Annotated in this window: 51 protein-coding genes (2 of these 51 cut by a window edge); 16 read left to right on the top strand and 35 right to left on the bottom strand. The window is 69.0% G+C overall.

What is annotated here, in order from left to right:
• From OV208_RS16230 to rdgC, 4 genes are all read right to left on the bottom strand, one after another.
• Nucleotides 1–200 carry the start of an SGNH/GDSL hydrolase family protein gene (locus OV208_RS16230; RefSeq protein ID WP_267574736.1) on the bottom strand. Its footprint begins 700 nt before the window's first position, so the window shows 200 of its 900 coding nt (coding positions 1–200); the start codon lies at nt 198–200; its stop codon lies beyond the left edge, outside the window.
• On the bottom strand, nt 197–1096 hold the full coding sequence (locus tag OV208_RS16225; protein WP_267574735.1) for an SGNH/GDSL hydrolase family protein: 900 nt from the start codon (nt 1094–1096) through the stop codon (nt 197–199). Before OV208_RS16225 ends, OV208_RS16230 begins: the two co-directional genes overlap by 4 nt.
• Nucleotides 1097–1204: 108 nt before the next feature.
• Nucleotides 1205–1894, bottom strand: coding sequence for a hypothetical protein (locus OV208_RS16220; RefSeq protein WP_120540709.1), 690 nt, complete (start codon nt 1892–1894; stop codon nt 1205–1207).
• Nucleotides 1881–2531 (bottom strand): recombination-associated protein RdgC, encoded by a 651-nt coding sequence (gene rdgC, locus OV208_RS16215; RefSeq protein ID WP_120532910.1) that lies wholly within the window; start codon nt 2529–2531, stop codon nt 1881–1883. Before rdgC ends, OV208_RS16220 begins: the two co-directional genes overlap by 14 nt.
• Nucleotides 2532–2735: 204 nt before the next feature.
• Here rdgC and dacB point away from each other — a divergent pair, with 204 nt between their 5' ends.
• The 6 genes from dacB (at nt 2736) to OV208_RS16185 (ending at nt 9657) form a co-directional block, all read left to right on the top strand.
• Nucleotides 2736–4220, top strand: a complete 1485-nt coding sequence (gene dacB / locus OV208_RS16210; protein ID WP_267574734.1) for a D-alanyl-D-alanine carboxypeptidase/D-alanyl-D-alanine-endopeptidase — start codon at nt 2736–2738, stop codon at nt 4218–4220.
• A 50-nt stretch (nt 4221–4270) separates the two neighbouring features.
• A complete protein-coding gene (locus OV208_RS16205) occupies nt 4271–6451 on the top strand; it encodes a prolyl oligopeptidase family serine peptidase (RefSeq protein ID WP_267574733.1) in 2181 nt (726 codons plus the stop codon).
• Between the two features lie 84 nt (nt 6452–6535).
• Nucleotides 6536–6958, top strand: a complete 423-nt coding sequence (locus OV208_RS16200; protein ID WP_267574732.1) for a hypothetical protein — start codon at nt 6536–6538, stop codon at nt 6956–6958.
• A 57-nt stretch (nt 6959–7015) separates the two neighbouring features.
• Entirely contained in the window at nt 7016–7360 is a 345-nt protein-coding gene (locus OV208_RS16195; RefSeq protein WP_267574731.1) for a hypothetical protein, read from the top strand.
• 366 nt (nt 7361–7726) lie between these two features.
• Nucleotides 7727–8479, top strand: a complete 753-nt coding sequence (locus OV208_RS16190) for a hypothetical protein (protein ID WP_267574730.1) — start codon at nt 7727–7729, stop codon at nt 8477–8479.
• A 98-nt stretch (nt 8480–8577) separates the two neighbouring features.
• Nucleotides 8578–9657 (top strand): alanine racemase, encoded by a 1080-nt coding sequence (locus OV208_RS16185; RefSeq protein ID WP_267574729.1) that lies wholly within the window; start codon nt 8578–8580, stop codon nt 9655–9657.
• 52 nt (nt 9658–9709) lie between these two features.
• Here the strand turns inward: OV208_RS16185 and OV208_RS16180 are convergent, their stop codons facing one another.
• The 3 genes from OV208_RS16180 to OV208_RS16170 form a co-directional block, all read right to left on the bottom strand.
• Entirely contained in the window at nt 9710–10612 is a 903-nt protein-coding gene (locus tag OV208_RS16180; protein ID WP_267574728.1) for a M12 family metallopeptidase, read from the bottom strand.
• Nucleotides 10613–10837: 225 nt separating this feature from the next.
• Complete coding sequence (locus OV208_RS16175; protein ID WP_267574727.1) at nt 10838–11833, bottom strand: hypothetical protein; 996 nt, start codon at nt 11831–11833, stop codon at nt 10838–10840.
• A gap of 28 nt (nt 11834–11861) precedes the next feature.
• Nucleotides 11862–12566 (bottom strand): alpha/beta hydrolase family protein, encoded by a 705-nt coding sequence (locus tag OV208_RS16170; protein WP_267574726.1) that lies wholly within the window; start codon nt 12564–12566, stop codon nt 11862–11864.
• Nucleotides 12567–12748: 182 nt separating this feature from the next.
• On the opposite strand from OV208_RS16170, the gene OV208_RS16165 reads away from it, so the two are divergent.
• Complete coding sequence (locus OV208_RS16165) at nt 12749–13639, top strand: cyclic nucleotide-binding domain-containing protein (protein ID WP_267574725.1); 891 nt, start codon at nt 12749–12751, stop codon at nt 13637–13639.
• Here the strand turns inward: OV208_RS16165 and OV208_RS16160 are convergent, their stop codons facing one another.
• Nucleotides 13640–14221, bottom strand: a complete 582-nt coding sequence (locus OV208_RS16160; protein WP_267574724.1) for a YdeI/OmpD-associated family protein — start codon at nt 14219–14221, stop codon at nt 13640–13642. It lies immediately after the preceding gene.
• A gap of 107 nt (nt 14222–14328) precedes the next feature.
• Between OV208_RS16160 and OV208_RS16155 the strand changes: the two genes are divergently transcribed.
• Entirely contained in the window at nt 14329–15063 is a 735-nt protein-coding gene (locus OV208_RS16155) for a hypothetical protein (protein ID WP_267574723.1), read from the top strand.
• A gap of 2 nt (nt 15064–15065) precedes the next feature.
• On the opposite strand, the gene OV208_RS16150 is transcribed toward OV208_RS16155, so the two are convergent.
• Nucleotides 15066–16067 carry a DUF4105 domain-containing protein gene (locus tag OV208_RS16150; protein WP_267574722.1) on the bottom strand — a complete coding sequence of 334 codons (1002 nt, stop codon included), beginning with the start codon at nt 16065–16067 and terminating at the stop codon, nt 15066–15068.
• A 181-nt stretch (nt 16068–16248) separates the two neighbouring features.
• Between OV208_RS16150 and OV208_RS16145 the strand changes: the two genes are divergently transcribed.
• A complete protein-coding gene (locus tag OV208_RS16145; RefSeq protein ID WP_120537372.1) occupies nt 16249–16470 on the top strand; it encodes an MbtH family protein in 222 nt (73 codons plus the stop codon).
• Nucleotides 16471–16543: 73 nt separating this feature from the next.
• Here the strand turns inward: OV208_RS16145 and fruA are convergent, their stop codons facing one another.
• The gene (gene fruA / locus OV208_RS16140) at nt 16544–17230 is read right to left on the bottom strand and encodes a response regulator transcription factor FruA (RefSeq protein ID WP_120537371.1); all 687 of its coding nucleotides are present in this window, start codon (nt 17228–17230) and stop codon (nt 16544–16546) included.
• A gap of 481 nt (nt 17231–17711) precedes the next feature.
• Here fruA and OV208_RS16135 point away from each other — a divergent pair, with 481 nt between their 5' ends.
• Entirely contained in the window at nt 17712–18488 is a 777-nt protein-coding gene (locus tag OV208_RS16135) for an RDD family protein (protein ID WP_267574721.1), read from the top strand.
• Between the two features lies 1 nt (nt 18489).
• Entirely contained in the window at nt 18490–19500 is a 1011-nt protein-coding gene (locus tag OV208_RS16130) for a stage II sporulation protein M (protein WP_267574720.1), read from the top strand.
• On the opposite strand, the gene OV208_RS16125 is transcribed toward OV208_RS16130, so the two are convergent.
• On the bottom strand, nt 19416–19931 hold the full coding sequence (locus tag OV208_RS16125) for a J domain-containing protein (RefSeq protein WP_267574719.1): 516 nt from the start codon (nt 19929–19931) through the stop codon (nt 19416–19418). The genes OV208_RS16130 and OV208_RS16125 overlap by 85 nt on opposite strands.
• A 146-nt stretch (nt 19932–20077) precedes the next feature.
• Here OV208_RS16125 and OV208_RS16120 point away from each other — a divergent pair, with 146 nt between their 5' ends.
• From OV208_RS16120 to OV208_RS16100, 5 genes are all read left to right on the top strand, one after another.
• Nucleotides 20078–20635: a HEAT repeat domain-containing protein gene (locus tag OV208_RS16120; protein ID WP_267574718.1), complete on the top strand. Its 558-nt coding sequence runs from the start codon at nt 20078–20080 to the stop codon at nt 20633–20635.
• 87 nt (nt 20636–20722) lie between these two features.
• Entirely contained in the window at nt 20723–21250 is a 528-nt protein-coding gene (locus OV208_RS16115; protein ID WP_267574717.1) for a DivIVA domain-containing protein, read from the top strand.
• A 6-nt stretch (nt 21251–21256) separates the two neighbouring features.
• Nucleotides 21257–21556 (top strand): DUF167 domain-containing protein, encoded by a 300-nt coding sequence (locus OV208_RS16110; RefSeq protein WP_267574716.1) that lies wholly within the window; start codon nt 21257–21259, stop codon nt 21554–21556.
• A gap of 8 nt (nt 21557–21564) precedes the next feature.
• Complete coding sequence (locus OV208_RS16105; RefSeq protein WP_267574715.1) at nt 21565–22851, top strand: peptidase MA family metallohydrolase; 1287 nt, start codon at nt 21565–21567, stop codon at nt 22849–22851.
• A 184-nt stretch (nt 22852–23035) separates the two neighbouring features.
• Nucleotides 23036–23578, top strand: coding sequence for a hypothetical protein (locus OV208_RS16100; protein ID WP_267574714.1), 543 nt, complete (start codon nt 23036–23038; stop codon nt 23576–23578).
• Nucleotides 23579–23975: 397 nt separating this feature from the next.
• Here the strand turns inward: OV208_RS16100 and polA are convergent, their stop codons facing one another.
• From polA to rpoB, 24 genes are all read right to left on the bottom strand, one after another.
• Nucleotides 23976–26678 carry a DNA polymerase I gene (gene polA, locus OV208_RS16095; protein WP_267574713.1) on the bottom strand — a complete coding sequence of 901 codons (2703 nt, stop codon included), beginning with the start codon at nt 26676–26678 and terminating at the stop codon, nt 23976–23978.
• A gap of 44 nt (nt 26679–26722) precedes the next feature.
• Nucleotides 26723–28933, bottom strand: a complete 2211-nt coding sequence (locus OV208_RS16090) for an FHA domain-containing protein (protein ID WP_267574712.1) — start codon at nt 28931–28933, stop codon at nt 26723–26725.
• A gap of 7 nt (nt 28934–28940) precedes the next feature.
• Nucleotides 28941–30707: an ATPase, T2SS/T4P/T4SS family gene (locus OV208_RS16085; protein ID WP_267574711.1), complete on the bottom strand. Its 1767-nt coding sequence runs from the start codon at nt 30705–30707 to the stop codon at nt 28941–28943.
• Between the two features lie 167 nt (nt 30708–30874).
• Nucleotides 30875–32323, bottom strand: a complete 1449-nt coding sequence (locus OV208_RS16080; RefSeq protein WP_120544981.1) for a type II and III secretion system protein family protein — start codon at nt 32321–32323, stop codon at nt 30875–30877.
• 46 nt (nt 32324–32369) lie between these two features.
• Nucleotides 32370–32906, bottom strand: a complete 537-nt coding sequence (locus OV208_RS16075) for an A24 family peptidase (RefSeq protein ID WP_267574710.1) — start codon at nt 32904–32906, stop codon at nt 32370–32372.
• A 103-nt stretch (nt 32907–33009) separates the two neighbouring features.
• The gene (locus OV208_RS16070) at nt 33010–33870 is read right to left on the bottom strand and encodes an FHA domain-containing protein (RefSeq protein WP_267574709.1); all 861 of its coding nucleotides are present in this window, start codon (nt 33868–33870) and stop codon (nt 33010–33012) included.
• A gap of 63 nt (nt 33871–33933) precedes the next feature.
• A complete protein-coding gene (locus tag OV208_RS16065) occupies nt 33934–36093 on the bottom strand; it encodes a hypothetical protein (RefSeq protein WP_267574708.1) in 2160 nt (719 codons plus the stop codon).
• On the bottom strand, nt 36090–37625 hold the full coding sequence (locus tag OV208_RS16060; protein ID WP_267574707.1) for a hypothetical protein: 1536 nt from the start codon (nt 37623–37625) through the stop codon (nt 36090–36092). The genes OV208_RS16065 and OV208_RS16060 overlap by 4 nt, the downstream gene beginning before the upstream one ends.
• A gap of 162 nt (nt 37626–37787) precedes the next feature.
• The gene (gene glyS / locus OV208_RS16055; protein WP_267574706.1) at nt 37788–39896 is read right to left on the bottom strand and encodes a glycine--tRNA ligase subunit beta; all 2109 of its coding nucleotides are present in this window, start codon (nt 39894–39896) and stop codon (nt 37788–37790) included.
• Entirely contained in the window at nt 39886–40878 is a 993-nt protein-coding gene (glyQ, locus tag OV208_RS16050; RefSeq protein ID WP_267574705.1) for a glycine--tRNA ligase subunit alpha, read from the bottom strand. Before glyQ ends, glyS begins: the two co-directional genes overlap by 11 nt.
• 84 nt (nt 40879–40962) lie before the next feature.
• Nucleotides 40963–43197, bottom strand: coding sequence for a serine/threonine protein kinase (locus OV208_RS16045; RefSeq protein WP_267574704.1), 2235 nt, complete (start codon nt 43195–43197; stop codon nt 40963–40965).
• A 104-nt stretch (nt 43198–43301) separates the two neighbouring features.
• Nucleotides 43302–44090, bottom strand: coding sequence for a DNA polymerase beta superfamily protein (locus OV208_RS16040; RefSeq protein ID WP_267574703.1), 789 nt, complete (start codon nt 44088–44090; stop codon nt 43302–43304).
• Nucleotides 44087–45379: a DNA polymerase beta superfamily protein gene (locus OV208_RS16035; protein ID WP_267574702.1), complete on the bottom strand. Its 1293-nt coding sequence runs from the start codon at nt 45377–45379 to the stop codon at nt 44087–44089. Before OV208_RS16035 ends, OV208_RS16040 begins: the two co-directional genes overlap by 4 nt.
• Nucleotides 45380–45457: 78 nt before the next feature.
• The gene (locus OV208_RS16030) at nt 45458–46483 is read right to left on the bottom strand and encodes a carbohydrate kinase family protein (RefSeq protein ID WP_267574701.1); all 1026 of its coding nucleotides are present in this window, start codon (nt 46481–46483) and stop codon (nt 45458–45460) included.
• 35 nt (nt 46484–46518) lie between these two features.
• Complete coding sequence (recO, locus tag OV208_RS16025) at nt 46519–47253, bottom strand: DNA repair protein RecO (protein WP_267574700.1); 735 nt, start codon at nt 47251–47253, stop codon at nt 46519–46521.
• A 9-nt stretch (nt 47254–47262) separates the two neighbouring features.
• A complete protein-coding gene (locus OV208_RS16020) occupies nt 47263–47649 on the bottom strand; it encodes a helix-turn-helix domain-containing protein (RefSeq protein WP_267574699.1) in 387 nt (128 codons plus the stop codon).
• An 18-nt stretch (nt 47650–47667) separates the two neighbouring features.
• Nucleotides 47668–48426 carry a social motility TPR repeat lipoprotein Tgl gene (gene tgl, locus OV208_RS16015; protein ID WP_267574698.1) on the bottom strand — a complete coding sequence of 253 codons (759 nt, stop codon included), beginning with the start codon at nt 48424–48426 and terminating at the stop codon, nt 47668–47670.
• Between the two features lie 23 nt (nt 48427–48449).
• Entirely contained in the window at nt 48450–48914 is a 465-nt protein-coding gene (locus OV208_RS16010) for a social motility and stimulation tgl protein (RefSeq protein ID WP_267574697.1), read from the bottom strand.
• A 30-nt stretch (nt 48915–48944) separates the two neighbouring features.
• The gene (locus OV208_RS16005; RefSeq protein ID WP_267574696.1) at nt 48945–49628 is read right to left on the bottom strand and encodes a hypothetical protein; all 684 of its coding nucleotides are present in this window, start codon (nt 49626–49628) and stop codon (nt 48945–48947) included.
• Nucleotides 49629–49775: 147 nt separating this feature from the next.
• A complete protein-coding gene (locus tag OV208_RS16000) occupies nt 49776–50537 on the bottom strand; it encodes a lytic transglycosylase domain-containing protein (RefSeq protein ID WP_267574695.1) in 762 nt (253 codons plus the stop codon).
• Nucleotides 50534–50884 carry a phasin family protein gene (locus OV208_RS15995; protein ID WP_120541003.1) on the bottom strand — a complete coding sequence of 117 codons (351 nt, stop codon included), beginning with the start codon at nt 50882–50884 and terminating at the stop codon, nt 50534–50536. Before OV208_RS15995 ends, OV208_RS16000 begins: the two co-directional genes overlap by 4 nt.
• 102 nt (nt 50885–50986) lie before the next feature.
• On the bottom strand, nt 50987–51439 hold the full coding sequence (locus tag OV208_RS15990; RefSeq protein WP_120541002.1) for a hypothetical protein: 453 nt from the start codon (nt 51437–51439) through the stop codon (nt 50987–50989).
• Between the two features lie 176 nt (nt 51440–51615).
• Entirely contained in the window at nt 51616–55824 is a 4209-nt protein-coding gene (gene rpoC / locus OV208_RS15985) for a DNA-directed RNA polymerase subunit beta' (RefSeq protein ID WP_267574694.1), read from the bottom strand.
• Between the two features lie 132 nt (nt 55825–55956).
• Nucleotides 55957–57671, bottom strand: the end of a protein-coding gene (gene rpoB, locus OV208_RS15980) for a DNA-directed RNA polymerase subunit beta (RefSeq protein WP_267574693.1). It continues 2512 nt past the right edge of the window; 1715 of the gene's 4227 nt are visible here — the last part of the coding sequence; its start codon lies beyond the right edge, outside the window — the gene reads right to left on this strand; the stop codon is at nt 55957–55959.

The raw sequence follows: 57671 nt of genomic DNA, 5'->3' as shown, positions 1-57671 counted from the left end.
TCCAACTGGTTCGCGAGCTGCTTCACCCAGGGGCCGGAGATCTGGCTGGACGGCGTCGTCGTGGGGCCGCTGGTGGCGGTGCTGTACTTGCCGTTGTCACTCAGGCTGTCGCCGAACGCGACGATGCCGCTCTGAGCATCCGCCTGGAGCGGAGCCAGGGCAACGAACGCGGCCGACAGCATCAGGAAGGAGGTCTTCACTGGGCGGCGCTCCAGTCCTGCACCGTCCACTCGTCCGCGGAAAGGCCGGCGCTGAAGCCGAAGGCGTCCGACACCAGGTCGTAGCCGTAGTCCGCGAAGATGCGGTGGGCGTAGCTCGTCGGGTGGATCTCATCCCAGAACAGGTACTTGTCCGGGTTGACCACCTTGCCCTTCGCGGTGCCGGTGACGTTCGTCAGCCCGTACGAGGAAGGCGCCGCGAGGATGGCGTTGAACTGGTTGAAGGAGCTCATCCCGATGAAGGTGACGGACGGGAAGTCCTTGCGCAGCTGCGTCAGGTGCGAGGTCCACAGCGAGTTGAACTGGGTGACGGGGGGCGCGAGCACCGTGTTGCCAAGACCGCCCGGCACGGACAGCGCCGCAGGCGTCTTGTTCAGGGGCGGCATGTTGACCCACAGGATGCGCTTCGCGCCGGCGGCGACGAGCTTGCGGATCTGCGCGTTGATGTTGTTGGCGGCCGTCGTGGCGGCGGCCTTGATGCCCGCCGAGTCGAACGGGTTCGCCTGGGCCTTGTAGTTGATGTCGTTGCCGCCGCCCCAGAGGACGTACAGCGCGGTGGGGGACGCCGTCGGGTGGGCCGCCAGATAGGTGTTCACCTGACCGGACATGCCGCTGGTGACGGCGCCGCCCCGGGCGTAGTTCGTGCCGCCGTTGTCGGACGCCGTCAGGGGCAGGCCCAGCTGCGTCGCGAGCTGCTTCACCCAGGTGCCGGAAATCTGGCTGGAGGGGTTCGTCGTGGGGCTGCTGGTGGCGGTGCCGTTGTTGCCGTTGTCACTCAGGCTGTCGCCAAACGCGACGATGCTGCTCTGGGCGCCCGCGTGCAGCGGCAGAAGGAAGGCGGCCAGGGCAGCCACCAACGACAGGAAGGGATGCTTCATTGAAAAACTCCAGGAGGGGGACAAACCGCTTTTCGCAGCGTGTCATCCCTCCCGGACTTTTCCAAGAGTCCAAGTCTTCCTTGTTTTAATCCAGATGTTTCAGCCGACTCAGCCGCGAGCGGCCCGGGCGTCGCGGCCCTTGGCGCGGGCGGCCTTGGAGAGCAGGTCGGAGCCCTTCTCCTCGCCCTTCATCCACGCCTTCATCGCGGGGACCACGGTCTTGCTCCAGGCCTTGCCGCCGCGCACGGTGAGGAAGTCGTTCACCAGGGCATCCACCAGGGTGGAGAGCTGTTCGGTCAGCTCCAGGCGCTCGGAGAGCTGATCATCCTCCTCCTCGGTCATGAGGGCGGGCAGCTTGGCGGCGCGGATGTCCAGGAACTCCGCATCCAGGGTGAGCTCGAACTCGCGCTCGCCGTGGGAGATGCGCAGCCGGGCCTGGGACACGAGCAGGCCCCGATCCAACGAGTGCCGCACGTTCTCCGAATACGGCGCCAGCGTGCCGCGCGCGCTCAACTCCGTGACGTCGCCCGCCACGCCGCGCAGCACCACCTTGCCCAGGTAGAGCGCGGTGATGCCGGAACCGTCGTGGTCCACCAGCGCGTCGCCGGACTCCGAACGCCATAGGAGCCACGTGAGGAACTCGCGGCCCAGGTAGGCCCGGCCGCGCAGGAGCTGTTCGCGCGCCTTGCCCTGTTCGACCTCCGCCTCGTCCTTCACCTCTTCGGTGGAGGCCCCGTCAATGCCCACGTCGCCCCGGGCGAACGCCGCCTCGATCCGCGCCTGCTCACCCTTCGCCATGGCTGTCCTCCACCGAAGCCGTCGCCGGCAGGTCCATTCCGATGAGCTCCGCCGTGGGGCCCAGGGCCTTGTCGTCGATGCCCGCACGCTGCGCCATCGACGCGGGCGTGATGCCAATCACCTTCACCGCCAGGGCGCCTTCCAGCGCGACGGAGATCTCATCCACCGTCTTGCGGGACGCGGCCCAGATCTGCACCTGCTGCGTCTTCAGGTTCCACGTCACGTCCAGCACGCTGGTGCGCGGGACGGCGCGCTGACGCAGCAGCTGCTTCAGCTCCAGCTTCTGCTTGTTCTTCTCCGCGCGCGCGGGCGGGCGGCTGTTCTCCTTGGTGAAGGCGGACGTCCACTTGTCCAGCTCCGCCTTCATCATCGACGCGGGCACCTTCAGCGTGTCGATGCGGAAGGAGAACAGGGCGTACTCGCCATAGAAGAGGTTGCTGGTGGAGAAGTCGGACGCTTCCGCGTTCTCCAGCTCCACGAAACCGGCCGCGCGCTCATCTTCTGAGCGACGGTCGATGGGTTCGAACGCATGGGACTTGAGTCCCTTCGTCAACCAGCGCTTCACGTCGGACGGAGCTTCCTTGGAAGGCTCGGTCCGGAAGCGCGAAAAGGTCACGGCACCACGGAGGACAGGCATGGGGCGCGGCAGGATGGGCGTCCAGTGCCGTGGCGTCAAGGCACTCGGCGTGGCTGGACGGGGTGCGCTGGGAATAGCTGGCCGCCCTGGCCGTTGCGCGCCTCCAGGTCCCCTGCCGGGCGTCCACCCGTGCACGCATCCGCCCTTCCCCGCTGGCCGGAAACGATGACACTCCCAGGAGCGCGACATACGGTGGCCGCCGCCATGCGCCGCGCACTCCGAGTCTCCACCGTCTGCCTCCTCCTGTCCGCCTGCGCCCACGCGCCGTCCACGCCCCAGGCGCCCCCGGGCAACACCCTGACCGGGGTGATGAAGGCCCTGCTGGAGACCCTGGAGGCGGACGGGGCGCTCGCGGGCGCGTACGTGGTGGACGCGCGCACCGGCGAGCCGCTCTTCACGCACCGGGAGAACGTGCGCCTCTTGCCCGCGTCCGTGATGAAGGTGGTGTCCACGTCCGCCACGCTGTCCGCGCTGGGGGCTGACTTCCGCTTCGTGACGCCGGTGACCCTGGAGGGCTCGCAGGTGGGGGGCCTGTTCCTGGGCGACGTGGTGGCGCAGGCCTCCGGAGACCCGTCCCTGGGCTCCTGGCGCTTCCCGGAGACGGCGCTCGCGTGCGACCGCATCGCGGAGGCCTTCCAGGCGCGCGGCATCCACCAGTGGCGCGGCAGCGTGCGCATCGCCGGCACCGACGGGGTGGATGGCCTGATGGGGCCTGGCTGGGCCTGGGATGACGCCGCGTATGCCTACAGCGCGGCCCCCACGCCCTTCGTCTTCCGCGAGAACGTGGTGGACCTGGCCCTCACCCGCGCGCCCGGCTCCACCTGCGCGGACGCGCCCTCCGTGCAGCTCACCCCCACCTTCGCCACGCTGAGCGCGGTGGTGCGCGTGGACGCCAACGCGGAGCGCACGAACCTCTCCTGCATGCGCGGGGGCCAGGGCGTGCGCTGCACGTGGCGCTCGCCCCAGGGCGGCCCCTGCCCCCAGTCCGCGGGCGTGAAGCTGGCCGTGGACGCGCCGCAGGAGCTCTTCGCCGCGTGCGTGGACGACGCGCTGGCGCGCAAGGGCGTGACGCGGCTGCCCCTCACGCTGGAGGCCCCCACCTCCCCCATGCCCCCGGTGCCGGTGCCGCTGGTGGAGCTGACGAGCCCGCCCCTGTCGGAGCTGGTGCGCGTGACGAACAAGGAGAGCCTCAACCTGTACGCGGAGCGGCTGGGCATGCGCTTCGCGCGCGAGCGCACCGGGCAGGAGGGCTACACCGCGCTCCGGACGGCGCTGGCCGCGGAGCTGCTGCGCCGGGGCGTGCCGTCCAAGGATTTGCGCCCGGTGGATGGCAGCGGCCTGTCCCGCTACAACCTGGCCACGCCCCGGGGCATGGCGCGCGTCATCTTCACCAGCCTCCAGGAGCCGTATGGCCCAGCGCTGGTGGACAGCCTGCCGGTGCTGGGCGTGGACGGGACGCTGGCGGGACGGCCCACCACGCCGGCCACCGCGGGCCGCGTCCGCGCGAAGACGGGCACGCTGACGGGCCAGAAGTGCTTCGTGGGCGTGGCCGAGCGCCCCAACGACGTGGAGCACCCGCGCGTCGTCTTCGCGCTGATGCTCGGCAACATGGACGAGGGCACGAAGCCCAACGCCAACGAGACCTTCGATGTCTTCTCCACCGCCCTGGTGGAGCTGCCCCTGCATTGAAGCGGCGGGGCGCACTCTTCCCAGGGCACAGCACCCATGCGAGGTGAACCGTGAAGCTGAAGACCGCAGTGACCACCGCCGCGCTGCTCCTGCCGCTCGTGTCCGGAGCAGCGGGCAAGGCGCCCGCGAAGCCCGCCGCCACGGAGAAGCAGCCCGTGGAGAGCACGTACCACGGCACCACGGTGGCGGATCCCTACCAGTGGATGGAGTCCGCCACCGACCCCAAGGTGCAGCAGTGGACGGACACCCAGAACGCGTACACCCGCGCGACGCTGGACAAGCTGCCGGGGCGCGAGGGCCTGCGCCAGCGCATCACCGAGCTGCTGTCGTGGAAGTCCCCCGCGTACGGGGGCCTGGAGGAGAAGGGCGGCGTCATCGTGGCGATGAAGTTCCAGCCGCCGAAGCAGCAGCCGACGCTCGTCGTCCTGGGCTCGCTGGACGACACGTCGAAGGAGCGCGTGCTGTTGGATCCCACGCAGGTGGACCCGTCCGGCAAGACGACCATCGACTGGTTCCAGCTCACGAACGACGGCAAGAAGGCGGCGGTGTCGCTGTCGAAGAGCGGCACGGAGAGCGGTGACGTGTCGGTGTACGACGTGGCCACGGCGAAGGCGCTGGCCAACGAGGTCGTCCCGCGCGTCAACGGCGGCACGGCGGGCGGCAGCCTCGCGTGGAACGCGCAGGGCACGGGCTTCTTCTACACGCGCTATCCGCGCGGCGAGGAGCGTCCCGCCATCGACCGCGAGGTGTACCAGCAGGTGTACTTCCACGCGCTGGGCACGCCCACGGAGAAGGACACGTACGCGCTGGGCAAGGACTTTCCGCGCATCGCGATGACGGACCTGGAGGCCAGCGACGACGGCCAGTACACGTTCGCGCGCGTGGCCAACGGGGACGGCGGCGAGTTCGAGCTGTACCTGCACGGCCCCAAGGGCACGTGGGCGCAGGTCGCGAAGTTCACGGACAAGGTGGTGTCGGCGCGCTTCGGCAGCGACGGCGCGGCGTACCTGCTCAGCCGCAAGGACGCCTCGCGCGGCAAGGTGCTGCGCCTGCCGCTGGCCACGCCGACGCTGGACAAGGCGACGGTGCTCGTCCCGGAGGGCGAGGCCACGGTGCAGGCCCTCCTGCCCACGAAGAGCCGGCTGTACCTGTTGGAGCAGTTGGGCGGGCCGTCGCAGCTGCGCATCGTGGACCTGACGGGCAAGGCGCTGGGGCTGGTGCCCACGCTGCCGGTGTCGTCGGTGGGGGGCGCGGTGCGGCAGGGCGCGGACGACGTGCTGTTCGCCAACTCCAGCTTCACGACGCCGGCCGCGTGGTTCCGGTACTCGGCGGCGGACGGCAAGGTGACGAAGACGGCGCTGGCGCGCACGGCGGCCATCGACATGAGCGACGTGGAGGTGGTGCGCACGGAGGCCACGTCGAAGGACGGCAGCAAGGTGCCGCTGACCATCCTGAAGAAGAAGGGCACGAAGCTGAACGGGAAGAACCCGACGTGGCTCACGGGCTACGGCGGCTTCAACGTCTCCATCACGCCCGGCTACAGCCCGACGGCGGGGCTGTGGCTGGAGCAGGGCGGCGTGTTCGCGGTGGCGAACCTGCGCGGCGGTTCGGAGTTCGGTGAGGCCTGGCACCAGGCGGGTTCGCTGACGAAGAAGCAGAACGTGTTCGACGACTTCTACGCGTGCGCGAAGCTGCTGGTGGACCAGAAGTACACGCAGCCGAAGAAGCTGGCCATCCAGGGCGGCAGCAACGGCGGCCTGCTGATGGGCGCGGCCGTGACGCAGCACCCGGAGCAGTACGGCGCGGTGGTGGCGCGCGTGGGCATCTACGACATGCTGCGCACGGAGCTGACACCCAACGGCCAGTTCAACGTGACGAAGTACGGCACGGTGAAGGACCCGGAGCAGTTCAAGGCGCTGTATGCCTATTCGCCGGTGCACCAGGTGAAGGACGGGACGAAGTACCCGTCGGTGCTCTTCACCTCCGGGGCGAACGACCCGCGCGTGGATCCGTTCCACTCGCGCAAGATGGTGGCCCGGATGCAGGCGGCCACCAGCGCCCCGAAGCCCATCCTGCTGCGCGCCAACGCGGAGACGGGCCACGGCTCCGGCACGCCGCTGGCGGCGCGCATCGAGGAGGAGGTGGACGTCTACTCCTTCGTCTTCAACGAGCTGGGCATGACGTACAAGCCCAACGCGACGAAGAAGCCCAGCGCGCCCGCGCCGCAGTAGGTCGTTGTGAGGTCATCCGCCCGTCCTTCCCTGAGTGGAAGGACGGGCGTTTCCTTTCCCGTGTTTCGTGGCACCCTGGCGCCCATGAGCCCGCTCATCCCCTTCTTCATCCTCTCGCCCGTCCTCGCGGGCGGCCTCGCCTGGTTCACGCTCACCCGCATTGGAAAGCGGCGGAATGAACGCGCGAAGGGGTCACTGGACGCGGTGGTGGCGAAGCTGCGCGGGCAGAAGGTGCTGGGTGCGGTGGACCTGTTCGTCCAGGACGTGTCGTGGTCCGGGGAGACGGAGCTGTCGCCGCAGAACTGTCAGGTCCGCGTGGTGATGGGCGGGCAGGATGCCAGCGCCATTCCGGCCCGCTTCGAGGTGGAGAGCGCGCCGGGTGCGCCCCGTCCTCCGGCGGCGGTGCTGGCGGCGCTGCGGGAGTTGGACGCGCAGGCGATGGCGGCACTGAAGGCGGGCGGCTGGGCGTGGCAGCGCCCGCGCATCAGCTTCGAGCCGGCGGCGTAGCGGTCAGCCTGAAAAGCCACCTCGTGACCGTGTCGCCCTCCCACGGTGGAGCTCACGATGCCTGATGAGTGGAGGTGGATTGAGTTCACGGTCGAGCGCATCACGCCCTTCGAGGGGGATGTCCTCATCGCGGGGCGTGTCCTCACAGGCCCCATTCGGTTGGGCGATGTGTTCGAGGAAGTCTTCCAAGTCGAACATCAGCGGGTCGATGAAGCGTTCGATGGCTCCTCAAGAAAGAGCCTTCGCGCGATGGAAGCGCGAGTCATGGGGATCCGGGCCTACCGGACCGAGCTTGATGAGATTCACGGCGGCATGACGTGCGAGCTGCGATTGACCGGCGCGAGTCCCGCCGACTTCGCACTCAAGACCGTGCTCGTGGGAGAGATGCTTCGACCTCAGTGACCATCCAGAACCGAGAGCCATTGCTCGCACGCTTCTGGCAAGAACGCAGGGCCCTCGGACACGGCCTTTGCCTGAGCACCTTGTAGCCCCAAGCGCAGCCACGTGACCCTTTCTTCGTCAGGAAGCTGTTCATCCAACTCCTGTAGCTGGCACCGCATCCGTTGCCCGCCAGCAGGAGCACGGGTGGGGCCTGGAGGGGGCCGAGCACCTGATAGGAGATGCGGACGCCATCGCGGTTGACGTGGTGTTCGTGCATGGGCGGTCAGACACCAACAGCACCCGACGAAGGCCAGGGCTGGGCAGGTCGAGGAGCGGGGGGCGCGGATCAGACCCACCGCGCCTCTTCACGCTGGATGGGATGCGCCCATGCTCCTTTCCAAGAACGACTTCCTTCCGCGCGCGGAGGCCACGCTCGCCCGGCTGGACGGTGCCATCAAGGATGCGCTCTCCCATCAGGGCACGCCCCTGGTCACGCCCCTGGGGCGGGCATTCCCCAAGGACGCGCCCCTTCAGCCCACCGCGCTCGCGAAGGCGCTGTGTCCCGGGCCCGTGTCGCATGTCGGCCTGGCCGCCGTGGTGATGCGCGAGTTCCTCGAACCCGTGGACGCCGTGCTGGACGCGTCGCTGTCCAAGTCCACGGTCGTGACGGGCAATGCGAAGGCTCCCGGTTCGCTGCTCGTCACCTGTCCCCTCCTCGTGCTGGGCGACCTGGAGGTCGATGGATTCCTGGACGACTGCGGACCGGATTCGACCATCGTGGTCCTGGGCCGCTGTGTCGCGAAGGGACTGCGAACGTCGGGGAACTTCCTGGTCCTGGGCGACCTGGTGGTCCGGGACGTCATCCAGGGCGTCTACAACGATGAGAGTCTCATCGTGGCGGGCAACCTGGAGACGCGCATCCTGGATGAGAATGTTCACGAAGTCGCGTGCTACGGAGAATTCCGCACGGAGCATCGCTTCGAGAACGGGCGCTCCGACGAAGAGGCGGCGTCGTTGGCCTCCGCCTTCCTGGTGCCCGACCTCTGGAACATCGATCTCGGCGAAATCGACCACGACGAACTCTTCGCACGCATCCGGCGGAACGAACCGGTCTTCACTGAAACGAAGAAGCACCCTTGAGGTGAATGGCCTCGGGGGACGTTGCCTGCCGCACGTCGGCTTCAGCCCCCATGACGGAGTGCTGGAGGACATGCGCGCCGGGTGCGAACATCGACCGCATGTCCTTCCTGGAATCGCTCGACACGCCCGCCGCCCTCGTCGACCTGGACCGCGTCGAGCAGAACCTCCAGCGCGTCGCGGCCTATGCGCGCGAGCACGGGCTGCGCTGGCGGCCCCACACGAAGACGCACAAGACGGCGGAGCTGGGCGCGCTTCAGGTGGCGGCGGGCGCTTCAGGTGTCACGGTGGCGACGGTCCTGGAAGCCGAGGTCATGGCCTCCGTTTCCGACGACGTGCTGCTCGCGTACCCACCCGTGGGTGCCCGCCGGCTCGCGCGACTGATGGCGCTGCCCTCTCACGCGCGCATCTCCGTGGCCCTCGATTCCGTGGAGGTGCTGAACGGGCTGGCACAAGCAGCCCGGAACGCGGGACGCACCGTGGGCGTGCTGGTGGAGCTGGACCTGGGCATGCGTCGGGTCGGACTGCGCACGCCGGACGAGGCCGTGGCCCTAGCCCGCGCGGCGGCCTCCACGCCGGGCGTGTCCTTTCGCGGGGTGACGTTCTACGCCGGCCACCTCCGGATACCCCAGGCGGAGCTGCCCGCCGCGATGCGGACCCAATCCCAGACACTGGCGTCGTTCGTGGACGCCCTGCGTGGCGCGGGCCTCCCTCCCGAGGTCGTGAGCGGCGGCTCCACACCCACCCTCTGGCAATCCCACGCAGTGCACGGCCTCACGGAGATCCGCCCGGGCCTCAACGCGCTGAACGACCGCAACAGCACCCTCGTCGGTGCCAATGACTGGACGGAATGCGCCTACTCGGTCCTGGCCACCGTGGTGAGCACCGCCGTGTCCGGCCAGGTGGTCATCGACGCGGGGGCCAAGGCGCTCGCCAAGGAAGAGGGCATCGCGCCTGGGTACGGCGTCCTGCTGGAACGGCCGGAGGTCGTGGTGAAGAACCTGTCGGAAGAACACGGCCTGCTGGATGTATCAGCCACGACGTGGCGACCGCGCATCGGTGACCGAGTGCGCGTGGTGCCGAACCATGTCTGTGTTTCCGTCCCCATGCACTCGCGACTGCACGTCGTGCGAGGCGATACGGGCGTGGCGACCTGGGACGTCGCGGCGCGCGGCTGGTAGGCCTCCCGGCCCTCATGCAGGAGACCTACCGCCGTTGCGCTCACGGGGACGGCTACATGCTGAGCTGCGGGTCCCTCGCCGCGCCCCAGTCCTTGACGCCCACCCGCTCCATCAAGGCGGCGACGTCCTCTCCGAGATTGGGCTTCGTCTTGCGGACGGCCTGGATGTCCTCGAAGTTGAGCTTCGGGTAGATGAGCCCCGCGAACACGTAGTCCGTCACGTTGATGTCCAGGCCTCCCAGGATGGGTTGTCCGTCGCGGGTGATGGAGCTGGGCAACTGGTAGCACATGATGGACGTCTGATCCGCCGGGGTGGCGAAGATGGACTGATCATCCAGCGGTGTGAGCACCTGCTGGTCGACCGTGTCCTTGTCCCAGCCCTGCGTCGCGAGGAAGTACACGTAGGCCTTGTCGGGGTCGATTCGCGCCACCAGTTCGCGCCGCATGTGTTCGTGCGGGAAGCCGAGCGTGTGCCCTGCCTCATGCCGGATGACGCGGTTGTATTCAGAATCCGGGGTGCTCATCGTGAACCCCTCGAGGTTCATTGTCTGCTGCTCGGTCGGGATGAGCTTGATGTCCGTCCCGAGATACGACCAGTAGCCGCCCGACCCCCGGGAGATCCGGACATCACCGGTCCCATTCGTTTCGGCGAAGGAGATGCCGGCGCTCGTCGCCCAGGCGTTGAGGTGGAGGACGATGCGAGCGCGGAGGTCGGCCGGTGTGGATTCCACGAAGCTGACGGTCAGCTCGCGGGTGGCCGGTCCCCAGTACTTCGAGGTCAGGAGCGCGATCCGCATCGGGTCCAGCGGCAGGACCGCGCCCATGGCGGCCAGGGGCCCTGGCAGCGGAGCATTGACCGGGTTGATCTTCCTGGCGACCTCCGCCGCCTTCACCAACAGGCGCTTGGGAAGGACCCTCAGCGAGCAACCGCCCTGGCTCGCGGGGGTGACCACCACGCGTCCATGGCCATTCCCCTGTTTACGCTCCGATGGACTGGCTTCCTGTGTCGCCTTCCGAGCCAGTTCGGCGATCTGTAGCAAAGCGTCACGGTATCTCTCTGTTTCACCCATGGCACTACCTCCACTCGTCCCTGTGGGAAAACTGGAGACGGCGCTTGCGCCAACAAGGCCACGAGGAGGTTTCAGGCCTTCCGTGCGCCGAAGCGTTTCAGCCGACGGCCGTCAGAGGAGCCGCTGCAGTTCCTGGGTGAGCACCTCTTCCAGGTGCCGGATGTTGCGATAGACGAGGCAGCGATAGCTGGACACGTCGAAGCGCAGCTCCCGCACGTCCCGCACCAGCATCAGCGTGGGCTTGCCCCGCCCCCAGGCGTAGCCCACTTCCAGATACACATTGGGGTTCGCCAGCGACAGGTCCGCGATGACGACCTTCGCGGTGTCGATGCGGTCCCGGATGCGCTGGATGATGGGGCCGTCGAAGGTGGCCTGATCCACGCGCTCGCAGAGCAGCCCGGCGGACTTCACCGGCCCCAGGATGCCGTAGTGGTAGGTGTCCTCCAGCTCCGGTGCGAACGGCATCGCCACGAAGGCATGGGGCTTCTCATTCGAGTTCGCGCCCGCGCTGGCCATGGGGGCCGCCGCGACGAACCGGGACGTGCGCCGGACGCGAAAGCCCATGCCGCCGGGCAGTGGCTCCACCCCTGTGGTGGCGCCCAGGCCTGTCGCCAGGGCCTTGCGCATCCGCTCCACGCGCTTGGGATTGATTTCCACCACCGTGACGCGCTCCAGGTCGCGCGGCCCCACGCCCCGCTGGAAGGCATCCACGAAGCCGCCTACCAGGGCCAGCACCGCTTCGTCCTCGTCGAGCCCGTAGTTGGGCCCGTGCACCGTGCACGCGAGGTGGCGGAGCGTCGGACGCGGCTCCAGGAGTTGGAGCGCGCGGACGGAGAACTGGCGGATCTCGTGGTAGCCGAACTGGCGCAGGCGCACCGTGCCCAGGAAGAGCACCCAGGGCGAACCCAGGCCGCCCCGGGTCTCGATGAGACGGTGGTCCCCGGGAAGCACCGTGAGGGTGTCGGTGGCGATGCCCACCCCTTCCAGCCGCCGGGCCACCGCGCCGTCCGCACCGTGGAAGCCCTGCGCGTACTTCAGCAGGACGGCGTCCGCGGCCGTCTCTCCCACGTCCCCCAGGTCCACGACGACGTCGAGCGTGTCTCCCATGGGCACGGAACTGTAGTCAGTCGTGCCGTCAGGCTCCAGCCACCGGCAGGAAGCGGTCGAACCAGCCCAGGGCCTCATCCCAGACACGCCCCCAGCCTGCTTCGGTGAAGATGTGTCCTTCGCCGTCGTGTTCGACGGAGCGAAGCTGCTCGGGGGCGCTCGCGTAACGCGGCGCGAGCGCACGGTGGAAGGCCCGCGCGTCCGACGCCGGGACCAGGGTGTCCGCTCCGGCCGTCTGCAAGAGCAACGGCGTCGGGAAGTATCGCTCCAGCCGGGCGTGGGGCCGTGGCGGCGGAGCGACCACGCTCACGGCCGCGTCGAGCACCGCACCGGCTTCGATGGCGCCAAAGAGGATGGCGCCCCCCAGGGAGATGCCACAGGCACCCACCGCGCCCGGCCGCGACCAACCCTGCTCGGCGAGGACCCCGAGCACCGTGGGGAGCTCCAAGGCGGCATGCGCGACGAGCTCCGCGAAGCTGTCCGCCGCGCGGTCGGGAGCAAAGCGGTGCTCGAAGTCCGGGTGGCGCCGCTCGCCATGCCCCACCGCGTCAAGGATCACCGCGACGTACCCGTGCCGGGCCAGCAACCGCGCCTCGGGGCGCTGGACCTCCTTCGACGCCCCCAGCCCGTGCAGGAGCACCACCGTGCCCCGGAGGCCCGGCGCTGGAGCCGGTCCCCCGCCGACAATCAGGGCCGGTGCGTCCGCGAGCATGACCCGTTGTTCTGACGACATGATCACCTCCCGACTCTCCCATCAATGCCTTGCACGCGCCAACGCGTTGTATGGCAGACTGGACAACCGCAAGGCTTTGCACGTGGAAGCATGGCTGCCTGGCAGGCTTTTCAACCACCCTCTCGAAGGGTGTGAACCATTTCACTGCCCCTGTCAGCCCCAGTCGCTAGCGTCCCGGCACCATGTCCCTGTTCGCGCGCCTCCAGGCCCTGCTGTCCGCCCACCCCGCCGCCCCGGAAGCTCCGGCCGGGCAGGCGCCCGCGACCGCTGCTTCACCTTCCGCCCCACCCTCCGCGACGGAACCGGAAGCGGCGACGCCCGCGCCCCCCGTCTGCACGCGCTACCTCCAGGCGGGCCAGGTGGTGGTGCGCGAAGGAGACCCCGGCAACTCGATGTTCGTCGTGCTGGAGGGCCGCGTCGCGGTGATGCGCGGCAACGACGGCGCCGCGAACACGGAGGTGGGCCGCCTGGGCGCGGGGGAGTTCTTCGGAGAGCTGGCGCTGCTCACCGGCACGAAGCGCACCGCCACGGTGGTGACGGTGGAGGACGTGGTGCTGCTGGAGCTCACCCAGGCCGGCGTCCGGGAGCTGGGCAAGGACTACGGCGTCAAGGGCGACGAGATGCAGCTGACCGCGAAGGAGCGCCTGCTCGCGGACACCCTGCGCAGCAACCCGCTCATCGCCGCCCTGCCCCAGGAAGTGCAGCACGAGTTGGGGGATGCCTTCGTGCCCTGCACCGTCCCCGCGGGTGAAACACTGCTCACCCGGGGCCAGCCGGGCGACGCCCTCTACGTCCTCCTGCGCGGCAAATGCGAGGTCTTCCACACGCATGGCGACGGTCGCCAGTCGCCCTATCCGCTGCTGGAGGAAGGCGCCCTCTTCGGGGAGATCTCCCTGCTGCGCAGCCGGCTGGCCACCGCCACCGTGCGCACGGTGACGCCGTGCACGCTGCTCAAGCTGGAGCGCGAGGTGTTCCGCAAGGCGTTCCTGGGCCAGCCCGACCTGCGAGGCGCCCTGGTGCGTCTGGGCCTGGAGCGGCTCAAGCACACCATCGAGGTCATGGGCGACAAGTAGCTAGCCGTGAATCGTCTCGCCTGCCTCCAGCATGGCGACGAACTTCTCCAGCCGGCGCGCGCGGGTCTCCGGCTTCTTCGCGTCGTGGAGCCGGTACAGGATGGCGTAGCGGTTGGAGCCCTTGAGCGTGGCGAAGAACACCTTCGCCTTCGGGTTCGCCTCCAGCGCGAGCAGCAGATCCTCCGGGACGGCGATGGCCGTGGGTGACGCGTACGCCGCGTCCCACCGCCCGTCGGCCCGGGCCGCCTCCACCTCGCGCAGGCCCGCGGGCCGCATCCGTCCCGCGGCGACGAGCGCGTCGACCTTGCCGCAGTTGATCTTCGACCACCGGCTCCGGGCCCTGCGGGGCGTGAAGCGCTGGATCCAGTAGGTGTCGTCGACTGGTTTCGCCTGCCCGTCGATCCAGCCGTAGCAGAGCGCCACCTCCACCGCCTGGGCGTACGTCACGGACGCGATGCCCGACTCCTTCTTGGCGAACTTCAACCAGACGCCCGGTGCGTCGGCGTGGTGCTTCGCCAGCCACTGCTCGAACGCCTTCTCCGACGCGAACGGCACGATGGGAAGTTCCTGCTTCGCCTTCATCCAGTCATCCCTCCAGGGCAGGGTTCAGGACATTTCCGCCGACAAAAGCCCCACCGGCACTCTACCGGCGGAAGGCAGCCGGGGCGGAAGCCGTTATGAACGGGACCATGGCCGACCCCAGTCCCCGTCCACCGAGCCCGCCGAATGCCGTGCCGCCCTCGCTCGCCCGCGTGGCCTTCCACGCCGTGGCCGCCGGGCTCACCCCGCTCATCCCCGTGCCCTTCCTGGACGACTACGCCCTGCGCCAGGTGCGCGAGCAGGCCGTGCGCGACCAGCTCAAGGAGAAGGGCCTCAAGGCCCCGGACAAGGCCGTGGAGCTGCTGGCCGGCTCCCATGAGGCCCGCGGGCTGGGCGGACGGCTCCTGTCCTATCTGAAGGCCGTGGCCCTCTTCCCGGTGCGCAAGGTGTTCCGCAAGGTCTTCTTCGTCCTCTGGGTGAAGGACTGCGTGGACCTCACCTCCGTGTGCCTGCATCACGGCTACCTCCTGCAGCACGCCCTGGAGCGCGGCGACCTGGACGCCGCCTCCCTCCAGGGGGATGCGCCCCGGAAGGTGCAGGCCGCCATCGTCGCCGCCTGCCAGGAAGTGGATGCCCGCCCCATCAACCAGGCCCTGCGCCGGCTCTTTCGGAGCAGCCGGCTCCTGATGGCGGAGGCCACCCGCGCCCTGTTGGATCCGAAGAAGGGCCCCCGAGTGCCCGACCGCGAAAACGAGAGCGAGGAGCTGAAGTCCCTCACCGACCGGCTCCTCCGGGAGCTGTGGGAGGAGCGCGGCTACTTCACCGCGCTGGAGGGCCACTACGAGCGCCACCTCCAGAGCAACCTGAAGCCCGCCGGCCCCTGACGTCAGGGCGCCGTGGCGGTGGCTTCGGGGGCGCGGATGCGCTGGGAGAAGTCGTCCTGCCCCTGCGCCGCCAGGGCGCGCGCGTTGATGTGGTAGCGCGCGCGGACCTGCTCCAGCGGAACGTCCGTGTCGATGATGCCCAGCTCGTACGCCAGCTCATCCGCGAACGCGGGCATCAGCGTGCGGTGGTCGTACGGCACGCTCTTCGTGGCCACCTTCTCGAAGTGGCGCACCAGGTTGGTGGTGCAGTTGCTGGTGAGCGTGTCGTAGAACTCCGGCGCCGTTTTCAGCCCGTTCATCCGCTGCACCATGTCCAGGAAGAACGCGGTGACGCGCTCCTTCGACGCCTGCACCGGATACAGATACACGGTGTCGTGCCGGTGGTTGGAGCGCAGTTGGATGAGGTCCCGCTCGTCGCCCACGACGTACGCCAGCTCGAAGCGGCGGAACAGGCCGCCCACCGCGGAGAACGTCTCCCCCTTCTCCCGCCGCACCTCCACGGAGAACACCACGTGGCGGCCGTCCTGGAAGCTGAAGGACACCATCGTGTGCGCCGCGCCGTAGAACCCGGAGAAGGGCTCCACGATGAACGACGCCCCGGTGAGCGCGTCCGTGTCGTAGGTGGCCGTGTACCAGGCCGGCTCCCAGTCCGTGGTGCTGCGGTAGCGGAAGTCGCGCACCTCGTGGAGCGTCACCTGCGTGCCCGCGATTTCAGCCCACGGCGCGCGCGCCAGGTCCGGCGCCCAGTCGCGTGAATTGGAGGGCTGTTCGGTGCGCACCCAGCCATACACGGCCGCGCAGCCCGCCAGCACCACCGCCACACCCCAGCGGCGCGAACGCCACCGCCACGCGGCCACCGCCGCGCCCACCAGGAGCACCGCCAGCAGGGCGCGGCCCGGATGCGCCCCTTCCGGTCCCGCCCCCGTGAGGGCCAGGGCCAGCCCAGCCCAGGCGCCTCCCACGAGAAGCAGGACGCCCGCGATGCCGTTCTTCAAGAAGCGCATGCGGCCGAGTATCCGTGGCCCGGACCCCGGGTGTCACCCTCCCGGATTCCGGGTGAGCCCCCGGCGGGCGAGCGGGCACGTCCCCCCCACCGCTACAGGTCGCGTGAAACATGACCGCACACGACCTTGACCGCTTTTCCCCGTGTGTGCGACGACAGGGGTCCCCTGGAGGAGTCACCCCATGAGCGACGAGCGCGAAGACACGACCATCTACAAGGTCGTCGTGAACCACGAAGAGCAGTACTCCATCTGGCCGGCCGACCGCGAGAATGCGCTGGGCTGGAAGGACGCGGGCAAGCAGGGCCTGAAGGCCGAGTGCCTGGAGTACATCAAGGAGGTCTGGACGGACATGCGTCCCCTGAGCCTCCGCAAGAAGATGGAAGAAGCGGCCCGCAAGAACTGAAGGCCGCGTCGGTCCGGATGCCGTGCTCCCTCCCCGTTTCGCGGGGAGGGCGGCCGTCCCTCTACAGTAAAGCCTAGAGGTCCGGCGGAGGCCTGACGCCCAGATGGCAGGCGCGCAGGGCAAGCTGGGTGCGATTCTCCGCCCCAAGCTTGCGGTAGAGCTGCGTGACGTGTGACTTCACGGTGCGTTCGGCGATCTGCAGGTGGGCTGCGATCTTCAAGTTGTCCGCGCCTCCCGCCACGTACGCGAGCACCTCGCGCTCCCGCTGCGTGAGCAGCAGCAGCACGCTCGCCGTGGGTGACGTCACCGGCGGATGCTCGAAGTCATTGCGCAGCAGTTGCACCGGGAAGAGGCGCTCGCCCCTCACCAGTGACTGGACCGCGGAAGAGACGGCGTTGACGCCCAGACCCGCGCGGAAGAGGTAGCCCGAGGCCCCCTCGTCGAAGCACTGGGAGATGACCTCCGGCGTGCTCACCGCGGACAGAAGCAGCATGCGGACTTCCAGCCTGCGCTTGCGGGCTTCGCGCAGCAGGTTGAGCCCTTCCGTCACGGAGCAACCAATGGCGGCTTCGCCATCACTCTCCACATCCAGAATGGCCACCTGCGGCGGATCCGTGCCAAGCCCATCCAGGAAGCCGCGCACGTCGCGCGTCACCGAAGTGGAATGACCCTCACCCCGAAGCCCATCGGAAAGGCCCTGCCAGGCCGCCCACGGTCCTTCGAGAATCGAAATACGAACTGCGGATTGATTCGCTGCCATGCGATGGCCCCCCAGCCGTCGTGGCGAATTGCATTCAAGACTACCTGTCGACTTCCTTCTGCCCCGGAGTCGGTGGAACCGCGGCGGAACTTCCGCCAGTGCTGAGCGTGCGAGAACCGCGCTTCAACTCCATCCGGGGGTCTTGCCAGTGCTGCCCTGCGGACTGCGCTTGCGACTGCCGAACTGACCCCGAAGGGCCGTTCCTCCTTTTTCGTTTCAGGCAATTCCAGCCAACCAAGACCCTAACACCATCCGCCGTCACATGCGAACCGGCTCTGTCGGGACTGTCAATTGCGCACGAGTTGAGCCGAAATCCAGGGCCTCGTCCGTCAGGTCGTGATCGCTGTCCTGTCCGGGACACGCATTTGCGTCCACCATCCGATGTTTCGCACGCTGTTTCGGCTCCGGGGTGTTGGCGGAACACACTGCGACGAGCGCGCGACCTGGACGCAGATGCGCGTATGCTGTGCGTCCTGCGCGCATGACTCCCTCCGCCCCCGCACCCCATGTCGACGTGGCCACGCCCGAACGCGTGTCCCTGTCCCTGCCCGTGGCCGGCATCGGCTACCGCTGTCTTGCGTGGCTGGTGGACGCAAGCCTGCTGTTCTTCTTCTGGGTGGCGCTCTACTTCGTCATCACGCTGCTGGTGTCCGACGTGCTGGGTGCGCTCCAGGCGCTGTCGGGCCTGGTCCAGACGCTGCTCGCGGTGGGGCTCTTCGCCACGCAATGGCTGTACTGGACGCTGGCGGAGGTCTTCTTCCATGGACAGACACCGGGCAAACGCGCGTTGAGGATTCGCGTGGTGCGCGAGGATGGCTCACCGGTGGGCTTCTTCGAAAGCGCCGTGCGCAACCTGTGCCGTGCAGTGGACTTCCTGCCGGTGCTCTACGCCACCGGTTGCATCACCATGCTGCTGGACCGCCAGCACCGCCGGTTGGGAGACCTGCTCGCGGGCACGGTGCTGATTCGCGAGGAGGCCATCGACCTGGACAAGTACACCCAGGCGCCCGCCGCGACGTCCGAACCCGCGCGCGAGTCCGCGGGCGTGCAGCGGCCGCTGGGCGCGGAGGATGTGGAGCTGGTGCTGGCCTTCCTGTCGCGCGCGCCCGGCCTGGAGAAGGACGTGCGCCAGCGGCTGGGAGCGCGGCTGGTGGACCGGGTGGGCGCGGGGCTGGCGGACGAGGAGCGGGCGAAGGTGCTTCAGTCCCCCGAGGCCACGGAGGCCTTCCTGCGCACGCGCGCGCGGGCGGCCCACTGACATGGCGCTGCCCCTCCCCACCTTCGTCTCCCAGCGCCGCCCGGACTGGGACGCGCTCCAGGCCCTGCTGACGCGCCAGCGCTCCGGCCGGCTGCACCTGGAGGAGCTGCGCAAGCTGGACACGCTGTACCGGCGCGCGGCGGCGGACCTGGCGCGGGCGCAGACGTTCTACCCGGGCACGGACGCGCACCGCTTCCTCAACCAGCTCTGCGGACAGGCCTATGGCGCCATCTACCAGCCGCCCCGCGAGCGCTGGGCTTCGACGCGCGACTTCTTCCGGCGCGACTTCCCGGCCACGCTTCGCCGCGAAGCGCGCTTCGTGGGCGTGAGCGCGGGCCTGCTCGTGCTGGGATTGGTGCTGGGCGCGCTGGTGGTGCTGCTGGAGCCACGCGGCGCGGAGCTGCTGGTGCCGGAGGGCGTGCGGCGCTACGTGGCCCAGGGGCGCATGTGGACGGATGACGTGTTGTCGGTGGCGCCGCCCAACGCGGTGGCCTCCGGCATCGCCACCAACAACCTCACCGTCACGCTGTTCGCGTTCGCGTCCGGCATCCTGCTGGGCGTGGGGCCCATCTTCACGATGGTGAACAACGGCGTGCTCATTGGCGCGGTGGGCGCGCTGTGCTTCCGCGAGGGCATGGCGGTGGGCTTCCTGGACTTCATCGCCGCGCACGGGCCGGTGGAGCTGTCCATCATCGCCATCTCCGGCGGAGCAGGCCTGATGGTGGGCCAGGCGCTCATCGACCCGGGAGAGCTGCCCCGGGCGCAGGCGCTCCAGGCGCGGGGCCGCGAGGCGGTGAAGCTGGTGGTGGGCTGCGCGCCCTTCCTCGCCGGCATCGGCGTGGTGGAGGGCTTCATCTCCCCGGGCTCCTTCTTCCCCACCTGGACCAAGGTGGGGCTGGGCCTGTCATTGGGAGCGCTCTTCTGGTTCTACCTGTTGCGCGCAGGCAGGACGGACGCCGGCGTCACGCGCGTGGAGGTGCCGGAGGACAGCGCCTCCAGCCGCTTGCGCTGACGGTGCTTGAGGATGCGCTCATAGGCCGCGTTGAGCTCCCGCATCTGCTCCGCGGAGCCGCCCCGGTCCGGGTGCCGCTCCATGGCCAGCGCGTGGAAGCGCGCGCGCACCACGTCCGGCGCATCCAACGGGGAGACGCCCATCGTCTGGTACGGGCACTGCTCCTGGACGGCGCTGAGCCACTTGTCCAGGCGGTCCTTCACCTCCACGAAGCGCGCGTCCGCGTCCGCGGTGTCCTTCACCGGGTGCGTGCGCATCTTCGCGTCCGCGCGGAACACCTCGCTGTAGGTGCTGGACACCCAGCGGTGGCATGAGCCACACCGGTAGTACTTCACCCGGTTCCCGGGCTGAAGGGTCATCATGACGCCGCAGTGGGTGCACTCCACTTCGACGTTCTCCAGCGTCTGCCAGCTCGCGACCGCCGCACCCATGATGTCTTCGCTCTCCGTTTCGCAACACGCCTGTAGCAGCGACAACCTCCCACGTCCGACGATCCCGTCAAGAAAATGTCGTCACCGACCCAGGGGGGTGCGCCGCCCCGCTGCCGGGATGTCGGGATTCGGGTAGAACACGGGGCATGCGTCCGCTCCTCGCCGCCGCCCTGCTGCTGACCGCCGTCGCGCACGCCCAGGCACCGTCCCGGGCTCCCCTGAAACCCGGTTCGGAGAAGCCAGCGGCGGAGAAGGCCGTGGCCTCCAGGCCTGCGACCGTGGACGCGAGCAGCCCCGACGCGGCCCTCCTCCGGGGCCTGCTGTGGGCCGCGGAGCCCGCGCCGGAGGAGATCCGGACGCTCGCCATCGATGACCTGGCGCTGTTGGGAGATGCCCGAGCCCTGGACCCGCTGGCCGCGCTCATCTGGGATCCCAACCCGCGCATCCAGCAGGCGGCGCTGCGCGCGGTGGCGCTCTTCCAGCACCGACGGGCGGAGGAGATTCTCGGCAACGTCGTGCGCCACCCGCGCCTGCCGGATGCCCTGAAGATCCAGGCGCTGGGGGGACTGCTCTACCAGCGCACCCCCACCGCCCGCCGCTCCGTGCAGGACGTGGCCGCCGACAGCCGCGTGGGCTACGCGGTGCAGAACGCCGCGCGCTCCGTGGCGGCGCAGTGGGACGCCCCCGGGGCCGCGGCGCCCTGAAACACGCCTGCCTGCCCGCCTGCCCTGCCCCGAGGGGGCCCGGGCCGATTCCTGGAGTGCGCGCGTGTATGGGTTAGACTGGCGCGCATGAAGATCACCCCGCTCGACATCCGGCAGAAGCGCTTCGAGACGGTGATGCGCGGCTTCGCGCGTCCCGAAGTGAGCGCGTACCTGGAGCTGATCGCCGGCGAGTTCGAGGAGGTGGTGAAGGAGAACATCGCGCTCAAGGAGGAGCTGAAGCGCACGCAGCACAAGCTGGAAACACATCAGGAGCGCGAGCGCACCCTCCAGGAGACGATGGTCACCGCGCAGCGCATCAGCGAGGACCTGAAGGACGCCGCGAAGAAGGAAGCGGAGATCATCATCGCGGACGCGGAGCACCAGGCGGAGAAGATCGTCCACGGTGCCCACCAGCGACTGGTGCAGGTGGTGGAAGACATCAACGAGTTGAAGCGCCAGCGCACCCAGTTCGAATCCCAGGTGCGCTCCGTGGTGGAGGCCCACCGCAAGCTGTTGGAGACCTTCGCCGCGCCCTCCTTCGCGGACCGCGACTACGCGCGTGTGGAAGACAACGTCGCGTTCCTGTCCCAGAAGAAGGCCACGTCCAACGACTAGCGCTCCATGCCCGCCCCCTGGCTCAAAGCCGTGCCGGAGGGCGTGGAGCTGACGGTGCTCGTCCAACCCCGTGCGTCCCGCACGAAGGTGGTGGGCGAACACGATGGCCAGCTGAAGATTCAACTCGCGGCCCCGCCGGTGGATGGCGAAGCAAATGCCGCCCTGGTGGAATTCATCGCCAAGAAGCTGGGTGTGCCCAAGCGGCAGGTGACCCTCACCGCCGGTGACACGTCGCGCCGTAAGCGATTGAAGGTGCAGGGGGTTGATGCGGCGGCGGTGGAGGCTGTTATCTCTGGTGGACCGTGAGGCCACGCATGCTCCGCCTGTTCGCAATCCTGATGATGCTGCTGGCCTCGCCCCGGGTGTTCGCGCAGGAGGAGGGGCCGCGCGGAATCCATGCCCAGGAGGCCGTCATCACCGACGCCGCGCTCGTGCCCCATGCCCGGCCGGAGCTGGCCACCGGCGAGGTGCGCACGAAGCGCTTCATCATCGTCCACACCGCGAAGGCGGCAGGCGCGGCCCGGGCGCTGGCCCAGCAGATTGAAGGCGTGCGTGACGGCTTCGGCGCGATGCTCGGGCGCGACTGGCCGGGCACCACCGAAATCCGCCTGGGTGTCGGCCGTCAGGAGTTCGAGGCCCTGGCCCTCCCCGGCGGCAAGCCCCCGGGCTGGGCGGTGGCGCTCGCCTACCCCGGCCATCAAATCATCCTCCTGGACGCGCTGAGCCTGAGCGACACGGAAGGCCCCACCACCCTGCGGCACGAGCTGGCGCACGTGGCGCTGGGACAATTGGCGAAGGAGTGGCCGCGCTGGTTCCAGGAGGGCGTGGCGCAGAACCTCACCGACGAGCGCTACTCCGTCGCCCACTACTCCGCCCTCTTCCGCGCCGTGACGCAGGAGCGCGTCTTCCACTTCGAGGACCTGTCCGAGGACTGGCCTGATGTGCCCTCGGACGTGGAGATTGCCTACGCGCAGAGCGCCGCCTTCGTGGCCTTCCTCACCGGGAAGCACGGGCCCCAGGCCATGGGCCTGCTGGTGGACGGCGTGCGCGCGGGGGAGCCCTTCGAACAGGCCTTCGGCAAGGCGTTCCGCACCTCGCTGCTCCTGGAGGAGCAGGACTGGCGCGAGGGGCTCGCGGCCCGGTACGGCTGGCTGCCGCTCACCACCAGCTCCGCGCTCCTGTGGCTGGCCGCCTCCGCCCTGTGCGTGGCCGCCTTCGCGCGCCGGATGTGGCAGAAGTCCGCGCGGATGACGGAGCTGGCCGCCGAGGACGCCGCGGAAGACGCCGCGCTGCGCCTGCTCGCCGCGGCCCGCGCCGCCGGGCCGCTGTCCCCGGACGGCTCCGAAGCCCTGTCGCCCTCCGCCCTCACCTGGCCGGAGTGGCCCGGCGCCACCCCCACACCCGGTGTGCCGGGCCCGGTCGCCCCCTCGCAACCCGAAGCCCTGGAGGGAGCCCCGGAAGCCCTGGAGTCCGGCGCTGGAGGGCCCGAAGCCTCCGAGGCCCTGGAGCCAGGCGACGAGGAACCGGAGTCGCAGAGCGGCGAGCACGAGGTGGATGCCGAGCACCCGGCAGGCCGCCCGCCCAAGCCAACGCTCCACTGACGGGCGCGTTCCTGCCCAGGTAGGGAAGGAACTTCCCCTGGCCTCCCTGCTTTCAACACCGGCCCCGTAGGATTTACGCCTTCCGGCGACCCTTCAGGGCAGGGGGATCGCCCAAAGAGCTGGATTCATTGGGCACTGGCACACGTCTGGCGTTGGCAAAGCCCTTGCTATGTCTCTGTTCGCGATGCGGACGACAACGGACATGGCGGCGGAGCGGGGACGGAAGAAGGCGGGGGCGGCCCGGGTCTTCAGCAGGCAGCCGGAGCGGATCGCGGCGCTGTGGCGCCGGATGCGGCTGGCGGCGCACGAGGGCCAGGGCGTTCCGGGCCCCAGCCTGCTGGACGGACTGGTGGAGCCGTTCGTCCGCGAACTGGGACTGACGCTGGAGGGCGCGGAGTCGAGCCCCTGGAGTCGCACCCGCGCGGTGCTGCGTCTGGCGCCGGAGCGTGGCGCGCGGGCCCTGCACGACGAGTTCTCACTGCTGCGGCGGTGTCTGGTGGACGCCCTGGAAGTCCTGGGCGGCGGAGACGCGGAGCGCCAGCGCATCCACCGCGCGGTGGACGAGGCCGTGGACAGCGCGGTGGCGCTGCTGCAGCGGCTGGCGGACCCGAAGGCGGATGGGCCTCGGGTGCCCTTCGGCGGGTTGGTGGTGGAGTACTTCGAGCGGCCGTCCCACGCGCGCCGGGCCCCGGCGGGCCGTCGCGACGAGCGGTCCGCGATGCACTGAGCCGAAGAGGGCTCTGACTTTTGTAGCAACGGTTTGCCGATCCGTCCGGCTTGACGCTTCTCCCCACAAGGGAGGGTCCGGGGGCTGGCGGGAGGGTGCGCTGTCGTGGATGGGGGTCCGCGACGCGCCTTGGGGAGCGTGTTCCTGCTCGGGGGAGCGGTGAGCGCGCGCACAGGTTCGAACGCTGGAACGCGTGGATGGGGGTCCGCGCGCTCCGCCGGTCGGACGGATCGGCATGTTTTGTCGGGGGAGTTGTCTAGGGACGTGTCGGGAGGAATGGGGACCGAGAAGATGCGGGAGGGCGCCTACGGGGGTGGGCGCTTCTTCCGCTCTCTTGGAGACGCGGGAGAGCGCCTACGGGGGTGGGCGCTTCTCCCGCTCTTTTTTTGTCCGCGGACTAGTGAGCGTCCGCCCAACTTCGGCCCGCGCCCACGTCCACCTTGAGCGGCACCTTCAGTTCGGCGACGGCGGCCATGCACCGCACGGCCAGCGCCTTCACCGCCTCCACTTCCGCGTCTGGCGTTTCGATGAGCAGTTCGTCGTGCACCTGGAGCAGCACGCGCGCCTTCAGCTTCTCCTGCCGCAGCGCCGCGTCCACCGCCAGCATCGCCTTCTTCATCAGGTCCGCGGCGGTGCCTTGAATCGGCATGTTGATGGCGGCGCGCTCGGCGGCCTGGGCCACGCCCCGGTTCTTGGAGAGCAGGTCACCCATCAGCCGGCGGCGGCCGTAGAGCGTCTCCACGTAGCCCACCTTGCGCGCCTTCTCCACGGTGTCCTCCAGGTACTGGCGGATGCCCGCGTACCGGGTGAAGTACCGCTCGATGACGTCGCGGGCGCGCTCCTGGGAGATGCCCAGGCGCGTGGACAGGCCGTGCGCGGACAGGCCGTACGCGATGCCGAAGTTCACCGTCTTCGCCACGCGGCGCTGCTCGCGGTCCACGTCCTTGGACTCCACGCCGAAGATCTCCGCCGCCGTGCGGCTGTGGACGTCCTCGTCGTCGAGGAAGGCCTGGATGAGCACCGGGTCCTCGGCGATGTGGGCCAGCAGGCGCAGCTCCACCTGCGAATAGTCCGCGCTGACCAACTGGTGGCCCGCCTCCGCCACGAAGGCGCGGCGGATCTCCCGGCCCACCTCGGTGCGGATGGGGATGTTCTGGAGGTTGGGGTCGGACGACGACAGCCGGCCCGTGGCCGTGGCCGCCTGGTGGTACGTCGTGTGGATGCGCCCGTCCTTCGCGACGAGCGACGGCAGCGTGTCCAGGTACGTGCTCTTGAGCTTCGACAGGCCCCGGTACTCGATGAGCGCACGCGCGAGCACGCTGCCGTGCTCCTCCGCCAGCTTCTCCAGCACTTCCTGATCCGTGGAGGGGCCCGTCTTGCCGCGCTTCAAGATGGGCAGCTTCTGCTCTTCGTAGAGCACCTGCGCCAGCTGCGGGTTGGAGCCCAGGTTGAAGACGTGGCCCGCAGCCGCGTGGCACTCGGCCTCCTTCGTCTTCACCTCCACGTCCACGCGCTCGGAGATGCGCCCCAGCTCGTTCACGTCCAGCTTGACGCCCTCGCGCTCCATGCGAGCCAGGATGGGCAGGAGCGGCAGCTCCAGCGTGCGCGCCAGCTCCGCGAGCCCGCCCAGCTCCAGCTCCTTCCACAGCTCCGGCGCCAGCCGTCGCGCCGCGTCCGCGCGCACCGCGTACGCCGCGGCCACCTCCTCCGGCCCGTGGTCCGACAGCGCCCTGCCCTTCTTGCCCTCCACCGACGCCGGCAGCGCGGGCAATTCCGAGCGCAGCCGCTCCCGCGCCAGGTCCGCCAGCGCGTGCTCGCGGCGCGACGGGTTGAGCAGGTAGCTCAAGAGCTCCACGTCGTCGTGCGCGCCCTCCAGCGTCAGGCCTTCGTTGGCCAGCACCAGTGTGAGCGCCTTGAGATCATGCCCGCCCTTCTTCACCCCGGCATCCGCGAGCAGGTCCTTCACCCCCGCCACGAACGCGGGCACCGGCACCTGGGAGGCTCCCAGTTGCTGGTGCCGCAGGGGCACATAGCGCGTGGTGCCATCCGGCAGCGCCACGCCCAGGCCCACGAGGGACGCCGCGAAGGGCATGCCTTCGAAGGCGGGGACGAGCGTGATGGCCCCGGCCGCGCGCGCCGCGTCCACCAGCGTCTGGAGCTCCGTCTCGGTGGTGACCAGCGAGGTGGTGGCGACGAGCGGCGCCACGTCCGGACGCGGCGACTCCTCCGCCGGCAGGTCGCGCAAGAGGGCGAAGAACTCCAGCTCCGTGAACAGATCCCTCGCACGCGTGCCGTCCGGGGCCTTGCGCACCAGCGCGTCCATCGACACGCCCAGGGGCAGCGTGGTGTTGAACGTCACCAGTTGCTTGGCGCGCGCCAGGCTCTCGCGGTGGGACTCCAGCGCGGCGCGGATCTTCGGCTTCTTCACTTCCTCCAGCCGTGACAGGAGCGTCTCCACGTCGCCAAACTGGTGCAGCAGCTCCACCGCCGTCTTGTCGCCCACGCCGGGCACCTTGGCGACGTTGTCCACCGCGTCGCCCACCAGGGCCAGGAAGTCGCGCACCTGCCGGGGTAGGATGCCCAGCTTCTCCTGCACGTCCGCGATGCCCATGCGCTTGTTCTTCTGGGGGTCGAAGAGGGTGATGTCCTCGTCGACGATCTGCATGAAGTCCTTGTCGCTGGTGACGATGAGGACCTGGAAGCCCTCGGCCTTGGCCTGCATCGCCAGCGTGCCGATGACGTCGTCCGCCTCCCAGCCCTCCGCGTCCAGCGAGGCCAGGTTGAGCACGTCGCCCACCTTGCGGATGAGCGGGAACTGCGGCACCAGGTCTTCCGGCGGCGCCTTGCGGTTCGCCTTGTACTGCGGGTCGATCTTCTGGCGCTCCACGCGGCCCGACTTGTCGAACGCCAGGGCCACGTGCGTGGGCTTCAGATCCTGCAGGGCCTTGAGCACCATGCGGGTGAAGCCCAACACCGCGTTGGTGGGCACCCCCTTGCTCGTCGTGAGCGGGGGGATGGCGTGGTAGGCGCGGAAGATGAAGCCAGAGGCGTCGAAGAGGGCCAGGCGGCGCTCGGAGCGCGGGGGGCTGGTGTCGGCCATCCCCCGTCCCTAGCGCGGCTCCAGCCCTCTGTCCACGAAGCCCCTCACCGGCACTTCAGCTCCTGCTTCTTCGCCGCCACCAGCTCCGCGATGCCGTCACCCGGCACCGCGTAGTCCTCCGCGGCGCCCAGGTCCGAACAGCCGGACGCATCGTTCAGCACCTGCTGCGCCAGCGTCGAGCAGAAGGCCACCGTGCGGTTCAGGTCCGTGTTGCCCTTGTAGAAGTCGAAGCCCAGCTTCCAGATGCGGCAGCCGCGGCGCCGATCCTCGCGATCCGCGAAGTGCTTGCCGCGAAGGAACGCCGCCTGCGCCATGTCCTGGAAGATGTTCTTCCGGTAGAACGACAGGTGCGTCTCCGCCAGCTCGCCCATCAGACGCTTGTCCGTCGCCAGCGCCTCCTTGAAGGGCGCCACCGCCTTCTCGGGATCCTCCCGTGAAAGCGCGCTCTCGCCCGTCTTGAAGAGCTGGTCCACGTTGGACACGTCCCGCATCAGCTCGTCCGCCGGGGCGTGGTACTGCGCCGAGTCCACCTTCGAGCGCAGCTTCTGCAACGTGGCCAGCGCTTCGCTGCCGCGGCCCGCCCAGTAGTCCATCATCGCCGCCTGCATCAGCTTCGCGCTGTAGCGGCTGTTCATCATGGCGCGCACTTCGCTGGCCTGATCCGGCCCCGACTCGTCCGCCGCCAGGATGTCCGACACCGGGCACGTCCACGGCGCCGCATTGCGGTCCAGCTTGTTCCGGGCCACCAGGAACTTCACGAACATGGCGTCCTTGGGGCGCCACTCGTTGCGGCGCAGGCCGCCCTCCAGGCGGAGCGTCTGTCCCAGCGGCGGCGACAGGTCCTCGCGGTTCTGCTTCTGGCACCACACTTCCATGTAGTCCTGGCAGCGAGGCACCGCGGCGCTCCACTGCGAGTTGCCCAGGTAGCGCTTGCAGTCGTCCTTCGCGCGCGACACGAAGCGGTCCGCGGACTCGCGCGCCTTCGCCTTGGCGCGGCGGAAGTATTCGCTCTCCTTCGGAATCTTGCGCAGCGCGACGAGGGCCTCCTTCTCGCGGTTGAGCTCGACGGACTTCTTCGCGAACTCGAAGTTCTCGAAGGCCTCCTTCTCCAGTTTGATGCGCCGGATGAGGGTGTTCGCCTCCGCGTTGATGGGGTCCTGGTCGAGCGCCTTCTCACAGGCACCCTCGGCCCGGCTCCAGTCCGGCTGCCCCATCTCGTTGGACGCGTAGGAGCGACACTCGCTGAGCAGCTCCTGCACCTCCGACGCGGGATCCAACGCCGCGGTCTGGGTGGCCGCCGTCGTCTTCGGAGCGGTCGTGATGCCGGACACCTTCACGACGGCCACCACCGCCAGGAGCGCCATCGCGCCACCGGCGACCACCAGCAGGTTGCGCCGGCCGTTGGCTGCCTCGGGTTCGCCCCGGCCGCCCCGCCGCGCCGGAATGCCCGCGCCCGGACGCCGCGCGGGCATGTCGGCCGTCTCGTAGGCCATCTCCACCACGCCGAACTGGAGGACGTCACCGGCCTGGAGGTCGACGAACTCCTGCCCCAGCAGCTCGCCGTTGAGCAGCGTGCCGTTGGCGCTGCCCAGGTCGCGGGCCCGCACGACGTTGCCCGCGCGTTCGACCTCCGCGTGCTTGCGGCTCACCGAGTCGTCGTCGAGCATCACCACCGCCGGCGGCGCCCGGCCCACCAGCACCATTCCGCTGAGGGGGTAGGACTTGCCGGCCCACGGCCCCGTCATCCCCTTGAGCACCGGGCCCGACCCTGGCGTCGCGGGCGCGCTCATGGCCCGCGAGGGCCGCTTCGCCAGCGCCGAGCCAGGAGGCTTCGCCGCCCCGTTCGCCGTGGCCTTGGCGCGGATGCTGGGCATCGCGCGCGTGCCCCGCACTGGCACGTCCGCGAGCGCCGGAGGCTCTTCGTTCACCGCGGTGTCCACCGTGGCCTTGCGCCCGCTGGAGCGCTTCGCGCCGCCCTTGAGCTTCAGCTCGTAGTCGCCCAGCAACACCTGGGAGCCGGGCATCAACGCCGTGGGGCCGTCGATGCGCTGTCCGTCGATGAAGGTGCCGTTCTGGCTGCCGCCATCCTCGACGTAGACGGTGCCGCCCTCCACGTAGACGCGCGCGTGCTGCCGCGACACGCCCCCTTCCGTGAGGACGAGGTCATTGCCCTGCTGGCGGCCGATCTTCAGCTCGCCAGCGATTTCGTGCTCGTGCTCAGTGCCGTCAGGGTGACGGACGACCAGGATTGCCATGGGCGCGTCAGTCCTCGCGGAAGATGCTCATGTTCACCGGAAGGCCCTTGCGCTGAAGTTCGTCATAGAACTTCGGCACGAAGCCCGAAGCCACGTAGCGCCCGCGCACCTTGTGGTCTTCGGTGAAGCCGTCCTGCTTGTAATAGAAGATGTCCTGCAGGGTCACGATGTCGACCTCCATGCCGGACACCTCCGTGATGTAGCAAATCTTGCGAGACCCGTCGGAGAAGCGCGTCTGCTGCACGATGAGGTGCACGGCGCTGGCGATCTGCTCGCGGATGGCCTTCACCGGCAGCTCCATGCCGGACATGAGCACCATCGTCTCCAGCCGCGCGATGGCGTCACGCGGCGTGTTCGCGTGCAGCGTGGTGAGCGAACCGTCGTGGCCGGTGTTCATCGCCTGGAGCATGTCCAGCGTCTCGCCGGAGCGGCACTCACCCACGACGATGCGGTCGGGCCGCATGCGCAGGCAGTTCTTCACCAGCTCGCGGATGGTGATGGCGCCCTTGCCTTCCAGGTTGGGCGGACGGCTTTCCAACTGCACCCAGTGGTCCTGCGGGAGCTGCAGCTCCGCGGCGTCCTCCACCGTGATGATGCGCTCGCCCTCCGGGATGAACGAGCTGATGATGTTCAGCGTCGTCGTCTTGCCGGAGCCGGTGCCGCCGGAGATGACGATGTTGCGACGCGCCGTCACGCACATCTCCAGGAACTCGGCCATCTGCGCGGTGACGGTCTTGTACTTGATGAGATCCTGGATCTTCAGCGCGTCCTTCTTGAACTTGCGGATCGTGATGCAGGGGCCCTTGAGGGCCAGCGGCGGGATGATGGCGTTGACGCGGCTGCCGTCCTTGAGGCGCGCGTCCACCAGGGGGCTGGATTCGTCGATGCGCCGGCCGATGGGCGCCACGATGCGCTCGATGACGCCGAGCACCGCCTGGTTGGAGGAGAAGGTCTTCTCCGACAGCGTCAGCTTGCCCCGCTTCTCGATGTAGATCTGGTTGGCGTGGTTCACCATGATCTCGCTGATCTCTTCCGACGCGAGGAACGCTTCGAGGGGCCCCAGGCCCAGCGCCTCGTTGATGACGTCGGTGAGCAGCTCTTCGCGGTCCACGTCCGTGGGAAGCTCTCCGTCCGCTTCCATCTGGTCGATGATGTCGCGGATGGCCTTCTCGGTGCGGCGCCACAGCTCCTCGTCCCCGAGCCGGTCCATGTCCATGCGACGCAGGTCCAGGTACTCGATGAGCCGGTCGTGGATCTCCTTCTGGAGGCGCGAGTAGCGCTCCAGCTTCGGGTCCACCTTCTTCTTGTTCTTCGCCATGGCCGCGGCCATGGACGCGGGCATGCGGCTGGGCGCGGCGGGAGCCGGAGCCTCCTCCTCTTCGTAGGGCTCCTCCTCCTCGTAGGCCTCTTCCTCCTCGTAGGCCTCCTCGCCCTGCTCCTCGTCGTACGCCTCTTCGCCCTGCGCGTCGTCCTGCGGCGCGTCCTCCAGCGCTTCGACGTTGAGGATGTAGTCCCCGATGGAGACCTGATCCGTGGGCTTCAGCACCATGGGCCCGGCAATCTTCTTGCCGTTCACGAAGGTGCCGTTCGTGGACTTCATGTCCACGATGATGAAGCGTCCGTCCTTCTCGACGATGCGGGAGTGGTACTTGGAGACATTCCCCTTGCCGAGGACGATGTCATTGCCGGCGAGCCGGCCAATGGTGACCTCGTTCTTGGGGTATTCCCGCTGCTCCGTCCCGCCGCCCTTCTCCGCCAGGGTGATGAGAAACATGGGTCGGGATGCTACCAAGCCCTCCTGCGTCCTCAAAGGCTCCTGCGCACGCGCTCGCCTGCCCGCAAGCTCTCGGGCCGGCACCCTCCCCCCTCTTGGGAGGGGAGCGGGGCCGGCCCGGGGGTCGGAGGCGGTCGCTTTCAGGGCGCCCGTGAAGGGCTCCCCCGTCAGTCGAAGATGTTGAAGTTCACTTCGGACCGGGCCTGCTTGTAGCGGGTCTTCACGTCCTCGATGATGCTGCGGACCTTGTCCGAGTCCGGGTTCACGATGCGCGGGGTGACGAAGATCACCAGTTCGCGCTTGGTGGAGTCGAACGCGCGGTTCTTGAACAGCTCGCCCACGATGGGGATGTTGCCCAGGCCCGGCAGCTTCGCGACGGCCTTCTGCTCGTCGTGGCTGAACACGCCCGACAGCACGATCGTCTCTCCGTGGCGCACGGTGACGTTCGTCTTCACCTTGCGGGTGCGGAAGCCGGGGATGGCGGACGAACCACCGAAGGACACCGACACGGACGTGTCGATTTCGGAGGCCTCGGCCTCCACTTCCGTCTGGATGTTGCCGTTGCGGTCCGCGGTGGGGCGGATGTTCAGGATGACGCCGTACGGCTTGTACTCCACCGTGAACTGCGTGTTGGTGATGAGCGGGATGGGCACCTCGCCACCGGCGAGGAACTCCGCCTTCTCACCGCTCGCGCACACCAGCTTGGGCTGCGCCAGCAGGCGGCCGTAACCGTCGTTGGCCTGGAAGCCGATGCTCAGCTCCGACGAACCGGTCGCGCCCAGGATGAGGTCGGAGACCGCGTCACCCGACGGCAGGAGCGCCTTGGTGAGGTTCAACGTGCCGGTGAGGCCGCCCGTGATGTCGGTGGGGTACTTGATGCCGTAGCGGTCGCGGCTGTTGCGGCGGATTTCAACGAACTGCACCTCGGAGAGGATCATCCGCTTGATGCCGACGACGAGCAGGTTCTCCACCTTCTCGCCGATGGCCTTGGTGATGAGCTCCGCCTTCTGCAGGTCCTGCTGGCTCTCCACGGAGCCCTCCAGGAAGATGGTCGCGCCCACCACGTTGGCCTGCACGTTCTTCAGGCCCGCCTTCTGGAAGGCCGCGTTCAGGTTCTGGGCCACCAGCTTCTTGGCGTTGGGGGCGATCTTCACGAACGACTTCACGTTCGGATAGAGGCTCACCACCTGCTCGATGCGGTCCGCGTCCTGCGTGGTGTAGGCCTGACCGTCCAGGTAGATGCGGTCACCCACCATGCGCACGGACACGCCTTCGATTTCGCCCAGCAGGCGCTTGATTTCGGAGATGACCTCGTTGGGGTCCTGCTTGCGGACCGTCACCAGGTAGCTGATGCGCTGACCCGAGGACTTCCAGACGAGCAGCGTCGTCTTGCCTTCCGTCTGGCCGGTGACGAGCAGCTGGCCGGTGCCCAGCGTCTTCACCTCGGCGATGGACGGGTCGCCCAGCGCGACGCGGCTCAGGCCGGGGATGGTGAGCACCTTCTGAGTACCCACCCCGAGGCTGACGGTGCTGCCCTCCTGGGCCAGGGCGGGGGCACTGGCCACCAGGGTGACGAGGGCGCCAAGCGCTACGGCGTGCGTGAAGCGAGTGGACATCGTGTGAATCCCCTTCTTGCGTGCGTGCGCGCTGACGGTCCGCGCGCTATCCCAGATGTTGTTGCTGCCACCACATGGCCCAGAAAGTCCCGAGCGCGATGGAGACGCCGTAGGGGATGTGTCGCACGGGCGAGGGCGAGGTTTCCTCGCGCATCCATTTCGCCCGCACCGCCCAGCGACGGGCCACCGCCGCCAGCGTGTCCCAGACGGCACCCTGCCATAGCAGCGTGACGACCGCCTGGAGCGCTCCCACCAACGAGATGAAGGCCGCCGCCGCGAGCACCGTCGGGAACCCCAGCACACAGCCCACGCCCGCCATCAGCTTGACGTCACCCCACCCCATGCGCCCGCGCAGCGCGCCGGGGACCAGCAGCAGCGCCAGTCCCGTGCCCGCGAGCACCCCACTCAAAAGCCCCGACTCCAGCCCGCCCACCCCTTCCGCCCACCCGCGCACCCCGAGCCCCAGCACGATGAGCGGATAGGTCACGACGTTGGGGATGAGCCGGCGCAGCACGTCGGTCACCACCGCAAGCACCAGGGCCACTCCCAGAATCGTCCACAGCACGGATTGAGCAGGTGTCATTCGGCACCTGTCCCAAGGCGGGCAGGCGACCCCCATCAAACCAGGGAGGCCCCAAGCCCGTCAAATGCTGAACACGACCCTCGAACCGGGGGGCACTGCGTCATCAGTGGATGACGAGGCGGATCTTCTCGCTGCAGATGAAGTACTCGTCCCCGTCCTCGACCTTGCGGCGCTTGATGCGCTGCTTGTTGAACCAGGTCCCGTTCGAGGAGCCGAGGTCCTCGATGTAGAACTCGCCGCCGTCGCGGGCGATGACGGCGTGCTCGCGCGACACCTTGCCGGAGTTGATGACGAAGTCGCAGTGCTTGCCGCGGCCGATGACGTAGCGGTCCTTGATGATCTTCTCCTGCTCACCGGATTCGGTGACCAGGTAGAGCGACGCGCCCTCCTCCTCGTCGACCTCCTCCGGCGGCTCCTCCTCGGCCTCGTCGGGGGGCTCGTCCTCCAGCTCGTCCTCGAGCGGCGGATCCTCCTGGTCGGGCAGGGGATCCTCGTCCTCCTCCTCGATCATGTCGTCGGCGGACGGAGGCGGCGGATCATTCTTGCCCTTGATGAGCCGCTCCAGTTCGGCGGCCGTCTCCAGGACGCGCTCGGCCACCTCGCGGCGCACCGGATCATTGTCCAGGCCGTTGGAGGACGGACGCTCCTCCACGTTGCGCGGGGCGGCCCGGGCGGGTTCGGCGCGCGCGGGCGCGAGCACCGGCGGCGCGCCCTTGGACGCGGCGGCCGCGGGCGGCGGGGAGGCTGGACGGGGGGTCGGCGTGGCGGCAGGCACCGCCGCCACGGAGGGCTCGGCCTTCACCTTCACGTCGATGAAGCCGTTGAGGCGCGCGAACATGAAGAGCGCCTGGTTGATCAGCGCGTCGCGATCCGACCCCATCTGCTGGGCCATCTCTTCGTACGTCTCCCACAGGTGCTCGGCGATGCCGACCTTGCGTGCGGGACGGGAGTTCTGATCGATCATCGGTCTTGGCTCGGGAAATGCTGAACGTGGGGAACGATAGCAGAGCCGTTCGGGCCCGCCCAGTTACTGGAAGGCCCGGAGGTACTGGAGGTTGTCCGCGTTGTCGCTGATCTGCTCCAGGGCCACCTGGAGCACGCCGTCCGCGGAAGGATACGCGATGTAGGCCAGACTGGAGCCACCCACGTCCGTGGCCACCACGGAGCCAGGCAGGGTGTAGGCCCCCAGGTTGGTCAGCGAGCTGCCGGACCCGGTGTCCACGCCGAAGATGAAGCGCCGGAAGCGCGGCAGCAGCGTCACCACGTAGCGGTCGCCGACGCCGAGCCGATCGGCCCCTCCAAACTTCGCCGTCAGGGTGAGCGACAGCGGCGCGGGCACGAAGGTCGTGGGCGACTTGGGCGGGTCCAGGCCCAGGTCGAAGCCATCAGCGTGGTAGTAATAATCCAGGAAGCTGGACACCGTGTAGATCTCGTTGACGTTCAATCGCTGCACGTAGGAGTCGCTGGTCTCCAGGCCCGAGTAGAGGACGAAGGGCTTCACGGTCGGGCCGGCGCGTACGGAGAAGAACGGATACGTGGCGCACGTCTCCAGGGCACTGACGGTGGCCGCGTCCCCCAGGTCTGGGAAGAGCTGGGTGCGACCATCCCCCAGGTCCTCCAGGCGAAGCACCTTGACGGTCTGCTCGCAGGCCCCCACGTTGTTCGCCAGCACGAGGGAGTCGCCCGGAACCACGGTGCGGGCCGCGACCAGCGACGTCTCCACCAGGAAGGGCGGATCCTCCACGTTCAGGTCGCGCGCCAGATTGACGAGGCCCGGCAGGATGCCCTGGAAGACGAAGCGGTAGGTCCCGGAGGGCAGCGTCCCGTCACACAGGAAGGCGTCCGCATTGGCCACGTCCGCGCGCTGCGGACACCCCGGCTGATTGACTTCGATGCTCCGGACCTGGTCCGGCCGGATGAGCTCCGAGCCGTCGCGCAGCTCCACCGTCACCGTGGCAGGCAGCGGGCCCGTGATGGGATCCCGGTCCAGGTTGAACGCGCGGCGCTCGTCGGCGCGGAACAGGGTGACCTGTCCGTTGGACGACGGCACGATGCCCAACAGCGGGATGGGGGACGTGTACGCGATGCTGTCCGACAGGAACTCGCGCACCTCCAGGCCCGCGCGCAGGGTGAGCCCGGTGGGCAGGCCGCCGGACGGCTTCAGCGTCAGCATGGGCGCGCCGGTGACGTCGCGCGCGAGCACCGGCGTCGCGGACGGCACCAGGGGATCCGGCCCGTTGTCGAGCGCGATGACGCCCTCGCAATCCGCGGAGACGCACGTGAGCTCGTCGAGCACCACGTATACGTACCGGCCCTGGGCCACCCGGGTGGCCGTCGGCCCGTAGGCCGGATGGGTGGTGACGAGCCGCGCCGGGATGTCCACCAGGTCCGTGTACGTCGGCACCGTGTACGGCGCCGGGCGCGGACGCTTGTAGGCGACCTCCACCGAAGCGCCATCCGCGACAGCGCGCACGAGCCGGCTGGTGCCCGTCACGTTGCGGATGGCGATGACCAGCGAGTCCGTCACGCCCGCCCGCGCGGGCAGCGTGATCATGGACAGCACCGTGTCCGCCGGTTGCAGGCAGAAGACGGGCAGCGCGGCCGGCAGGGCCGCGGCGTCGAAGGCGTCCGGGGCCGGCAGGTCCTGGCGCATCACCACCCCGCCCCCGAAGGGACCGCAGAGCGCTTCGGCGGCCTCCGGGCGGGTCTGGAGCGCGTAGTACAGGACGCTCGGCGCGCCCTCGGCCACCGGGGCGTGCGCGGCGAAGGCGGTGATGAGCTGGCCGGTGGACAGCCGCGTCACCTCGTTGAGGCGCGCGCGGTCGGCGGCCACCACGGAGATGCTCCGCCCGCCGGAGCTGCGGGCGTAGATGTACGGACCGGACACGTCGTTGCCCTCGGCGTCGTAGCCCACGTCGCGCGTGAGCGAGTCGGGCCGCGCGACGACGGGGATGGCCAGGGGCTCCAGCGGGTTGGGCGCGGGGATGTATTCGCGGGGCGAGCGCGTGAGGTCCAACACGCGCAGCTCGTCCCGGTCCTGGGAGGTGACGAAGACGAGCTGGTTGGAGAGCACCACGTCGTACGTGCCCGACAGGCCCGCGGCGCCCGCCGTGGAGGTGGTGTCGGAGCAGGCGCTCGTGAGACTCGCGGCGCTCAGCAACAGGGCAGCAGGGATGCCGCGCTTCAAGGTTGGTTCTCCTGGCACACGCTGGTGCCCTGGTTCGGATCCCGCTGCTGCTGCGTGCCGAGTCGTGCCACCAGCCGCGCGTCCTGCGGACGGGTGAGGTCGGGGATGTCCACGATGGCCACCTGCCCGTCTCCGAAGTTGGTCACGAACAGCCGCGCCGCGTTCACGCCGGCCGGGTTGTCCACCGTCACCGCGAAGGCCTGCGACGGGTTGCTGGTCTGGTTCTGCGAATTGACGAGCGGCACCTGGACGACGACCTGGCCGAGCGCCTCGTCGTAGAGGGACACCGCGCTGTCGCCGGTGCTCGTCACCGCGAGGATGTTGGTGTCGGTGCTGGTCGGCGCGCCCTGCCGGCGGATGAGCTGCATGTCGCTGACGCCGTCGGGCATGGGCACCGCGGAGATGACCCGGAACGACGGGTCCGTGGACTGCTCGCCCGGCGGTGCGTCGTATTCGAAGTCGATCGTGAGCATCGTGTCCGGGCCCCGCGCCAGCACGTACAGCCGCTCGCGCACGAAGTAGGGACGGACCGCGAGCTCCGCCGCCGTCACCGGCCGGGACACCACCCGGACCGCGCGCGCCTCGCGGATGCGGTAGGCCAGGGACAGGCGGGGCTCCAGGATGCGCTCGGGCACGTTCTTGTCCACCAGCCGCAGGACGAAGTTCGCGCCCACCGTGCCGCTGTCGCCCGCCACGAAGTTGCGGCCCGACACGAAGAGGTAACCGGTCCCCACCGTCGTCGAATCCGAGCCGCCGTAGATGTAGCCCTCCGGCGACAGCGGGATGAAGCCCAGCGTGTCGCGCGTGGGGTTCTCCGCCTTCAGGGTGACCAGATAGTTCTCGAAGTTGGTGCTGGAGTTCGCGGGCGAATCCGCCGCCTCCGAGTGCGTCACGTACAGCGTGCCGTTCGCGTCATCCACCGTCACGCCAATGGGTGACGGCGCGCGGGGCAGGCCCGGACGGCCCGAGTCCTGGAGCGACGCCGGGATGTCGTCCGTGAGCGACAGCGCCCCCGTCTGGCAGTCCACGCCGCCCTGCACGCAGTTGAGCACCGGCGCGCCATCCGCCGACAGGCTGACGTCCACCGCGTACAGGTTGTTGCCCTCCGCGCGCGAAGGCACGAACAGGCGCGGCAGTCCGCTGGCCGGGTTGACCCACATCCCCATGTCACCCGCGAAGCTGCGGATCTGCACGAGCGAGTCCGCCGACGCAGACAGGGACTCGAAGACAAGCGGGCTTGCTGGCACGGCGGTCCCCAGCCTGGGCACCGGGACGGACTGGCCATCCGCCTGCGTGCTCAGCGCGTCCAGGTTGAGCGCCACCACCGAACCGGAGTCGTAGCAGTTGTCGAAGTTCGCGTTCGCGACGAAGAGGTAGCCGTTGCTCGCCGAGGGACCGCCAGCCGCGGGTGGGCGCCAGAACGCCACCCCGCTGGGGTACACGAAGCGGGTGGACGGGGGCGGGTTCGGTTCAGATTCGATCGAACACGCCGCGAGGAGCAACAGCGCGGGGGTCAGGAAAGGGAGGCGCATCAGAGGGGGGCGGAGTGTAGGAACGGGGCCCTACCCCGGGCAACTGAATAGGGCTGTCGCTATTCCCGTTCGCCCTCCCGACGACACCCACCCACGCCGCAAAGCCCGGAAACGCGTGCCGCTCCCTTGGCGAGGGAACGGGCACGCTCCGGCGGTAAAGCTTCAGGCGGCGGCGACTTCCGCCTGGATTTTGGAGAAGTCCGCCACCTGGTTGAACAGGGCGCCGATCTCCGTGAGGAACCGGATGCGGTTTTCCCGCAGGTCCTTGTCCTCGGCCATCACCATCACCTTGTCGAAGAAGGTGTCCACGGCGGGCTTCAGGCCGGTGATTTCGCGCAGGGCCCCGGCGAAGTCGTCCGCGCGCACGTGCACGCCCACCTTGTCACGCGCCTGGGTAAAGGCGGTGTGGAGGTTCTTCTCCGGCTCGTCGGTGAAGCGCTGCGGGTTGGTCTGCCCGCCCGCCACGTCCTTGCCCTGCTTCTCCACGATGTTGACCACGCGCTTGAAGGCGGCCGCCAGCGGCTGGAAGTCCGCATGGCCCACGAGCAGGCTCAGGGCCTCCAGGCGCTTCTTCGCCGCCACGAGGTCGTCGAAGCCCACGGCCAGCACCGCCTCCACCACGTCCGTGCGGTGCTCTTCTCCCCACAGCGCCTTGAGACGGCCGCGGAAGAACTCCAGCACCTGTTCGCGCGGCGCGGCCTCTCCCGGCTTGCGCTTCACGTTGGCCAGCTTCGGCGCGAGCAGGCCCAGGGCCTCATCCACCGCGGCCGACAGGCTGAAGCGGTAGCCCCGTCCCAGCACGATGCGGATGATGGCCAGGCACGCCCGGCGCAGCGCGAACGGATCCGCCGCGCCCGACGGGGCCTTGCCGATGGCGAAGATGCCGCACAGCGAGTCCAGCCGGTCCGCGAGGCCGATGAGCGCGCCCGCGTCCTGCGTCGGCAGCGCGTCCTCGGCACCACGGGGCAGGTAGTGCTCGGAGATGGCCAGGGCCACCGCGTCCGGCTCGCCGCCGGCCTTCGCATACTCGCGGCCCATCACGCCCTGGAGCTCCGGGAACTCGCCCACCATGCCGGTGACGAGGTCCGCCTTGGACAGCGTGGCGGCGCGCTCCACCGTGGCCGCCTCCCCTGCCCTGTCCGTGGCCTGCGCGAGCCAGCCCGCCAGCGAGCGGAAGCGCTCCACCTTCTCCAGGTACGTGCCCAACTGGTTCTGCCACACCACGCGGCCCAGCTTCTCCACGCGGTCGCCCAGCGGCGTCTTGCGGTCCTCGTCGAAGAAGAAGCGCCCGTCCGCGAGCCGCGCGCGTAGCACGCGCTCGTAGCCGCGCAGCGACAACTGCTCGTCGCGCACCGGCGTGTTGGACACGGCGATGAAGCGCGGCAGGAGCTTGCCCTGAGCGTCCACCAGCGAGAAGTAGCGCTGGTGGCTCTTCATCTCCTGCACCAGCACCTCCGGCGGCAGGTCCAGGTGGCGCTCGTCGAAGCGGCCCACCACGGGGCTCGGCAGCTCCACCAGGTTCGTCACCTGGTCCACCAGGCCCTCGTCCTCCAGGAGCTGGCCACCCGCCGCCTTCGCCGCGGCGGTCACCTTCTGCACGAGCGACGCGCGGCGCTTGCCGATGTCCGCCAGCACGTGCGCCTTCTCCAGCGTCGCCTCGTAGTCCGCGGGCGCCTTCAGCGTGATGGGGCCGGGCGAAAGAAAGCGGTGGCCGTAGGTGGTCCGCCCGCTCTTCACGTCGCCGAACACCACCGGCAGCTCCGTGTCGCCCAGGAGCGCCAGCAGCCACTGCACCGGGCGCGCGAAGGACATGTCCACGTCGCCCCAGCGCATGGACTTCTTGAAGTTGATGCCGTGCACCGCGGAGTGCAGCGCGTCCTGGAGGATGGCGTCCGCCGGACGGCCCTTCTCCTCCACGCGCGCGGACACGTATTCGCCCTTGGGCGTCGTCGTGCGGCCCAGCGCGTCCACCGACAGTTTGAGGCTCTCCGCGAACTTCTCCGCGGCCTTGGTCGCCTTGCCCTGCGCGTCGAAGGCGGCCTTGGCGCTGGGCCCCAGCACCTCCTTCGTCACGTCCTCGCCCGCGTCCGCCACGTCGCGCACCCACACCGCGAGCCGGCGCGGCGTGCCGAAGGTGCGCACCTCGCCGTGCTTCAGGCGGGCGTCGGCCATGCGCTCGGTGAGCACGCGCTTCAAGTCGTCCAGCGCGGGCACGATGAACGACGCCGGGATCTCCTCGGCACCGATTTCCAGGAGCAGATCACGCGCCACGGGACACCTCCGACTTCTCCTTCTTCTCCACGGGCTTGTTGAGCGTCACCGTCTTCCAGTAGTCGCTGGCGGGCTTGCCCTCCAGCACCGGCGGCTGCTCCCCCACCGTCCACGGCGTCTTCATCAGCGGGAAGCCCAGCCGCTCGCGCATCTGCAGGTAGCCCTCCGCGCACAGGCGGGCGTTGTCGCGCACGCGCTTGATGAAGTTGGCGCGCTCCGTGACGGAGATGGCGCCGCGCGCGTCCAGCAGGTTGAAGGCGTGGCTGCACTTGAGCGCGTAGTCGTACGCGGGCAGCGGCAGGCGGCGCTCGATGAGGCGCTTGCACTCCTTCTCGTACGCGTCGAACAGCGAGAAGAGCATCTGCGGATCCGACTCGTGGAGGGCGTACTTGCTCATCTCCACTTCGTTCGCGTGGAACACTTCGCGGTACTTCACGCCCTTGACCCACTCGATGTCGAAGACGTTCTCCACGTTCTGCAGGTACATGGCCAGGCGCTCCAGCCCGTACGTCAGCTCCGCGGCCACGGGGCGACAGTCGAAGCCGCCGCACTGCTGGAAGTAGGTGAACTGGGTGACTTCCATGCCGTCACACCACACCTCCCAGCCCAGGCCCCAGGCGCCCAGCGTGGGCGACTCCCAGTCGTCCTCGACGAAGCGGATGTCGTGCTCCAGCGGATCCATGCCGATCTTCCGCAGGGACTCCAGGTACAGCTCTTGGACGTTCTTGGGCGCCGGCTTGAGGATGACCTGGAACTGGTGGTGCTGGAACAGGCGGTTCGGGTTCTCACCGAAGCGGCCGTCGGCGGGGCGACGCGAAGGCTGCACGTAGGCGACGTTCCACGGCTCGGGCCCGAGCGCGTGCAGGAACGTGTAGGGGGCCATCGTGCCCGCGCCGACCTCGAGGTCGTACGACTGGGTGACGATGCATCCCTGGTCGGCCCAGTGCTTCTGGAGCGTGAGGATGAGGTCCTGGAAGTACATGGATGGCGAGTCCTTCTCGCAGTGCGTCGAAGGCGAAACGCGGCGGACCCTAGTGAGGGGGTCCAGGAGCGTCAAGGACGGCCGTCACTCCGTGTAGGGCGGGAGGTCGGCCAGTCGAATCTGCAACCGGGTCACTTCGCCCGGACGGATGGGAACGGACAACAGCTTGCTCGTCCCTCCCGGGTCCTGGGGATCCACCACGCGCAGGCGGTAGGTGCCCACGGGGGTCGCCAGCTTGATCAGCGGAGAGGTGCCCAGCTGCGTTGAACCGTCGAACACGGCCGCGTTCTTCGGCACGGTGTAGAGCGTCAGCCAGCCCAGGCCGGCCTTCTTGGCGCCCTTGGCGGTGCTCGTGTCCAGCACCTCCGCGACCTCCGGCGTCTGCGTGACGGTGGTGACGGGCTCCGGCGCGCGCTGCGAGGGCTCCGGCGCGGGCTTCGGGGCCGGGGTCTCCGTCTTCGCCGCGACAATCTTCTCCGCCGGAGCGGTCACCTTCGGCTTGCGTCCGCCCTTGGCGACGGGCGTCTTGGGCTCTTCGGGAGGCGGAGCCTCCACGACCGGTTCGGGAGGAGGCGCTTCGACTTCGGGTGCCTTCTCGGGCTCGGTCTTCTGCACGAAACCCGGCGGAGGCCCGGAGGGCTTCGGCGGCCAGGTCCCATCCTTCGCGGGGTCCACGTTCGGGGCCGGATCCAGCTCCGCCTTCACCCACAGGCGGGCGGACTCGTACGCCGGCATGAACAGCCGTCGCACCGGTTCGAGCGTCGCCAGATAGCCCACGCCGCCCAGGACGAGGAGCAGCACCACCTTGCCCAGCCAGCCGGAACGCTCGCGAGCCGGGGGCGTCTCCGCCGGCTCATCTACCGAACGGGAGGGCCGCGCGGGCCCCGCACCGGAGCGCCCGGGCCGGGTGCGGAAGCGCTGGGTCTGGAGGTCGCTGGGCGGATCCAGCAGCGCGTCGTCGGGAGGCGTGGCCCGGGCCTCGGAAGCCTCCGGGCGGGCGACGGGACGGGGCCGGTTCGCCCGGGCGGCGTCGGCAGGAGGACGGATCGGGCGAGCGGACGCGGCGTCGGCGGGCCGCTGCGCTCGCGGCGTCATCGGAGGCGTGTCGCTGCGCGGGGCCGCGGCCTCGGTGGCGGGACGCGGGGTCGCACCCGCACGCGGCGGGGTCGTCGGCTCGGCGCTCGTGCGCCGGACGGGCGTGGGTCGGAACGACGGCGCGGCGTTCTCAGCCGAGGCCCCCGCGTGCGGCGACTGCACCCGCGCGGTGGCCGTGTCGCCGCCCTCCTCCACCTGCAGCGCCCCGGCGGCCTCGCTGACGCGGGCGTCCTCGGCGCGGCTGGCCAGTTCCAGGAGGGTGCGCGTCTTCTGGCGCTTCTCCTCGAAGAGCTCGCCCATGACGGCGGTCATCTGGTCTTCGTCGTACAGCTCGGAGCCCAGCGAGGCTTCGATGGCGCGCGCCATCTCGCGGCAGGTGCCGAAGCGCTGCGCGGCATCCCGCGACAGGGACTTGAGCACCACGGTTTCCAGGGCCTCGGGGATCGCCGCGTTGAGCGAGCGCGGCACGGGAATCTCCCCGTCCACGATCTGCATCATCACGGCGGCCTCGCCCGGCGCGTTGAACAGGCGCTGCCCGACCATCAGCTCGTGCAGCATCACGCCCGTGGAGAACTGGTCGCTGCGGCCGTCCAGCCCCTTGTCGCGCACCTGCTCCGGGGACATGTAGCCACTGGTCCCCTTCACGGTGCCCACCTGCGTACGGCCCAGCTTGCCACGCGCCTTGGCGATGCCGAAGTCGATCACCTTCACGACGCCGTCGTAGGTGATCATCACGTTCTTCGGAGACACGTCCCGGTGCACCACCGCCACCGGGCGGCCCGACGGATCCATGAAGTGGTGGGCGTAGTGCAGGCCCAGGCAGGTGTCGCGCACCACGCGGGCGCTGAAGCCCAGCGGCAGCGCGTAGTCGCGCTTGGCCGCCATCTTCACCACCTGCTCCAGGTTCTGGCCGGGCAGGAACTCCATGGCGAGGTACAGCTCGCCGTCCTCCTCCCCCAGGTCGAACACCTGTCCGATGTTCGCGTGCGAGAAGGCGGCGGTGATGCGCGCCTCGTCGAGGAACATCTTGACGAACTGGTCGTCCTTCTTGATGTCGGGGAGGATCTGCTTCACCGCGACGAACTTGCGGAAGCCACCGGGGCCGGAGGTGAACGCGAGGAACAGCTCCGCCATCCCTCCCATCGAGAGGCGGGTGAGGATCTCGTATTTTCCGATGCGCCGCCCCCGGTCGGGATCTTCTCCGGCGCCACCCTGCATGCTCATGGCCCGGTGGATGTTACCTGTCGGACCTTCCCAGGTCGATGATCGTCTTCACCGACAAGCGGTCCTGCTCCGGACGGGCCGTCCCGGAGGGCCGGGAAAGCGGCTTAGGCGCCGAACCGCTGTCGCCGCACGTCGAGCATCCACCCTTCGAGCGCGGCCACGGCCAGGGCCGGAGGCTCCAGGGGGAGCTGGGAGTCCACGTCCGCCGCGTCGAGCACCTCGAAGGCCCGCTTCACCTCGCCCTGCCACCGCTCGCTGAGTTCAGCGGGCAGCTCACTGCGCTCGCCCCGGAGCTTCTGTTCCACCAGCGCATGGGCATCGCCGAAGCCGTACGGCTCCAGCAGGACGGTGACGTCCGTCTCCACCTCGCCCGTGCGCAGCGCATGCGTCCCGGTGAGCGTGGTCCGCAGCACGTACAGCAGCTTCTTCGCGGAGCGGAAGCCACTCTTCTCCCACTCGCGGAGCTGGCCCTGCGCGAAGCCCCGGTAGTGCCGGTGGATGCGGCGCGACAGCACGGCCCGCACGTGGGGACGCAGGGCCTCCAGTTCCGGGAGGGCGCGCACGGGGATGGCCCCCAGCACCCGCTCGATGTAGTTGCCGTTGCCCTGGAGGATGCCGAGCAGCACGGGCTGCAGCTCGTTGGACGAGTAGTCCACCTCCACGCCCTCCAGCACCTCCAGCCGTTCGGCGTTCACTTGGCGGGGCTGGAGGCCCAGGAGCGCGCTGGTGGACGCGATGTGGATGGACTTGAGATCCAGGTCGCTGTCCGGCGAGGGAAAACCGTACGCATGCGCGCCGGAGAGCGAGACCACCAGGTGCTCGCGCCTGCGCGATTCCTCATCCAGCACCCGGTCCGCCATCCGCTGCTGATGCTCCGTCATCGTGCCCTTCATTCCGTCCCTCCTTCCAGCGCCGGGGCCTCCGGCGCGTCACGCCCCAACGGTCCGGGCGTCTTCAGCACCCAGCGCCGGGCCACCTCGTCCCCCACCCGTCGCAACAGCCGATCCGCGCGAGCGTAGTCCGGATGCTCCGGCAGTCGGCTCTCGCGGTGCGCGACCTCCAGCGCGGGCGCCATCGCCTCCGCGTCGCGCAGAACCTCTTCCAGCGGCACCTGCCCGCCCTTGATGTCGAGCAGCCGCGCCTTCAACGCCCCGGTCGCCTCGAAGGTAGGAACCCCGTCGCGCAGCCACCCCGTCGCCAGCGCCACCAGGCGCAGCAGGTTGTAGGCATTCTTCGGCCGCAGCTCCCGAGCGGACGGAGGGCGCTGGCCGCCACCGCGCGCGTACGCCGTCAGCGCCGCGAAGTCGTTGGCCGCGAGCAGGCCCTGGTCCCAGAGCGAACGGTAGAGCTGCTTGACGTACGTCTTCGCGGCGAGCACCCCGTCCTCGGGCGTGGGCGCGCTCCGGGGCGACACGGCGGCCAGCCTCCGGGCCACATCGTCCAGGTCTGGCGTGGGGTCCTCGCACAGCCACGCGAGGAGCAGGTCGCGGTGCTCGGCCAGCCGCTGGCTGCGCGTGAGCTTGTCGAGCTGGCTCATGGCATAGCGCCCGAAGCTGCCGAAGATGGCCTTGGAGACGAACGCCTCGCGCGCTTCGAGCATCCACTCGCCCAGTTCGTCCGACGCCGTCGCACCGAGGACGAACAGCGTTTCGAGCGTGTTCGGATCCGCGCGCAGGGCCTGCTCCACCGTCTTGCGCACCTCCCAGTACGTGGTGCTGCCATCCGCGCTCACCAGGTCCTGCGGCGCCTGTCCCAACCCCAGCGTCCACGGCAGGGGCAGCGCGAACACGCCGCGCACGTCCACGTCGGAGCGTTCGTCCGCGAGCCCCCAGGCGTGGCTGCCCACGCGCGTCTCCAGTACCACGCACGGTCGCAGCGCGCTCCAGGCCGCCTCGCGCCGCTGGGCGAACTGGACCTGTCCCACGCGCCGGGGCACCAGTTCGTCGCGCGCGAACCACACCTCGCCCACGCCGACGATCTGCACATCGAAGCCACCGTCATGCGCGCGCACGACGCGGCCCACCACGCCCTGCGGGATGCGGCGCCCGGCGGACGCCACGCGCTCCACGCGCGTCGTCACCTCGGTGCCGTGCGGCAGCGGCACGGACAGCCGGTCGATCTGCTCCAGGCCCCGGACCCTCGCGGAGGTGGGGGGCGTCGCATCAGGTCTCGGGTCGCTCATCGGTCCCTCCCGGGCGGGATGGTGGGCCACGTTGGACGCAGTGAAACACGGGAGCCTGACCCGGCACGGCGTCCGGGTTCAACGCGCGGCGCGCTGGACCGCGTCCGGGCCCTGGGGACGCGAGGGCAGCAGGCCCTCCACTTCGGACGCCAGGGGCAGGGCCGCCACCGCGCCCAGCTTCGTCACCACCCGGGCGCCCACGTCGGCCGCGAACGTCATCAGCGCGACCAGTTCCTCCCGCGTCGCGTCCGCGAGCGAGCGCGCATCGCCGTACCAGCGCACCAGCCCATGCAGCAGCGCCGACACGAAGCCATCCCCCGCGCCCGTCGTGTCCACCACTGTCACCCGGGGGGCGGGAACGTGGACCACCTCGCCCCGCCAGAGGAACACCGCGCCCTGCTCGCCCAGCGTCACCACCGGCAGCCGCACACCCAGCCCGTCCAGGTGCCGCAGGGCCTCCTCGGGCGTGCGCTCACCCGTCGCGAAGGCCACCTCCTCCTCCGACAACTTCACCACCGTGCAGAGGGGCAACATGCGTCCCAGGAGGACCCGCAGCTCCTCGGGCTCCGGCCACACGTGGAGCCGCAGGTTCGGATCACAACTGACGATCATCCCGGCCTCGCGCGCCAGAGTGAGCATGCGCACCACGGCCTCGCGCGCCGCAGGCAGCACCAGGGAGTTGGAGCCGGAGTGCAGCACCTTCGCGCGCCGCACGAAGTCGCCGTCCACGTCCGAGTCATCCAGCAGGAACTCCGCCGAACGCGTGCGGAAGAACGTGAAACTGCGCTCGCCCCGCGCATCCAGCGACACGAACAGCAGTCCCGTACGCGCGTGGTCCACCTGACGAAGGCGGCTGACGTCCACGCCCTCCGCCGCCAGCCGGTCGCGCAGGAAGTGGCCGAACTCATCCGAGCCCACCACGCCCACCATCGCCGAGCGCAGCCCCAGGCGCGAAACCCCCACGGAGACGTTCGCCGGCGAGCCGCCCGTCGAAGGCCTCCATGCGTCCACGTCCCGCACGCGCGAAGCCCCACCCGACGCGGGAAGGAAGTCCACCAGCGTCTCGCCGACACACACCACGTCCAGCGGCCCGGTCTCGTGCATGACGCTCCCCGCCCGCGCACGCGCAGGCTCCCGCTTCAGTCCAGGCCCACCTGGGCCATGAAGTCCACGCTCTTGAGCCGCCGGCCTAGATGGTGCGCGATGAAGACGTTGAGCAGCCCGCGCGCCCGAGCCCGCAGGTCGGGGGGCAGCGGAGTGCGCCCGCCCTCCTGCAACGAGCGAAGCCCGGTCAGCAACGCCACCGGCACCGCGACCGAATCGCGAGCCCGTCCGCCGCACGGCTCGCACACCGCGCCGCCGTGGCCCTGGTCGAACCGGGGCCGCTCGCCAGGAGCGCCCCCGCACAGCGCGCAGGAGTCGAAGCGGGGCATCAGTCCGGCCTGCGCCAGCGCCGCCAGTTCGAAGGCCAGGAGCGACGTGGGCCCCGCCTCCTTCGCATCCAGGCGGTGGAGGTAGGCCTCCATCAGCAGGAACAGCTCCGGGTGCGGTTCGTGCTCACGCGTGAGCTCACGGCACAGCTCCACCGCATACAGCGCCCGGGCGATGAGCGACAGGTCCTCGCGCGCCGCGTAGAACCCCGACACGATGTCCGCGGAGTCCAGCCGCACCGTGCTGCCGCGCGTCTCCACCAACTGGACGCGCAGCCGCATGAACGGCTCCAGCGCTCCGGCGAAACGGCGCTTGCTTTTGCGCGCTCCCGCGGCGAACGCGGTCAGCTTGCCGTGCTCGCGCGTCAGCATCGTCACCATCCGGTCGGACTCACCGTAGTCGACCGTGGACAGCACGAACGCGTCGTCGGCGTACCGCTCCATGATCTCCCTTCAACGCGCCAGGGGCGAAGGAAGCTTCCCGGTCAGCATCAGGAACAGGACCGTGCCCAGCAGCAGCACCGCCAGCACCGCGGCCAGGATGACGTACGCCCGCTTGCGCCGCTCCTTCTCCAACTGCACGGGAGATGGCGCGGGCACCGCCCGGTCCACCTCCTCGTAGCGCAGCACCGCTTCCTCCGGCGACAACCCGATGACCTGGGCATACGCGCGGATGTAGTTCAGGACGAACACGCGCTCGGGCAGACGCTCCACCTGCCCCGCCTCCAACGCCGCGACGAGGCTGGGGGGGATCTTCGTCTCCCGAGAGACGTCCTCGCGCGACAGCCCGCGAAGCTCGCGTTGCTGACTGAGGTATTTGCCGAAGTCGACGTGGTCCACGGTCCCCAGGGCCCCCGGCTAGAGGTGTTCCAGCAGTGAGCGGCAGTCGTCCTTGAGCACCTGCTCGGTGGCCTGCGCCTTGGCCTCACAGCCCGCGAGCGCCGCCTTCGCCGCATCCACGTTCCCGAGCTTCGCCTGGCACACGCCTTCCCGGTGGTAGGCCTCCGCCGTGTCCGGGCACTTCTCACGGTAGTGGCCGAACTGCTGGCAGGCCTCCGCCGTCTTGCCCGTCTCGTCGTAGATGATGCCCAGGTTCCGGAAGCCCATGCAGAACTCCGGATTGGTCGTCACGGACGCCTTGATGTTCTGCAGCGCGTTCGCGGTGTCGCCCTTCTTGTACTGCGCCCAGCCCAGGTTGCCCTGCGCGGAGAAGCCGAAGCGGTACTGCATGTCGTTGAGCGCCGCCTCGTACAGCTTGATGGCGTCGTCGTAGCGGCCCTGGTCCAGGCGCAGGTTGCCCAGGTTGTTGCGCACGTCGGAGAAGGTCGGGCGCAGCTCCAGCGCCTTCTCGTAGTGGGCCGAAGCCTCATCGAGCCGCCGGAAGGACAGGTGCAGCAGGATGCCCATCGCGTTGTGGGCCTCCGGGTTGCTCGGGTTTATCTCCAGCGCCTTCTGGTACTCCTGGAGCGCGTCCTGCACGTGGCCGTGCTGCTGCGCCTGCACGCCCAGGTCGTAGTGGATCTCCGAACTCTCGCGCTCCTTCTGCGTGGGGACGTGCGCACACCCCGCGGACGCGAGCACGAACGCGAGGCAACAGGCGGAAGGGATGCGGAACATGGGAGCCAATCCGGGAGGGAGGTTCAGAACGCGGCCAGGAAGCGGCCCAGGGTGGTGGCGACGTTGCGCTTCTCTTCGGCGCGGGCCTTCACGGCGGGCACGAGCGTGGGCTCCTTGAAGAAGACGGGGAGCGTCTTGAGCCACTCATCCTGCTGCGCGGGCGCGACCGCGCGCCAGTTCGCGTTGTCCATCATGAAGCCCAGCGACTCCACGAACCCGAGCGCGTCGTCCTCGTCCTCCCGCAGCTCGTCCGAGGACTGGACGCGCCGCCCGGACACGTACACCGCGCAGTCACCGGCCTCCACGAGGTAGAGGTACACGAAGACGCCCGCGCCCTGCCCTCCGCGAAGTCCCACCACGAAGGCCTGCGCCGGTCCGGCCTGCTTGCCAGGGATGGCCACGTGCGGCGTGTTGAGGGACAGGTGCAGCGCGAGCACCTGGTCGCGGCTGGCGGGGAGCCCCCGGTAACGCTCGTCGATGGTGAACACCGTCGTCTCCCTTCCCCGCGCCGTCCCGTGTCAGCGGGTGGTGAGGGTGAACTCCTCGGTCGAGTCCTGCGCGTCCGCAGCCGTCTTCTGGAAGCGGATGAGGGGCGTGTCAATCATCACGTTGCCGCCGCCCTCATTGCCTTCCCCGATGATCACCTTGAAGACGTTGCTGGCGGACGTGCTGCGGCGGCTTCCCTGCGCCTTGCGGGCAATCAGCGTCACCGCGTTCGCTCCGGGGCGCAACTCACGGGTGATGTCCTGGGCCACCTGCTCCTCGTTGTTGCGCAAACGACGCACCCAGCGGGAGTTCACGTACACGTCGATGTCGAAGTCCGTCATGCCCGGGGTCGTCTGCTCTGTCACCAGCCAGTAGCGCTGGGTGATGCGCCCCGGCACGGGGGCCGTGGCAGCGGCCGGCACGGGCGCCGTCACCACCCCGGCATCGAGCGGGCCTGCCGCGGGCGGAGGGGCTGTCGGAGGGGGCTTCGCGGCGGGAGCCGGCGTGGGCGTCACGGTCGTCACGCGGGCGGCGTACCCCGGCGCGTCGATGTGGACGTTGCCCTCCGCGTCGATGCGGACGGTGGCCTTCTCGAAGCGCTGGCCCTTCACGCCGTCGATGTTGACGCCATTGAGGAAGACAGAGCCGGCCAGGGCCCACATGGGGACCAGCGTGGCCGCGACAGTGAGCGCGATGCGGACGGACGGACGAGACATGGGGGGCATCCCTCCAGGGAATCCTCAACAGTCCCGGGTGCTTGCAAACGACTTAGCGCACCCCGGGGAGCGGGACAAGGCGAGTGTGGCAAGGCTTGGAACCCGCCACGGCCCCGAACATTCACCAGGACCGCGAGAAGGCCCCCGTCAGGGCGCCGCGGTCGTCGTCGTGCCGGGCTGCTCGGGTGGCAGTCCCCGCTGCGCCAGCGCCCAGTCCCCGCCCAGGCCATGGCCTTCGCGGAAGCGGCGGAAGTCGCGCTGCACGGCCCGGGGGTAGCGGCGGAACTTCTCCAGCTCCCCGGCCTTCAGGGCGTCCCGGATGCGCGTGGGGCCGGCGTTGTACGCCATCAGCGCCAGGTCCAGATCGCCGCCAAACCGGCTCTGCAGCGAACGCAGGTAGCGGATGCCCAGGCGCACGCAGACGGCGGGGTCGGCCACCACCTCTTCGCGCGACAGCCGCAGCCCCTCCTTCTCCGCCAGGAAGTGCAGCGTGCTGGGCTTGATCTGCATCAAGCCCCGAGCGCCCTTGTCGGAGACGGACTCCTCCTCGAAGTCGGACTCCACGTCGATGAGCGCCAGCACCAGCAGCGGATCATACCCGGTGCGGCGGGACTCCTCGTCGATGGCCTGCCCCAGGCGCCGGCGCAGCGTGAGCCCCAGGTCCGGGGCGCGCTTGGCCAGCACCGCGTCGATGAGCATCGCCTCCTCGGAGACGGACTCCTGCGACACCAGCTCGGGAACGACGGACGGGGGGGCGGGCTCCTCCAGGAGGGGCACCACCCGCGCGGACACCACGAGCGCGATGCCCGCGAGCAACGGGAGCCGGGAGCACCCGCTGCTCAGGGTATGCAGCCCCGCGAAGAACCGCGTTCCCAACGACCTGCCGCCCGAGGCGGCGGGTCCACTCACTTGCGGTGCTCCAGGGCCTGGATGCGCTCGGAGAGGCGCTCCAGTCGGCTGCCAAACGCCTGCAACTCCTCGCGGCGCGGCAGCTTGAGCAACGTCAGGGCCGTGCGGACCCGCTCTTCCACGTTGTGCTCCAGGTCCTTGCGGTGCCCCGTCAGCCGCTCCGCGAACTCACGGGCCTGACGCTTCACCTCGTCCTGGCTCCAGCCCGCGACGGACGCCACGCGCTGCACGGCGCGGGAAGCCTCCTCCTCCGCCGTGTTCACCGCCAGGAGCGCCTGGCTCCAGATGCGCTCGAAAGCCTCCGCCACGGAGGTCTTCTCTCGGGGGGCCTCGGTGTTGTTGTCCATGAAGTCGCTCCGGGAGTCCCCAGCGTTTCCACAAGGGAAACCCGGGGCTCGAACTAAAGGGGCGGCCACCTAAGCACACCCCCCAGGTTATGAAAACGCTGCTCAGGCTCGCGGAGAAGACGCCGCGCCGCCCGAATTCTTGGTCGCGCCGTGGGCCCGACGGGTGGGCTTCAGCAGTACATCCAGCTTCTTCGACAGGCGGCCCAGCTCGTGGGTGATCTGCTCCACCTGGGACTGGCTGGCAACCCCGACAGCTTCCACCACCTTCGCCTGCAGCCCGTCCAGCCGCTTGCGCAGCCCCACGCTGGCGGCGTCCACCTTCTTGCTCAGCTCCTGCACGCGGGGGTCCGCACGCAGCTCGCCGGCCTGCACCTTCGTCCACAGGGCCTGGACCTCCTTCGCCGCTTCCTGGCCTCGCGTCTCCAGCACCTTGAAGGCCTTGTTGGCCTCCCCTTCCAGCCCTTCGAACCGCTTCTGGGCCTGGGAGAACTGCCCCTTGAGGAAGTTCTCCACGTTCTGCGTCACGGCCGTCACCTTCGCGTTCGTCGTCGTCATGTCCTGCTCCCCCGCCCGGCTTCCCGGGCTCATATAACGTGATGCGTCAACATAACGCACCGCGACATACTGTCAAGGCAACAGACGACGAACTGTGCAAAACAAGAAAGCCGCCGCCCCGGATGACCCAGGACGGCGGCTGACTCAAGGAGCGTCAGGGACGCTCCCGGAAGACACTAGGCGACGTCGGTGGACCGGGTGTCCGGCCGCGACGGCGGAGGGGTCAGCGGACCGTCACCGTGGGTGGCGGCCAGGGCGGCCTCCATCTCGTTGACCTCGTCCGTGGGGCTCTCCACCTCGATGTCGAGGTGCTTGTAGTTCGGCAGGCCCGTGCCGGCGGGGATGAGCCGGCCCATGATGACGTTCTCCTTGAGGCCGCGCAGGTAGTCCACCTTGCCGTTGATGGCGGCCTCGGTGAGCACCTTGGTGGTCTCCTGGAACGACGCCGAGGAGATGAACGACTCGGTGGAGAGCGAGGCCTTGGTGATGCCGAGCAGCAGCGGCTCACCCACGGCCGGGCGCTTGCCCTCGGCCATGACCTTCTCGTTCTCCTCCTCGAACACCCACTTCTCGACCTGCTCGTCGACCAGGAAGTTGGTGTCGCCCACGTCCGTGACGCGCACCCGGCGCAGCATCTGCCGGACGATCGTCTCGATGTGCTTGTCGTTGATCTTCACGCCCTGCAGTCGGTAGACCTCCTGCACTTCGTCCACCAGGTAGCGCGCGAGTTCCTTCTCGCCCAGCACCTTGAGGATGTCGTGCGGGTTGGCCGCGCCGTCCATCATGGCCTCGCCGGCCTTCACGCGGTCGCCAGAGTGGACGTTGATGCTCTTGCCCTTGGAGATCAGATACTCCTTGGCCAGATCCGCGCGCTGCTCGCCGCTCACCTCAGGGGTGATGATGAGCTTGCGCTTGCCCTTGGTGTCCTTGCCGAAGGACACCACGCCATCGATCTCCGCGATCGCCGCCGCATCCTTGGGCTTGCGAGCCTCGAAGAGTTCGGCCACGCGGGGCAGACCGCCCGTGATGTCCTTGGTCTTCGTGGTCTCTCGCGGCACCTTGGCGATGACTTCACCCGCGGAGATCTCATCCGTGTCGTTCACGGTGATGATCGCGCCCTGGGGCAGGAAGTAGCTCGCTTGGTTGCGGGAGGACGGCAGGTCCTTTACGTTGCCCTGCGCGTCGCGGATGGTGACGCGCGGACGCGCCTCCGGGTCCTTGGACTCGATGACCGTCTTGCGCGACAGACCGGTCACTTCGTCCAGCGTCTCGGACATCGTCACGCCTTCGATGATGTCCTCGTAGCGCACGACACCGCCCACTTCCGTGAGCAGGGGAATCGCGAACGGGTCCCACTCGGCCAGGAGCACGCCCGGCTCCAGCTTCTGGTGTTCCTTCACCAGGATGCGGGCGCCGTAGATGATCTGGTAGCGCTCGCGCTCGCGGCCCGACTCGTCGACGACGACGAGCTCGCCGTTGCGGTTCATGGCCACCAGCGTGCCGTCCGCCTTCTGCACCGTGTTCAGGCCCGCGAACTTCACGGAACCCGCGTAGCGGTTCTCCAGGCTGGACTGCTCCGCGCGCCGCGTCGCCGCACCACCGATGTGGAAGGTGCGCATCGTGAGCTGGGTACCCGGCTCGCCGATGGACTGCGCCGCGATGACGCCCACGGCCTCGCCGACGGACACCTTGCGGCCACGCGCCAGGTCACGGCCGTAGCACTCCACGCAGATGCCGCGCTTGGCCTGGCAGGTCAGCACCGAGCGGATCTTCACCCGGTCCAGACCGCTGTTCTCGATGCGGCGGACGCGCTCCTCGTCGATCTCCTCGTTGGCGCGCACCAGCACCTCGCCCGTCACGGGGTCGAGGATGTCGTCCAGGGCCACGCGGCCGAGGATGCGCTCACCCAGCGGCTCGATGATCTCGCCGCCTTCGACCAGGGCGCCAATGAACAGACCGTCCATGGTGCCGCAGTCGTACTCGTTGATGATGGCGTCCTGCGCCACGTCGACGAGACGGCGGGTGAGGTAACCGGAGTTGGCCGTCTTGAGCGCCGTGTCCGCCAGACCCTTGCGGGCGCCGTGCGTGGAGATGAAGTACTGGAGCACGGAGAGTCCTTCGCGGAAGTTGGCCGTGATGGGCGTCTCGATGATTTCGCCGGAGGGCTTGGCCATCAGGCCTCGCATACCGGCCAACTGACGGATCTGCTGGGCGCTGCCGCGCGCGCCCGAGTCGGCCATGATGTAGATGGGGTTGAACGACGGCTGCTTGCGCGAGGTGCGCTTGCCGTCCACGTAGCCGGTGGCCTCGTCGGTGGAGATCTGCTGCATCATCTCCTGGGCGACCTTCTCGGTGATCTCCGCCCAGATATCGATGACCTTGTTGTAGCGCTCACCGTCGGTGATGAGGCCCTCGAGGTACTGGTTCTCGATCTCCGCCACTTCCTTGCGCGCGTAGTCCAGGAACTCCTGCTTCTTCGCAGGGATGATCATGTCCTTGAGCGCGATGGAGATGCCGGCGCGGGTCGCGTGGAAGTAACCCAGGCTGCGGATGCGGTCGGCCAGCAGCACCGTCTCCTTCTCGCCCGTGAGGCGGTAGCAGAGGTCGATGAGGTTACCGAGCGACTTCTTGTCGAGCACCTTGTTGATGGCGTCGAAGCCCACGGCGCGCGGAACGACCTCCCACAGCAGCACGCGGCCGACCGTGGTCTCCTTGCGCTTGGCGTCGATGCGGCACACCACCTTGGCCTGCAGGTGCACCTCGCCGTGGTCGTACGCGGCGCGCACTTCCTCGGGCGACGCGAACACGCGGCCTTCGCCGTTGGCGAACTCGCGGGCGCGGGTCATGTAGTAGATGCCGAGCACCATGTCCTGCGTCGGGACGATGATGGGCTTGCCGTTCGCCGGGCTGAGGATGTTGTTCGTCGACATCATCAGGACGCGCGCTTCCATCTGCGCTTCGATGGAGAGCGGCACGTGCACGGCCATCTGGTCGCCGTCGAAGTCGGCGTTGAACGCGGCGCAGACCAGCGGGTGCAGCTGGATGGCCTTGCCTTCGATGAGCACGGGCTCGAAGGCCTGCATGCCCAGACGGTGCAGCGTGGGGGCGCGGTTGAGGAGCACCGGGTGCTCGCGGATCACGTCCTCGAGGATGTCCCAGACCTCAGGACGCTCCTTCTCCACCATCTTCTTCGCCGACTTGATGGTGGTGACGTAGCCCTTCTCTTCGAGCTTGTTGTAGATGAACGGCTTGAAGAGCTCGAGCGCCATGATCTTCGGCAGGCCGCACTGGTGCAGGCGCAGCTCGGGACCGACGACGATGACGGAGCGGCCCGAGTAGTCCACGCGCTTGCCGAGAAGGTTCTGACGGAACCGGCCCTGCTTGCCCTTGAGCATGTCGGACAGCGACTTCAGCGGCCGCTTGTTCGGGCCGGTGATGGTCTTGCCGCGGCGGCCGTTATCGAACAGCGCGTCCACGGCCTCCTGGAGCATCCGCTTCTCGTTGCGGATGATGATGTCCGGCGCGTTCAGTTCCTGGAGCCGCTTGAGGCGGTTGTTCCGGTTGATGACGCGGCGGTACAGGTCGTTCAGGTCGGAGGTCGCGAAGCGGCCACCGTCCAGGGGAACGAGCGGACGCAGGTCGGGCGGGATGACCGGGATGACGTCCAGCATCATCCACTCAGGCTTGTTGCCGGAGACGCGGAACGCCTCGGCCACCTTCAGGCGCTTGGCGTACTTCTTCCGCTTCGCCTCGCTGGTGGTCTCGCGCATGTCCTTGCGCAGTTCCTCGGACAGCTTCTCCACGTCCAGGGACTTGAGCATCTCACGGACGGCCTCGCCGCCCATGCCCGCGGTGAACGAGTCCTCGCCGTGCTCCTGGAAGAGCCGGTGCATCTTCTCCTCGGAGACGAGCTCGCCACGCTGCAGCGGCGTCGCCTTCGGGTCGATGACCATGTAGCTCTCGCAGTACAGCACCTTCTCCATCTCCTTGAGGGTGATGTCGAGCAGGTTGCCGATGCGGCTGGGCAGCGACTTGAGGAACCAGATGTGGGCCACGGGCGTGGCGAGCGTGATGTGCCCCAGGCGCTCACGACGCACCTTGGACTGGATGACCTCCACGCCGCACTTCTCACACACGACGCCGCGGTGCTTCATGCGCTTGTACTTGCCGCAGTTGCACTCGTAGTCCTTCACGGGACCGAAGATGCGCGCGCAGAACAGACCGTCCCGCTCCGGCTTGAACGTGCGGTAGTTGATGGTCTCCGGCTTCTTCACCTCACCGTGCGACCACTGCCGAATCTTGTCGGGCGACGCCAGCGCGATGCGGATGGCGTTGAACGACAGCGGGTCCTTCGGCTTCTCGAAGAAGTTGAAAATGTCCTTCACGTTGCCTCCGAAAACTTATGAGCGCTCAAGGCGCCAAACGTTTCGGGCCCCCGCCCTGCACCCGGTCGGCCGCTCCCTCCACGAGGAAGCGATGCCGACCGGTCAGGCGGGCGCACCGGCTGCTAAAAAGGCCTAGGCTTCGGTCCCGGACTTCCGGTCCTCGCCGTCGCCACCACCCAGGAAGTCGCCGCCGAAGCTGCGCTGGCGCTCCGGGGGCGCGCTCTCCAGCAACTCCACGTCCAGGGCCAGCGACTGGAGTTCCTTGAGGAGCACGTTGAACGATTCAGGCAGGCCGCTCTCCAGGACGTTGTCGCCCTTGACGATCGCCTCGTACATGCGCGTGCGACCCACCACGTCGTCCGACTTGACGGTGAGGAACTCCTGCAGCGTGTACGCCGCGCCGTAGGCCTCCATCGCCCACACTTCCATCTCTCCCAGACGCTGGCCGCCGAACTGGGCCTTGCCGCCCAGGGGCTGCTGCGTGACGAGCGAGTAGGGCCCGATGGAACGGGCGTGGATCTTCTCGTCCACCAGGTGGTGCAGCTTGAGCATGTACATCACGCCCACGGTGACGTTCTGGTCGAACGGCTCGCCCGTGCGGCCGTCGAAGAGCACCATCTGGCCCGAGCGGGGCAGACGGCCCTCGTCGAAGAGGGCGTGCAGCTCCGTCTCGCGGGCGCCGTCGAACACCGGCGTGGCCACGTGGATGCCCTTCTTCAGGCGGCGGCAGAGGTCCTGGACTTCCTGGTCGGACAGGCCGTCCACGAAGTCGCCGAAGGCCTTGTCGTCGTACACGGTCTTCAGCTGCTTCTTGAGCTGCTCGCCGCTGAAGTTCTCATCGAGGTAGCGCTGCAGCTGCTCGCCGACGCCCTTCGCGGCCCAACCCAGGTGGACCTCGAGGATCTGCCCGATGTTCATGCGGCTGGGGACGCCGAGCGGGTTGAGGACGATGTCCACCGGACGCCCATCCTCCAGGTACGGCATGTCCTCCTCGGGGAGGACGCGGGACACGACGCCCTTGTTGCCGTGGCGACCGGCCATCTTGTCACCCACCGCCAGCTTGCGCTTGATGGCGACGTACACCTTCACCATCTTGATGACGCCCGGAGGAAGCTCGTCGCCCTTCTTGATGCGGGCGATCTTCTCGCCGAAGGCCAGCTTCACGGCCTCCTTCGTGTCTTCCAGGCTGCGCAGGATGTCGCGCAGGCGCGCGTCCAGCGGCTCACCGACGGAGATCTCGCCCCAGTACTTGTAGGGCACCGTGGTCAGCAGCTCGTCGTTGAGGATGTCCCCCTTCTTGAGGAGGATCTTCCCCTTGTCGTCCACGAGCTTGCCCTGGACCTCCTTGCCGCGAACCAGGCCGCGGAGGCGGCTGTAGGCGGAGTCCTGGAGGACCTTGATCTCGTCGTTCTGGTCCTTGAGGAGCTTCGCCTCCTCCATGGACTCGATCTGCTTGGCGCGCTCGTCCTTCTCCACGCCCTTGCGGCTGAACACCTTGGCGTTGATGACGGTGCCCACGACGCCCGGAGGCACGCGCAGGGAGCTGTCACGCACGTCGCCGGCCTTCTCACCGAAGATGGCGCGCAGCAGCTTCTCTTCGGGAGAGAGCTGGGTCTCGCCCTTCGGGGTGATCTTGCCCACCAGCACGTCGCCGGGCTTCACCTCGGCGCCGATGCGGATGATGCCGCTCTCGTCCAGGTCCTTGAGGGCTTCCTCACCCACGTTCGGGATGTCGCGGGTGATCTCCTCCTTGCCCAGCTTGGTGTCGCGCGCGATGCACTCGAACTCCTCGATGTGGATGGACGTGAAGACGTCCTCCTTGAGGATGCGCTCGCTCAGCAGGATGG

It is taken from the genome of Corallococcus sp. bb12-1 (assembly GCF_026626765.1).
Taxonomy (GTDB): Bacteria; Myxococcota; Myxococcia; order Myxococcales; family Myxococcaceae; genus Corallococcus; species Corallococcus terminator.
Note: the sequence above shows the minus strand (reverse complement) of the source record. Positions and strands in the feature narration are given on the sequence as shown.

Bases quoted from the DNA above. Each gene is read 5' to 3' on its own strand.
- OV208_RS16225 (WP_267574735.1), bottom strand. From the start codon at position 1,096: ATGAAGCATCCCTTCCTGTCGTTGGTGGCTGCCCTGGCCGCCTTCCTT.
- OV208_RS16220 (WP_120540709.1), bottom strand. From the start codon at position 1,894: ATGGCGAAGGGTGAGCAGGCGCGGATCGAGGCGGCGTTCGCCCGGGGC.
- rdgC (WP_120532910.1), bottom strand. From the start codon at position 2,531: ATGCCTGTCCTCCGTGGTGCCGTGACCTTTTCGCGCTTCCGGACCGAG.
- dacB (WP_267574734.1), top strand. From the start codon at position 2,736: ATGCGCCGCGCACTCCGAGTCTCCACCGTCTGCCTCCTCCTGTCCGCC.
- OV208_RS16200 (WP_267574732.1), top strand. From the start codon at position 6,536: ATGAGCCCGCTCATCCCCTTCTTCATCCTCTCGCCCGTCCTCGCGGGC.
- OV208_RS16195 (WP_267574731.1), top strand. From the start codon at position 7,016: ATGCCTGATGAGTGGAGGTGGATTGAGTTCACGGTCGAGCGCATCACG.
- OV208_RS16190 (WP_267574730.1), top strand. From the start codon at position 7,727: ATGCTCCTTTCCAAGAACGACTTCCTTCCGCGCGCGGAGGCCACGCTC.
- OV208_RS16185 (WP_267574729.1), top strand. From the start codon at position 8,578: ATGTCCTTCCTGGAATCGCTCGACACGCCCGCCGCCCTCGTCGACCTG.
- OV208_RS16175 (WP_267574727.1), bottom strand. From the start codon at position 11,833: ATGGGAGACACGCTCGACGTCGTCGTGGACCTGGGGGACGTGGGAGAG.
- OV208_RS16170 (WP_267574726.1), bottom strand. From the start codon at position 12,566: ATGTCGTCAGAACAACGGGTCATGCTCGCGGACGCACCGGCCCTGATT.
- OV208_RS16165 (WP_267574725.1), top strand. From the start codon at position 12,749: ATGTCCCTGTTCGCGCGCCTCCAGGCCCTGCTGTCCGCCCACCCCGCC.
- OV208_RS16160 (WP_267574724.1), bottom strand. From the start codon at position 14,221: ATGAAGGCGAAGCAGGAACTTCCCATCGTGCCGTTCGCGTCGGAGAAG.
- OV208_RS16155 (WP_267574723.1), top strand. From the start codon at position 14,329: ATGGCCGACCCCAGTCCCCGTCCACCGAGCCCGCCGAATGCCGTGCCG.
- OV208_RS16150 (WP_267574722.1), bottom strand. From the start codon at position 16,067: ATGCGCTTCTTGAAGAACGGCATCGCGGGCGTCCTGCTTCTCGTGGGA.
- OV208_RS16145 (WP_120537372.1), top strand. From the start codon at position 16,249: ATGAGCGACGAGCGCGAAGACACGACCATCTACAAGGTCGTCGTGAAC.
- fruA (WP_120537371.1), bottom strand. From the start codon at position 17,230: ATGGCAGCGAATCAATCCGCAGTTCGTATTTCGATTCTCGAAGGACCG.
- OV208_RS16135 (WP_267574721.1), top strand. From the start codon at position 17,712: ATGACTCCCTCCGCCCCCGCACCCCATGTCGACGTGGCCACGCCCGAA.
- OV208_RS16130 (WP_267574720.1), top strand. From the start codon at position 18,490: ATGGCGCTGCCCCTCCCCACCTTCGTCTCCCAGCGCCGCCCGGACTGG.
- OV208_RS16125 (WP_267574719.1), bottom strand. From the start codon at position 19,931: ATGGGTGCGGCGGTCGCGAGCTGGCAGACGCTGGAGAACGTCGAAGTG.
- OV208_RS16120 (WP_267574718.1), top strand. From the start codon at position 20,078: ATGCGTCCGCTCCTCGCCGCCGCCCTGCTGCTGACCGCCGTCGCGCAC.
- OV208_RS16115 (WP_267574717.1), top strand. From the start codon at position 20,723: ATGAAGATCACCCCGCTCGACATCCGGCAGAAGCGCTTCGAGACGGTG.
- OV208_RS16110 (WP_267574716.1), top strand. From the start codon at position 21,257: ATGCCCGCCCCCTGGCTCAAAGCCGTGCCGGAGGGCGTGGAGCTGACG.
- OV208_RS16105 (WP_267574715.1), top strand. From the start codon at position 21,565: ATGCTCCGCCTGTTCGCAATCCTGATGATGCTGCTGGCCTCGCCCCGG.
- OV208_RS16100 (WP_267574714.1), top strand. From the start codon at position 23,036: ATGCGGACGACAACGGACATGGCGGCGGAGCGGGGACGGAAGAAGGCG.
- polA (WP_267574713.1), bottom strand. From the start codon at position 26,678: ATGGCCGACACCAGCCCCCCGCGCTCCGAGCGCCGCCTGGCCCTCTTC.
- OV208_RS16090 (WP_267574712.1), bottom strand. From the start codon at position 28,933: ATGGCAATCCTGGTCGTCCGTCACCCTGACGGCACTGAGCACGAGCAC.
- OV208_RS16085 (WP_267574711.1), bottom strand. From the start codon at position 30,707: ATGTTTCTCATCACCCTGGCGGAGAAGGGCGGCGGGACGGAGCAGCGG.
- OV208_RS16080 (WP_120544981.1), bottom strand. From the start codon at position 32,323: ATGTCCACTCGCTTCACGCACGCCGTAGCGCTTGGCGCCCTCGTCACC.
- OV208_RS16075 (WP_267574710.1), bottom strand. From the start codon at position 32,906: ATGACACCTGCTCAATCCGTGCTGTGGACGATTCTGGGAGTGGCCCTG.
- OV208_RS16070 (WP_267574709.1), bottom strand. From the start codon at position 33,870: ATGATCGATCAGAACTCCCGTCCCGCACGCAAGGTCGGCATCGCCGAG.
- OV208_RS16060 (WP_267574707.1), bottom strand. From the start codon at position 37,625: ATGCGCCTCCCTTTCCTGACCCCCGCGCTGTTGCTCCTCGCGGCGTGT.
- glyQ (WP_267574705.1), bottom strand. From the start codon at position 40,878: ATGTACTTCCAGGACCTCATCCTCACGCTCCAGAAGCACTGGGCCGAC.
- OV208_RS16045 (WP_267574704.1), bottom strand. From the start codon at position 43,197: ATGAGCATGCAGGGTGGCGCCGGAGAAGATCCCGACCGGGGGCGGCGC.
- OV208_RS16040 (WP_267574703.1), bottom strand. From the start codon at position 44,090: ATGAAGGGCACGATGACGGAGCATCAGCAGCGGATGGCGGACCGGGTG.
- OV208_RS16035 (WP_267574702.1), bottom strand. From the start codon at position 45,379: ATGAGCGACCCGAGACCTGATGCGACGCCCCCCACCTCCGCGAGGGTC.
- OV208_RS16030 (WP_267574701.1), bottom strand. From the start codon at position 46,483: ATGCACGAGACCGGGCCGCTGGACGTGGTGTGTGTCGGCGAGACGCTG.
- recO (WP_267574700.1), bottom strand. From the start codon at position 47,253: ATGGAGCGGTACGCCGACGACGCGTTCGTGCTGTCCACGGTCGACTAC.
- tgl (WP_267574698.1), bottom strand. From the start codon at position 48,426: ATGTTCCGCATCCCTTCCGCCTGTTGCCTCGCGTTCGTGCTCGCGTCC.
- OV208_RS16005 (WP_267574696.1), bottom strand. From the start codon at position 49,628: ATGTCTCGTCCGTCCGTCCGCATCGCGCTCACTGTCGCGGCCACGCTG.
- OV208_RS15995 (WP_120541003.1), bottom strand. From the start codon at position 50,884: ATGGACAACAACACCGAGGCCCCCCGAGAGAAGACCTCCGTGGCGGAG.
- OV208_RS15990 (WP_120541002.1), bottom strand. From the start codon at position 51,439: ATGACGACGACGAACGCGAAGGTGACGGCCGTGACGCAGAACGTGGAG.